56 protein-coding genes (2 of these 56 only partly in view) are annotated in these 56,351 nt (G+C 56.4%); 33 read left to right on the forward strand and 23 right to left on the reverse strand.

What is annotated here, in order from left to right:
- Both ACFOSS_RS15455 and ACFOSS_RS15460 read left to right on the forward strand, forming a co-directional pair.
- Positions 1-994, forward strand: partial view of a substrate-binding periplasmic protein gene (locus tag ACFOSS_RS15455; RefSeq protein ID WP_377154261.1) — the 3' portion only. 296 nt of this gene lie to the left of the window's left edge; the window shows 994 of its 1,290 coding nt (coding positions 297-1,290); the start codon falls outside the window, past its left edge; it ends in the stop codon at positions 992-994.
- 63 nt (positions 995-1,057) lie between these two features.
- Complete coding sequence (locus tag ACFOSS_RS15460; protein ID WP_377154262.1) at positions 1,058-2,692, forward strand: methyl-accepting chemotaxis protein; 1,635 nt, start codon at positions 1,058-1,060, stop codon at positions 2,690-2,692.
- A gap of 51 nt (positions 2,693-2,743) precedes the next feature.
- On the opposite strand, the gene ACFOSS_RS15465 is transcribed toward ACFOSS_RS15460, so the two are convergent.
- The 3 genes from ACFOSS_RS15465 to ACFOSS_RS15475 form a co-directional block, all read right to left on the reverse strand.
- Positions 2,744-4,234, reverse strand: coding sequence for an AGE family epimerase/isomerase (locus tag ACFOSS_RS15465; protein ID WP_377154264.1), 1,491 nt, complete (start codon positions 4,232-4,234; stop codon positions 2,744-2,746).
- Between the two features lie 199 nt (positions 4,235-4,433).
- Positions 4,434-4,889, reverse strand: a complete 456-nt coding sequence (locus ACFOSS_RS15470) for an NfeD family protein (protein ID WP_377154266.1) — start codon at positions 4,887-4,889, stop codon at positions 4,434-4,436.
- Positions 4,877-5,809 (reverse strand): SPFH domain-containing protein, encoded by a 933-nt coding sequence (locus tag ACFOSS_RS15475; RefSeq protein ID WP_377154776.1) that lies wholly within the window; start codon positions 5,807-5,809, stop codon positions 4,877-4,879. The genes ACFOSS_RS15470 and ACFOSS_RS15475 overlap by 13 nt, the downstream gene beginning before the upstream one ends.
- Positions 5,810-6,060: 251 nt before the next feature.
- Between ACFOSS_RS15475 and cysG the strand changes: the two genes are divergently transcribed.
- From cysG to cysC, 4 genes are read left to right on the forward strand one after another with little or no spacing between them, the layout of a single operon-like run.
- Positions 6,061-7,473 (forward strand): siroheme synthase CysG, encoded by a 1,413-nt coding sequence (gene cysG / locus ACFOSS_RS15480; RefSeq protein ID WP_377154268.1) that lies wholly within the window; start codon positions 6,061-6,063, stop codon positions 7,471-7,473.
- Positions 7,474-7,521: 48 nt separating this feature from the next.
- Positions 7,522-8,430, forward strand: a complete 909-nt coding sequence (gene cysD / locus ACFOSS_RS15485; RefSeq protein WP_449301185.1) for a sulfate adenylyltransferase subunit CysD — start codon at positions 7,522-7,524, stop codon at positions 8,428-8,430.
- A gap of 23 nt (positions 8,431-8,453) precedes the next feature.
- Positions 8,454-9,875 carry a sulfate adenylyltransferase subunit CysN gene (gene cysN, locus ACFOSS_RS15490; RefSeq protein WP_377154272.1) on the forward strand — a complete coding sequence of 474 codons (1,422 nt, stop codon included), beginning with the start codon at positions 8,454-8,456 and terminating at the stop codon, positions 9,873-9,875.
- Between the two features lie 49 nt (positions 9,876-9,924).
- A complete protein-coding gene (gene cysC / locus ACFOSS_RS15495; protein WP_377154274.1) occupies positions 9,925-10,539 on the forward strand; it encodes an adenylyl-sulfate kinase in 615 nt (204 codons plus the stop codon).
- Between the two features lie 300 nt (positions 10,540-10,839).
- On the opposite strand, the gene ACFOSS_RS15500 is transcribed toward cysC, so the two are convergent.
- A complete protein-coding gene (locus ACFOSS_RS15500; RefSeq protein WP_377154277.1) occupies positions 10,840-11,391 on the reverse strand; it encodes a YtfJ family protein in 552 nt (183 codons plus the stop codon).
- A 134-nt stretch (positions 11,392-11,525) separates the two neighbouring features.
- On the opposite strand from ACFOSS_RS15500, the gene ACFOSS_RS15505 reads away from it, so the two are divergent.
- Positions 11,526-11,876, forward strand: coding sequence for a gamma-glutamylcyclotransferase family protein (locus ACFOSS_RS15505; RefSeq protein WP_377154279.1), 351 nt, complete (start codon positions 11,526-11,528; stop codon positions 11,874-11,876).
- Between the two features lie 47 nt (positions 11,877-11,923).
- Here ACFOSS_RS15505 and ACFOSS_RS15510 read toward each other — a convergent pair whose 3' ends face one another.
- Positions 11,924-12,766 carry an endo alpha-1,4 polygalactosaminidase gene (locus ACFOSS_RS15510; protein ID WP_377154281.1) on the reverse strand — a complete coding sequence of 281 codons (843 nt, stop codon included), beginning with the start codon at positions 12,764-12,766 and terminating at the stop codon, positions 11,924-11,926.
- A 137-nt stretch (positions 12,767-12,903) separates the two neighbouring features.
- Here ACFOSS_RS15510 and ACFOSS_RS15515 point away from each other — a divergent pair, with 137 nt between their 5' ends.
- Complete coding sequence (locus ACFOSS_RS15515; protein WP_377154283.1) at positions 12,904-13,497, forward strand: glutathione S-transferase family protein; 594 nt, start codon at positions 12,904-12,906, stop codon at positions 13,495-13,497.
- A gap of 266 nt (positions 13,498-13,763) precedes the next feature.
- Here the strand turns inward: ACFOSS_RS15515 and ppa are convergent, their stop codons facing one another.
- Positions 13,764-14,297: an inorganic diphosphatase gene (ppa, locus tag ACFOSS_RS15520; RefSeq protein WP_377154285.1), complete on the reverse strand. Its 534-nt coding sequence runs from the start codon at positions 14,295-14,297 to the stop codon at positions 13,764-13,766.
- A gap of 147 nt (positions 14,298-14,444) precedes the next feature.
- On the opposite strand from ppa, the gene mpl reads away from it, so the two are divergent.
- Both mpl and ACFOSS_RS15530 read left to right on the forward strand, forming a co-directional pair.
- On the forward strand, positions 14,445-15,821 hold the full coding sequence (gene mpl / locus ACFOSS_RS15525) for a UDP-N-acetylmuramate:L-alanyl-gamma-D-glutamyl-meso-diaminopimelate ligase (RefSeq protein ID WP_377154287.1): 1,377 nt from the start codon (positions 14,445-14,447) through the stop codon (positions 15,819-15,821).
- Complete coding sequence (locus ACFOSS_RS15530; protein ID WP_377154289.1) at positions 15,818-16,429, forward strand: flavin prenyltransferase UbiX; 612 nt, start codon at positions 15,818-15,820, stop codon at positions 16,427-16,429. Before mpl ends, ACFOSS_RS15530 begins: the two co-directional genes overlap by 4 nt.
- A gap of 63 nt (positions 16,430-16,492) precedes the next feature.
- On the opposite strand, the gene ACFOSS_RS15535 is transcribed toward ACFOSS_RS15530, so the two are convergent.
- On the reverse strand, positions 16,493-17,104 hold the full coding sequence (locus ACFOSS_RS15535; RefSeq protein WP_377154292.1) for a TetR/AcrR family transcriptional regulator: 612 nt from the start codon (positions 17,102-17,104) through the stop codon (positions 16,493-16,495).
- A 170-nt stretch (positions 17,105-17,274) separates the two neighbouring features.
- Between ACFOSS_RS15535 and hpt the strand changes: the two genes are divergently transcribed.
- The 3 genes from hpt to ACFOSS_RS15550 are packed head-to-tail and all read left to right on the forward strand — an operon-like array spanning position 17,275 to position 19,544.
- Positions 17,275-17,805, forward strand: coding sequence for a hypoxanthine phosphoribosyltransferase (gene hpt / locus ACFOSS_RS15540; RefSeq protein WP_377154294.1), 531 nt, complete (start codon positions 17,275-17,277; stop codon positions 17,803-17,805).
- Between the two features lie 54 nt (positions 17,806-17,859).
- On the forward strand, positions 17,860-18,774 hold the full coding sequence (locus tag ACFOSS_RS15545; protein WP_377154297.1) for an ABC transporter ATP-binding protein: 915 nt from the start codon (positions 17,860-17,862) through the stop codon (positions 18,772-18,774).
- Positions 18,771-19,544, forward strand: coding sequence for an ABC transporter permease (locus ACFOSS_RS15550; protein WP_377154299.1), 774 nt, complete (start codon positions 18,771-18,773; stop codon positions 19,542-19,544). The genes ACFOSS_RS15545 and ACFOSS_RS15550 overlap by 4 nt, the downstream gene beginning before the upstream one ends.
- A 163-nt stretch (positions 19,545-19,707) precedes the next feature.
- On the opposite strand, the gene ACFOSS_RS15555 is transcribed toward ACFOSS_RS15550, so the two are convergent.
- On the reverse strand, positions 19,708-20,193 hold the full coding sequence (locus tag ACFOSS_RS15555) for a hypothetical protein (RefSeq protein ID WP_377154301.1): 486 nt from the start codon (positions 20,191-20,193) through the stop codon (positions 19,708-19,710).
- A gap of 167 nt (positions 20,194-20,360) precedes the next feature.
- Here ACFOSS_RS15555 and ACFOSS_RS15560 point away from each other — a divergent pair, with 167 nt between their 5' ends.
- Entirely contained in the window at positions 20,361-21,281 is a 921-nt protein-coding gene (locus ACFOSS_RS15560; protein ID WP_377154303.1) for a LysR family transcriptional regulator, read from the forward strand.
- 45 nt (positions 21,282-21,326) lie between these two features.
- On the opposite strand, the gene ACFOSS_RS15565 is transcribed toward ACFOSS_RS15560, so the two are convergent.
- The 3 genes from ACFOSS_RS15565 to lolB all read right to left on the reverse strand — a co-directional run bounded on the left by ACFOSS_RS15565 (position 21,327) and on the right by lolB (position 23,787).
- Positions 21,327-22,274: a ribose-phosphate pyrophosphokinase gene (locus tag ACFOSS_RS15565; RefSeq protein ID WP_377154305.1), complete on the reverse strand. Its 948-nt coding sequence runs from the start codon at positions 22,272-22,274 to the stop codon at positions 21,327-21,329.
- 68 nt (positions 22,275-22,342) lie between these two features.
- Positions 22,343-23,215 carry a 4-(cytidine 5'-diphospho)-2-C-methyl-D-erythritol kinase gene (ispE, locus tag ACFOSS_RS15570; RefSeq protein ID WP_377154308.1) on the reverse strand — a complete coding sequence of 291 codons (873 nt, stop codon included), beginning with the start codon at positions 23,213-23,215 and terminating at the stop codon, positions 22,343-22,345.
- Complete coding sequence (gene lolB, locus ACFOSS_RS15575; RefSeq protein ID WP_377154310.1) at positions 23,197-23,787, reverse strand: lipoprotein insertase outer membrane protein LolB; 591 nt, start codon at positions 23,785-23,787, stop codon at positions 23,197-23,199. The genes ispE and lolB overlap by 19 nt, the downstream gene beginning before the upstream one ends.
- A 115-nt stretch (positions 23,788-23,902) precedes the next feature.
- On the opposite strand from lolB, the gene hemA reads away from it, so the two are divergent.
- From hemA to kdsA, 5 genes are read left to right on the forward strand one after another with little or no spacing between them, the layout of a single operon-like run.
- On the forward strand, positions 23,903-25,174 hold the full coding sequence (gene hemA / locus ACFOSS_RS15580) for a glutamyl-tRNA reductase (protein WP_377154312.1): 1,272 nt from the start codon (positions 23,903-23,905) through the stop codon (positions 25,172-25,174).
- 21 nt (positions 25,175-25,195) lie between these two features.
- A complete protein-coding gene (gene prfA, locus ACFOSS_RS15585) occupies positions 25,196-26,284 on the forward strand; it encodes a peptide chain release factor 1 (protein WP_377154314.1) in 1,089 nt (362 codons plus the stop codon).
- Positions 26,284-27,126 (forward strand): peptide chain release factor N(5)-glutamine methyltransferase, encoded by an 843-nt coding sequence (prmC, locus tag ACFOSS_RS15590; RefSeq protein ID WP_377154316.1) that lies wholly within the window; start codon positions 26,284-26,286, stop codon positions 27,124-27,126. The genes prfA and prmC overlap by 1 nt, the downstream gene beginning before the upstream one ends.
- Positions 27,123-27,926, forward strand: a complete 804-nt coding sequence (locus ACFOSS_RS15595) for a SirB1 family protein (protein WP_377154318.1) — start codon at positions 27,123-27,125, stop codon at positions 27,924-27,926. The genes prmC and ACFOSS_RS15595 overlap by 4 nt, the downstream gene beginning before the upstream one ends.
- A 13-nt stretch (positions 27,927-27,939) precedes the next feature.
- Complete coding sequence (gene kdsA / locus ACFOSS_RS15600; RefSeq protein WP_377154320.1) at positions 27,940-28,791, forward strand: 3-deoxy-8-phosphooctulonate synthase; 852 nt, start codon at positions 27,940-27,942, stop codon at positions 28,789-28,791.
- Between the two features lie 1,220 nt (positions 28,792-30,011).
- Here kdsA and ACFOSS_RS15605 read toward each other — a convergent pair.
- Positions 30,012-30,215: a hypothetical protein gene (locus ACFOSS_RS15605; RefSeq protein WP_377154322.1), complete on the reverse strand. Its 204-nt coding sequence runs from the start codon at positions 30,213-30,215 to the stop codon at positions 30,012-30,014.
- 120 nt (positions 30,216-30,335) lie between these two features.
- Between ACFOSS_RS15605 and ACFOSS_RS15610 the strand changes: the two genes are divergently transcribed.
- Positions 30,336-31,271, forward strand: coding sequence for a transcriptional regulator GcvA (locus ACFOSS_RS15610; protein ID WP_377154324.1), 936 nt, complete (start codon positions 30,336-30,338; stop codon positions 31,269-31,271).
- A 31-nt stretch (positions 31,272-31,302) separates the two neighbouring features.
- Positions 31,303-32,403, forward strand: coding sequence for a 23S rRNA (cytidine(2498)-2'-O)-methyltransferase RlmM (rlmM, locus tag ACFOSS_RS15615; RefSeq protein ID WP_377154326.1), 1,101 nt, complete (start codon positions 31,303-31,305; stop codon positions 32,401-32,403).
- A 51-nt stretch (positions 32,404-32,454) separates the two neighbouring features.
- Here the strand turns inward: rlmM and ACFOSS_RS15620 are convergent, their stop codons facing one another.
- From ACFOSS_RS15620 to queF, 6 genes are all read right to left on the reverse strand, one after another.
- Positions 32,455-33,150 (reverse strand): SDR family oxidoreductase, encoded by a 696-nt coding sequence (locus ACFOSS_RS15620; RefSeq protein WP_377154329.1) that lies wholly within the window; start codon positions 33,148-33,150, stop codon positions 32,455-32,457.
- 29 nt (positions 33,151-33,179) lie between these two features.
- Positions 33,180-33,965 (reverse strand): flap endonuclease Xni, encoded by a 786-nt coding sequence (gene xni / locus ACFOSS_RS15625; protein WP_377154332.1) that lies wholly within the window; start codon positions 33,963-33,965, stop codon positions 33,180-33,182.
- A 35-nt stretch (positions 33,966-34,000) separates the two neighbouring features.
- Positions 34,001-35,356 (reverse strand): nucleotide 5'-monophosphate nucleosidase PpnN, encoded by a 1,356-nt coding sequence (ppnN, locus tag ACFOSS_RS15630; RefSeq protein WP_377154334.1) that lies wholly within the window; start codon positions 35,354-35,356, stop codon positions 34,001-34,003.
- Positions 35,357-35,484: 128 nt separating this feature from the next.
- On the reverse strand, positions 35,485-37,062 hold the full coding sequence (locus ACFOSS_RS15635; RefSeq protein WP_377154336.1) for a GGDEF domain-containing protein: 1,578 nt from the start codon (positions 37,060-37,062) through the stop codon (positions 35,485-35,487).
- A gap of 62 nt (positions 37,063-37,124) precedes the next feature.
- Complete coding sequence (locus ACFOSS_RS15640; RefSeq protein ID WP_377154338.1) at positions 37,125-39,350, reverse strand: tetratricopeptide repeat protein; 2,226 nt, start codon at positions 39,348-39,350, stop codon at positions 37,125-37,127.
- 22 nt (positions 39,351-39,372) lie between these two features.
- Positions 39,373-40,227: an NADPH-dependent 7-cyano-7-deazaguanine reductase QueF gene (gene queF / locus ACFOSS_RS15645; RefSeq protein WP_377154340.1), complete on the reverse strand. Its 855-nt coding sequence runs from the start codon at positions 40,225-40,227 to the stop codon at positions 39,373-39,375.
- Between the two features lie 47 nt (positions 40,228-40,274).
- Here queF and syd point away from each other — a divergent pair, with 47 nt between their 5' ends.
- Positions 40,275-40,823 carry a SecY-interacting protein gene (gene syd, locus ACFOSS_RS15650; RefSeq protein ID WP_377154342.1) on the forward strand — a complete coding sequence of 183 codons (549 nt, stop codon included), beginning with the start codon at positions 40,275-40,277 and terminating at the stop codon, positions 40,821-40,823.
- Here the strand turns inward: syd and ACFOSS_RS15655 are convergent.
- Positions 40,812-41,162: a hypothetical protein gene (locus ACFOSS_RS15655; RefSeq protein ID WP_377154345.1), complete on the reverse strand. Its 351-nt coding sequence runs from the start codon at positions 41,160-41,162 to the stop codon at positions 40,812-40,814. The genes syd and ACFOSS_RS15655 overlap by 12 nt on opposite strands.
- Position 41,163: 1 nt before the next feature.
- Complete coding sequence (locus ACFOSS_RS15660) at positions 41,164-41,541, reverse strand: DUF3301 domain-containing protein (RefSeq protein WP_377154347.1); 378 nt, start codon at positions 41,539-41,541, stop codon at positions 41,164-41,166.
- A gap of 133 nt (positions 41,542-41,674) precedes the next feature.
- Here ACFOSS_RS15660 and ACFOSS_RS15665 point away from each other — a divergent pair, with 133 nt between their 5' ends.
- The 5 genes from ACFOSS_RS15665 (at position 41,675) to ptsG (ending at position 47,433) form a co-directional block, all read left to right on the forward strand.
- Complete coding sequence (locus ACFOSS_RS15665; RefSeq protein WP_377154349.1) at positions 41,675-42,040, forward strand: YqcC family protein; 366 nt, start codon at positions 41,675-41,677, stop codon at positions 42,038-42,040.
- A complete protein-coding gene (truC, locus tag ACFOSS_RS15670) occupies positions 42,031-42,756 on the forward strand; it encodes a tRNA pseudouridine(65) synthase TruC (RefSeq protein WP_377154351.1) in 726 nt (241 codons plus the stop codon). Before ACFOSS_RS15665 ends, truC begins: the two co-directional genes overlap by 10 nt.
- 399 nt (positions 42,757-43,155) lie before the next feature.
- Positions 43,156-44,421, forward strand: coding sequence for a maltoporin (locus ACFOSS_RS15675; RefSeq protein WP_377154778.1), 1,266 nt, complete (start codon positions 43,156-43,158; stop codon positions 44,419-44,421).
- 67 nt (positions 44,422-44,488) lie between these two features.
- A complete protein-coding gene (locus ACFOSS_RS15680) occupies positions 44,489-45,535 on the forward strand; it encodes a MalM family protein (protein ID WP_377154353.1) in 1,047 nt (348 codons plus the stop codon).
- Positions 45,536-45,960: 425 nt separating this feature from the next.
- Positions 45,961-47,433, forward strand: coding sequence for a PTS glucose transporter subunit IIBC (gene ptsG / locus ACFOSS_RS15685; protein ID WP_377154356.1), 1,473 nt, complete (start codon positions 45,961-45,963; stop codon positions 47,431-47,433).
- A 269-nt stretch (positions 47,434-47,702) separates the two neighbouring features.
- Here ptsG and dapD read toward each other — a convergent pair whose 3' ends face one another.
- Genes dapD through map form a run of 3 tightly spaced genes read right to left on the reverse strand, consistent with a single transcriptional unit; the run spans position 47,703 to position 51,994 of the window.
- Positions 47,703-48,530 (reverse strand): 2,3,4,5-tetrahydropyridine-2,6-dicarboxylate N-succinyltransferase, encoded by an 828-nt coding sequence (gene dapD, locus ACFOSS_RS15690; protein WP_377154359.1) that lies wholly within the window; start codon positions 48,528-48,530, stop codon positions 47,703-47,705.
- Between the two features lie 34 nt (positions 48,531-48,564).
- The gene (gene glnD / locus ACFOSS_RS15695) at positions 48,565-51,192 is read right to left on the reverse strand and encodes a bifunctional uridylyltransferase/uridylyl-removing protein GlnD (protein WP_377154361.1); all 2,628 of its coding nucleotides are present in this window, start codon (positions 51,190-51,192) and stop codon (positions 48,565-48,567) included.
- Between the two features lie 16 nt (positions 51,193-51,208).
- Positions 51,209-51,994, reverse strand: a complete 786-nt coding sequence (map, locus tag ACFOSS_RS15700) for a type I methionyl aminopeptidase (protein ID WP_377154363.1) — start codon at positions 51,992-51,994, stop codon at positions 51,209-51,211.
- Positions 51,995-52,325: 331 nt separating this feature from the next.
- Between map and rpsB the strand changes: the two genes are divergently transcribed.
- The 6 genes from rpsB to ACFOSS_RS15730 all read left to right on the forward strand — a co-directional run.
- Positions 52,326-53,054, forward strand: coding sequence for a 30S ribosomal protein S2 (gene rpsB / locus ACFOSS_RS15705; protein ID WP_377154365.1), 729 nt, complete (start codon positions 52,326-52,328; stop codon positions 53,052-53,054).
- A 118-nt stretch (positions 53,055-53,172) separates the two neighbouring features.
- A complete protein-coding gene (gene tsf, locus ACFOSS_RS15710) occupies positions 53,173-54,051 on the forward strand; it encodes a translation elongation factor Ts (RefSeq protein ID WP_377154368.1) in 879 nt (292 codons plus the stop codon).
- Positions 54,052-54,127: 76 nt separating this feature from the next.
- Positions 54,128-54,862 (forward strand): UMP kinase, encoded by a 735-nt coding sequence (gene pyrH / locus ACFOSS_RS15715; RefSeq protein ID WP_377154371.1) that lies wholly within the window; start codon positions 54,128-54,130, stop codon positions 54,860-54,862.
- A gap of 69 nt (positions 54,863-54,931) precedes the next feature.
- Complete coding sequence (gene frr, locus ACFOSS_RS15720; protein ID WP_377154373.1) at positions 54,932-55,489, forward strand: ribosome recycling factor; 558 nt, start codon at positions 54,932-54,934, stop codon at positions 55,487-55,489.
- Positions 55,490-55,561: 72 nt separating this feature from the next.
- Positions 55,562-56,332 carry a polyprenyl diphosphate synthase gene (gene uppS / locus ACFOSS_RS15725; protein WP_377154376.1) on the forward strand — a complete coding sequence of 257 codons (771 nt, stop codon included), beginning with the start codon at positions 55,562-55,564 and terminating at the stop codon, positions 56,330-56,332.
- A gap of 14 nt (positions 56,333-56,346) precedes the next feature.
- On the forward strand, positions 56,347-56,351 hold the 5' end (the start) of the coding sequence (locus ACFOSS_RS15730; protein ID WP_377154378.1) for a phosphatidate cytidylyltransferase. Its footprint extends 844 nt past the window's final position; only the first 5 of its 849 coding nucleotides appear in the window; its start codon is at positions 56,347-56,349; its stop codon lies beyond the right edge, outside the window.

Genomic DNA, 56,351 nt, shown 5'->3' on the forward strand with positions numbered 1-56,351 from the left:
CCCTCTGGTACTGGAGAAGTGGTATTGGTTTGCCCTCCAGGTGAGGACATTGCAACAGGCCGAATTTCCCCGGCATCTGCGTATTGGTGTGTTGCGCGGCAGCAATCAGGAGAGCTGGCTTGAGGCTCAGGGATGGACTGCGGCGCAGACGGTGAACCATCTCGACAGCTTGCTGCGACTGCTGGCCATCGGCCGCGTGGATGTCATTTTGGCGGATCAGCAGGCAATGGAACGCCAGCAACGGCTGAATGCCTCGCAGCTGGCCCGTCAGTTCGAGCGTTATGTCCCCCTGGGCGTTTATTTTTCCTCGCGACTGCTCAGTCAGCAGCCGCAGTTTTTGTCACGCTTTAATCGGCAGTTGTCAGCATGTCATGGCGATGGCCTGATGCTGTCGTTGGCCGAAGCGGATCAGTTGCGGCAACAGGTCGATCAGGATGCGCACTACTGGCTACATGAGCCGCAGCTCGTCGCCTTGCTGGCCCAGGGCTGGCCGGTGGATCGGCAGTGGCAGGAGCGAGATCGGATTTGGCAACACACCGTCGCCAGAGACCATCCCTACCCACAGTGGATGCTGCAGCTGCTGACTTCTCCGCTGTCACAGAACCTGGCGCTATGGCAGCAACGACACCGGGATCGTTACTCTGAAGTGTTCATCAGTTCGCAACAGGGCGTCTTGCTGGCCAGTTCTGTGGTGACGACCGACTACTGGCAAGGTGATGAGGAAAAAGTGCAGGCCACCCTGCGACAAGCAAGTCAGGGGCGCGCTGGTGAGATGCCGGCCTGGATCGATGGTCAGACGCAGAGGTTAGGCGGCCGGATTGATTTTGATGACTCCTCGAATGCGTTCATCGCCCATCTCAGTTATCCGCTGTGGTACCAAAACCGGGTAGTAGCGGTCATCACCTTTGGCGTCAAGGTTGAGTCCCTGCTGCATTCGGCGCAAGTCAATGCGCCTGGCGAGCAGAACCGAATAACGGGATCTATAGTCAACTGAGCACGGTTGCGGGCATAAGCACAATCTAGAAGGCCCATCACGAACAATCGGGGAGATGTCACCATGGTGTTGAGCAAGATGTTGGGGATCCGGGCCAAGGCGGCGTTCGGTTTGGTGTTGCTGACGTTGTTTATCCTGCTCTTGGGCGGTGTGAACTATGTTGCACTAGAAAAATTGCAGGAAAATGCGGATCTGTTCGCCACTCGGCTGATGCCGGCGGATGCGGTTGTGCTGAATGCGGATCGCGACTTGTATCAGGCGCTGGTGGCGCAGCAGGAACGTTTGATGACTGAGGACAGCAGCCAACACGAGGCGCTGTTGAAGGACTTCAACGAGAATGCGGATCAAGCGTATGAACGGATGCAGAAATTTCTGGCCCTGATGGCGCCGTTTCCCCAAGTCACGGGGCCATTGTCCGGATTTGAAGGGCAATTTCGTAGCTGGCGCTCGCACGCAGAACAGGTGTTTGTGCTGATGGCAAAAGGGGATAACGCCGCGGCTGATAAACAACATCATCAGCAGATGGCCTCTTTTTCCAGTCTCAGAGAGCTGTATAACCTCGGCGGTGAGCAGGTCGAAGCGCTGGCTGAAGAGTTGAAGCTCTCGTCGGCCGAGGTGGCCGAATCGCGTCAGGCCTGGACTCTGGGGATCTTGGCCGTTGCGCTGGTGGCCGGAGTGGCACTGATTTATTTCGGTCCGAAGCTGATTGTGGACAGCGTGCATGCGGTGCACGAAAAAGTAGAGGACATCAGCAAGGGCGACGGTGATCTGGTGAGTCGCATTCCAGTCTCGTCTCAGGATGAGCTCGGCAAGCTGGCGGGGGGCGTTAATCGCTTGCTGGATCAGTTGCAAGGGCTGGTCAGGGAGCTGCTTGGCGATATCGGCTGTCTCGAGGAGAGTACCGGCAGTCTGCGCCAAATCTCGGCGCAGGTAGGGGGGATCAGCGACAGCCAGCGTCAGCAATTGGCTGCGCTGGTCACGGCCACAGGCGAGATCAGCCGCGCCATCCACGAGATCTCCCAGCACGCACAACAGACCTCAGATCAGACGCACATTGCCCAGCGCTCGGCGACCGAGGGGCTGGCGTTGCTGGATCGCAATGTCGAGATGAACCGTCAGCTTGCAGCCAGCGTGACTGACGCCGGACAGATGGTAGCCCAGCTGGAGAGCGAGTCCGAGCGGATTACCTCGGTATTGGATGTGATCCGCGGTATTGCCGAGCAAACGAATCTGTTGGCGTTGAATGCCGCCATTGAAGCGGCCCGTGCCGGAGAGCAGGGGCGTGGATTTGCGGTGGTGGCCGATGAGGTGCGTACCCTGGCGAGCCGCACTCAACGTTCGACCGAAGATATCCAGAAGATGATCTCGTCCTTGAAACAGGGCGTGCAGAGTGCGGTACAGGCCATGGATAAGGGATCCGGTCAGATGCAGGTGACGCTGGAGATGGCGGACCGCATGCGCAATGAGCTGGCTGGTATTCAGCAGATGGTGAGCAAGGTGCTGGATATGAACTTCCAGATCGCATCCGCCACTGAAGAGCAAAGCTCAGTGATGGAGGAGATGAATCGCACCGTCTCCGAACTCAATGGTTTGACCGAAGAGGCCTCGGCATTGTCGGGCACGGTATTGCAAACTGGTAATGATCTCGATGAACTAGCGCAACAACTGGCGGGACGGGTACGGCGCTTCAAAATCTAGCGGCATAGCACAGGGACAGGAAAACGGGGGCTTGAGGCCCCCGTTGTATTGCTAGTGCAGTTGCTGTGCGTCGATGCGCCAGATGGGCAAGCCAGAGGGGGAGTGCCCCAGCGCTTCGCTGCTGAGAATGTCGCCGCGGAAGTAGTAGACCGGCTGGTTTGTCCCGGGTTGGATCGGATAGGCGAAATAGAGCTGTACCGGCTGGTGCTGGAAGCTTTGAGCGCCGAGATAACTGACGAGTGCGTGTTCCAGCGAGTGGTAGCCATTCTTCCACAGGTGCACCTTGACGCTGCCTTGATCGGTGATGCCCCCCCAGACCTCTCCGTGTTTGACATCGACAAAACTGGCAAACCAGCTCGGCCAGGTCAGATACAGGTATTGCCGCGGTGCGGCTTCAGTCAGTCCCAGTGTCGTGGCGGCTTGATCGAGTTCGGCATATTCCCACCAGGCACTGCCGTCTTGACCATCCCGGTTGCCCCACCAACCCACCAGATCGTCGCCGTGCGCCGGATCTATCGGTTGCGCCAGGGGCAAGCGTTTCAGCAAATCCTGGCGGTAGGCGCGCTTGAGAATGTTGTGCATCCCGCCTTCGGCGAAGCGTTGCAACATCAGGTCACCGCGCTGTTTGGCGACCAGATAGAGCATCCAGAAACTTTTGATGGTGTGACCGAAGTCGGCGTGGCGGGCGTCAGGCAAGCGCCCCGAATCATCATGGATATAACCGAAGAAGCGCTGCTCCGTGGGATAGTAGAAGTCGCGCACTATGGCATCGGCGAGCCAGCCCATCTGTTGCTGCCACTGCTGTTGCTCTGCCTTGGGCAACAGCGGTGTCAACAGCACCATGTAGGCATTGAGTTGATCCAGTTGGGCGACCAATTCTACTTGCTGCCCCTGTTTGCGGCTGGCCGGATACCAGGTCAGACGGGGCTGTTGTGGATCATGGTAGTGGTTGAAGATGAAGCGGTGCACCCGCTGTATGTCTTTGAGGACGGCCGCATCCCGGGTCAGATAATAATAAAATGCCAAGCCTAGCTGGGCATAGGCCATGTCCTGGCTGGTGCGATCTTCGGCTTTGTCTGCGCCTTCTCCATTGCGGAAACGGCCGATGACGTTGCCGTCAGCCTGCAGTGCCTGCTGGCGCAGAAACGTAACGCCCTGGCGCGCCAGTTCTAACGCCTTCGGATCGCCAGTCAGATGGAAGATGACGCCATAGGCGAAGGTCTGGCGTGACACCATACGCGTGAATTGATAGGGATAGCCCTCTTTAATCCAGTCTGGCGCCTGGGCCAGCTCGGGGCAGAGCCCGGCCTGCTTGCCATCGAGCTGAGCCTGTGAGGGCACAGCGCCATCATTACACAAGAAGGTGGCGAAACGACCATCGTGTATGCTGCTGGCAGCCCGGTACCAGAAGGGCGCCAGATCCTGCTGCACATGGTTTAGCCAGCGTTGGCCGTCATACAGTTCAGCCTGGCTGATGGGGGCAAACAGCACCAGCAGCAGCGCCAGACCGCGGCGACGGAGCCGGGAGTGAGTCGGCGACATAGCAATTCTCCTTGTTGCGTCAGTGTGGACGATGGCCAGAAGTGGGCGTCAGCATGTCATGGCGTGGCTCGACGGGTTTGACATTTGGCGCCAAAAGAATCTTTATCGTGAGGCTAATCGGCACAGCGCACAGAAAATGTGCGCCAGAGCACAGGGTGGCGCCATTCCAACGGCGAACTCCACCCTGAGGGGCCAGGGATTAATCGGTGGTGAGCGCGGAAACCGTGAGCAGGGTGCCATCGACTGCGATGATCCGCACCTGGCTGCCTGCGGCCAACGGTTGCTCGCAACGGACACTCCAGACCGTATCATCCAGCTTGACGCGGCTGCGGCCTTGCTGCACCGGCTCGAGTAACAGCACGTCGCGACCGACGTAGTGTTGCAGGCGCTGATTCAGCGGCGTGGCGACATCCTGCATGCGGCTGCGTTGGCGTTGCCAGCGCCACCAGCCGGCAGTGAACAGCAGGGCCAGCAGTGCAAACAGCAACCACTGACCATGCCAGCTCACGTTGCCGATGGCGGTGGCCGCGGCGACAGCAATCGCTGCCGCGCCAAGCCATAACAGATACCCTGCGGTGCCGAGCAACTCCAGAATCAGCAATACACCACCGAGTATCAGCCAGTGCATGGCACTCATCTGGGTCAGGAGTTCCATCCACCCGGCTCCTTGCTGGTGGTGGCTTCCTGGGCGGATTTACCGTTCTTGAACAGTTCGCTGATGCCGCCAATGGCTCCGATCAGCTGGCTGGCCTCCAGCGGCATCATGACCAGTTTGCTGTTCGGGCTGTCGCCAATTTTGGTCAGAGCCTCTGTGTACTTCTGTGCGACGAAGTAGTTGATGGCCTGGCTGCTGCCCTTGGCAATGGCTTCCGAGACCATGGCGGTTGCCTTGGCTTCGGCCTCGGCCTGACGTTCACGTGCCTCGGCGGCGAGGAAGGCGGCCTGACGTTCCCCTTCAGCCTTGAGGATCTGCGACTGTTTCTCCCCTTCGGCCTTGAGAATCTTCGATTGACGTACCCCTTCGGCCTCGAGGATCTCGGCACGCTTCTGACGCTCGGCCTTCATTTGGGCGTTCATCGATTCGATCAGATCCATCGGTGGTTTGACATCGCGAATCTCGATGCGGGTCACCTTGACGCCCCACGGGCTGGTGGCGGCATCGACGGTCAGCAACAATTTCTCGTTGATGGTATCGCGCTGTGACAACATCTGGTCCAGCTCCATGGCACCGAGCACGGTACGGATATTGGTCATCGTCAGATTGCGGATGGCCTGCATCAGATCGCTGACTTCATAGGCGGCCTTATGCGCCTCAATCACCTGCACGAAGCTGACGGCATCGATGGTGACGTTGGCGTTGTCACGGCTGATCACCTCCTGCGGCGGGATATCCATTACCTGTTCCATCATATTGATGCGACGACCGACGCGATCAACAAACGGAATGATCAGGTTGAAACCCGGTTGCAAGGTGCCGGCGTAACGACCAAAACGTTCCACCGTCCAGTTGAAACCCTGTGGCACTATCTTGACGCCGGCTTTGATGAAGGTGATGGCAACCAGCACCACCACCATGATTCCAATCAGATTACCATCTGGCAGCATGGGGTGTTCTCCTCGTAATAATGGGTGTCGCGAGTGGGACTCTATCATACCCTGTCTGCCATCACAGCCTGTGTCCGGCGTAGCGATTCGGCACCGCCGCTGCGGGACGAGCGGGTCAAAATTCGCCGTTTAATAACCAATAAGAATAAAAAGTGCGTTTTTATTATTTTATGCACTTATTTGCCAACCTTATAGTCATGTCAAAGATGAGGAGCCTGAAGATGGATTACTTGCCGCTGTTTGCCAACGTCGCACAACGCCCTGTCCTGCTGGTCGGGGGCGGAGAGGTGGCGCTGCGTAAGGCGCGACTGCTGTTGGAGGCGGATGCGAGCGTGACGGTCGTTGCTCCCGACCTGCATGAGGAGCTGCATCAGTTGCAACAGCTGGGCCGGATCATCCATCAGGCAGAATTGTTTCAGGCGAGTCACCTGCACGGCCAGCGTCTGGTCATTGCCGCAACCGACGACGAACAGGTCAATGCCGACGTCGCGGCAGCGGCCGAAGCTGCAGGGCTGTGGGTCAATGTGGTGGATGACCCGGCGCGTTCGAGTTTTATCTTCCCGTCGATCATCGATCGTTCACCCATCATCGTCGCCATCTCCAGTGGTGGTGCCGCCCCCGTGCTGGCCCGACTGCTGCGCGAGCGGCTGGAGGCGCTGTTACCCGGTCACCTGGGGCAGTTGGCCCGGCTCTCCGGCCAATTGCGTGAGCGAGTGAAGTCGGCATTAACGTCGCTGACACAACGCCGTCGATTCTGGGAGCGGGTTTTTGCCTCCGGCCAGTTGGCCAGCCTGCTGCGAGCCGGCGAGACCGAGCAGGGACGGCAATGGATGGAAACCGCGCTGCAACAGGGCGAGCAAGAAGGTGGCGAGTTGGTGCTGGTCGGCGCCGGCCCCGGTGATGCCGGTCTGTTGACCCTCAAGGGCTTACAACAGATCCAGCAAGCCGAAGTGGTGCTGTATGACCAACTGGTTTCGCCGGAAGTGTTGAATCTGGTGCGCCGCGATGCCGAGCGCATCTGTGTTGGCAAGAAGGCTGGGGCGCACTCGGTGCCGCAGGCGGAGATCAATGCCCTGTTGGTCGAGCACGCGCTGGCCGGCAAGCGGGTGGTACGCCTTAAAGGCGGCGATCCCTTCATGTTCGGGCGTGGCGCCGAGGAGCTTGAAGCGGCGCGGGATGCCGGTATTGCGTTCTCCGTGGTGCCGGGGATCACGGCGGCGGCGGGGGCGACGGCGTATGCCGGCATACCCCTGACCCACAGGGATCATGCCCAGAGCGCGGTGTTTATCACCGGCCACTGCCAGCAAGATGGCCGCGAGCCGGACTGGCCGGCGTTGGCGGCCAGCAACCAGACACTGGTGATCTACATGGGGCTGATCGCCTCACCCGTGATTCAGCAACGTCTGCTGAGCCACGGTCGGGCGCCAACCACTCCGGTGGCGCTGATAGAACGCGGGACCACCGCCGAACAGAAAGTCTGGCGGGGGGAGTTACAACATCTGGCCGAACTGGCATCCGGCGCGGCAAGTCCGTCGCTGATTGTCGTCGGTGAAGTGGCCGCGCTGGCCGACCAGCTGAGCTGGTTCCGTGGCGAGGTGGCCAGTGGCAAGGAACATCTGGTGGAGCTGGCCTGACGGCCGGTCCCCGAATGCGCGAGAGGAGTCGCCGTCATGACACTACAACTGGACAACGCAAGATTGACCCACCTGAAGCAACTGGAAGCCGAGAGCATCCACATCATCCGCGAGGTGGCCGCCGAGTTTCGCAATCCGGTGATGCTCTACTCGATTGGCAAGGACTCCTCGGTGATGCTGCATCTGGCACGCAAGGCGTTCTACCCGGGAAAGCTGCCGTTTCCGTTGTTGCATGTGGATACCGACTGGAAGTTCCGCGAGATGATCGCGTTCCGCGATTACACCGCCGAGAAGTACGGTATGGATCTGATTGTTCACAAGAACCCGGATGGCCTGGCAATGGGCATCAATCCGTTCGTGCATGGCAGCGCCAAGCATACCGACATCATGAAGACGGAAGGCTTGAAGCAGGCGCTGAACAAATACGGCTTCGATGCCGCCTTTGGTGGCGCGCGCCGTGATGAGGAGAAATCCCGGGCCAAGGAACGGGTCTACTCGTTCCGCGACAAGAACCACGCCTGGGATCCGAAGAACCAGCGCCCCGAACTGTGGCGGCTGTATAACGGCCAGGTCAACAAGGGCGAGAGCATTCGCGTGTTCCCGCTGTCGAACTGGACTGAGCTCGATATCTGGCAATACATCTACCTGGAGAATATTGAACTGGTCCCGCTCTACTTCGCCAAGCCGCGTCCCGTGGTCGAGCGTGACGGTGTCACCATCATGGTGGATGACGAACGCATGCCGTTGGCGCCGGATGAAAAACCGGAGCTGAAGTGGGTACGTTTCCGCACGCTGGGTTGCTACCCGTTAACCGGGGCCATCGAGTCACAGGCGCAGACACTGCCGGAAATCATCGAAGAGATGCTGGTTTCCACCAGTTCGGAGCGTCAGGGGCGGGTCATCGATAACGATGCGGCCGGCTCGATGGAGCTGAAAAAGCGCCAGGGTTATTTCTAACGGATTTCGAGGAGCAAAGGACTATGAACAGCGCGATTGCCGAAGCCATCAAGCAAAGTGGCAGCATTGAAGAGTACCTGCATCAGCAACAACACAAGAGCCTGCTGCGCTTCCTGACCTGCGGTAGCGTTGACGATGGCAAGAGCACCCTGATCGGCCGCCTGCTGCATGATTCCCGGCAGGTGTACGAGGATCAGCTCAAGAGCCTGCATGCCGACAGCCAGAAGGTGGGGACCCGCGGCGAGAAACTGGACTTCGCGCTGCTGGTGGATGGCCTGCAAGCCGAGCGTGAACAGGGGATTACCATCGATGTGGCTTACCGCTACTTCTCGACGGCGAAACGTAAATTCATCATTGCCGATACTCCGGGCCACGAGCAGTACACCCGCAACATGGCGACCGGCGCCTCAACCTGCGATCTGGCGATCATCTTGATCGATGCGCGCAAAGGAGTACTGGAACAGACCCGGCGTCACAGCTTCATCGCCAGCCTGCTGGGTATTCGCCAGTTCATCGTCGCCATCAACAAGATGGATCTGGTCGATTTCGACCAGGCGACATTCCGTCGTATTGAGGCTGACTACCTGCAATTTGCCAGCCGCTTGCCGGCGACCGACATCAAGGTGGTGCCGTTGTCGGCAGTAGATGGCGACAACCTAGTGACGCTGAGCGAGCGCTCGCCCTGGTATCAGGGGGAACCGTTGCTGACCCTGCTGGAAAACGCCGAAGTCGGTGCGCACCAGGCGGATATCCCGGTGCGTTTGCCGGTGCAACTGGTCAGCCGTCCGGATCTGCACTTCCGTGGCTATATGGGCACGCTGGCAGCAGGCACCCTGCGCCCGGGGGATACCCTGAAAGTACTGCCATCGGGGCAGCAGAGCGTGGTGGAGCGCATCGTCACCTTCGATGGCGATCTGTCACAAGCGACTGCCGGCCAGGCGGTGACGGTCACGTTGCGTGATGAGATTGATATCAGCCGCGGCGATCTGCTGGTGGCACCGGACGCCCCGACGACGGTCAGCAAGCGTGTGCTGGCCCATCTGGTGTGGATGACCGAAGCGCCACTGGCTGCCGGTCGGCTGTACGATATCAAGCTGGCGACCAAGAAGACCCAGGGCCAGGTGGATATCATCCGCCAGCGTATTGACGTCAACACGCTGCAGCAGCATCCGGCGCAGGCGTTGCAACTGAACGAGATTGGACTGGTTGAGCTGTCGCTGACCAACGCCGTCGGCGTTGACCCCTACACGCAAGTGCGCGATACCGGCAGCTTCATCGTCATCGACCGTCTGACCAATGTTACCATCGGCGCCGGCATGGTCATCGAAGCGCTGGAGGACAAGAGCCAGAGCACGGCAGGTTTCAGTGAGTTCGAGCTGGAATTCAATGCTCTGGTGCGCAAGCACTTCCCGCACTGGCAGGCGCTGGATATCAGCCAGCTGTAATCAGGAAAAGGGCGCCACGGGCGCCCGATTCATCACAGGAAGAGAGAAGATGGACAAGGTGACCACGGAACATATTGTCTGGCATCAGCATACAGTCGACCGGGAAGCGCGAGCGACGCTTAACGGCCATCCGCCACGGCTGCTCTGGTTTACCGGCCTGTCCGGGTCGGGTAAGTCGACACTGGCCGGTGCTTTGGAGCATGAGTTGCACCGCCGCGGTGTGCGCACCTATCTGCTGGATGGTGACAATGTGCGCCACGGCCTCTGTTCGGATCTCGGCTTTGCCCCGGCCGATCGCCAGGAGAACCTGCGCCGGGTCGGCGAGGTGGCCAAGCTGATGGTGGATGCCGGGCTGGTGGTTCTGGCGGCCTTTGTGTCGCCTTATCGTGCCGAACGCGATGCCATCCGCGCCCGTTTTGCCGACGGTGAATTCATCGAGATCTTTGTCGATACCCCGCTCGCGGCCTGCGAGGCGCGCGACCCCAAAGGTCTCTACAAGAAGGCGCGTGCCGGCGAGATCCGCAACTTCACCGGTATCGACGATCCCTATGAGGCGCCGCTGCAGCCGGAGATCCGGGTGCTGAACCATGATCTGGCCATCGAACAGGCCGTGTCACAGCTGTTACAGGCATTGCAGCAGTATGGTGTGCTACCTAGCGAGTAAAAATAGGTGCCAATAGGGGCTTGCTGTGCGGAATCTGGTTAAAATGCCTGCATTTTGTGAGGCTGCTCGCGACTGTATCTGGAGTGCGACTTTCTGGTTGTGATATTGTTAACGCAATGTTGTAACCAAGGGAGGTGCAGACGTCGTGAGAAAGAGCACGCCCAGTCCACGCATGTGGTTCTTGTTGTTGGCCTATGTGTTCGTGCTGATTGTTCTGGGACACTACATTTTCTAATTTCTCAGGCCTGCCTGTGTATCAGCCCGCATCGTGATGCGGGCTGATTTGTTTTCCGGTCCAGGTTACAGCTGACTGTGAAGCAGGGTCATCACAGTCGCGATCTCCTCAGGGCTCAGGGCGCCATCCTTGACGAAACGCACCTTGCCGTCTTTATCCAGCACCACTATGGCCGAACTCTCCTCCTGCAGATCCCAGGCCTTGCGCACCACCCCCTGTTCGTCGAGCACGAACGAAGACCAGGGAAACTCGGCCTTGCTTTTCTCGACGCTACTGACGACGAAGCCGCCGGTGCCGAACAGCGCATCATCCAGATTGACGATGGTGGTGGTCTGATAACGATCATGTGGCAACTTGGCGGCCTTGATGGCCTCAATCAGCGGAGCATTTAGCTCCTTGGCATGACTGCGCCCCGCTATGTGTTGAATGACGCGCACTTTACCGGGCAGTTGCTGGCTGTCCCAGCCTTGATAGCGGGTTTGGCCGGACTGAAGCTGCAACTCACCTTGCTCGCTGACCTGGACGGCAGGCAGGGGGCTCGCCAGTTGGATCGAATGGGCATGGGCCAGCGCGGGCAACAACAGACCGGCCAACAGGCTGATGAAACAGGAACGCATCGACTAAACTCCCTATACTTGTGATGAAGTGCGTTGAGTGGGCGGATTCTAGGGGTACACCGCGCTGAGCACAAATGGCAAATGGCGCCGTCGCGACGGGCCACACACTAGAAGAGAACAACGGGGGAACGGGTATGGCTCTGGTCTGGGTTTATGGCACCTTGCGACGCGGCGAATCCAATCACGGCATGATGCGCGAGTGCGCCTATCTGGGACAGTGGTGGAGTCCACCCAACTTTTATCTGATCGATCTTGGCGAGTATCCCGGCATCATCAGTGGCCAGCAGTCGGTGCTGGGTGAAATCTATGTGGTCGATGACACGACGATGGCCCGGCTGGATGCCTTGGAGGAGACGCCGCAGGAGTACACCCGAGAGATGATGCTGACCCCGTGGGGCGAGGCGTTTTACTACCACTATCGCCAGACCTGTCAGGGGTTGGCGGCCATTCCCTCTGGCGACTGGCGTTGTCGCTTCGTCTGCTAGCCAGTACCTGAGCCGGAGAGGGGCGGCCTGGGCCGCCCTTTTTGGCGTTAAAAACAGCTATGCAACAGGGTGCCGTCCAAGGCCGTGGTCAGTACCTGGGTTTGCAGTTTCTCCTGGCGGGCTTCATCGCACAACTGGCGGCGGCTGTCGGCATCAGCCACAAAGCGCGGGTCATATTCGATGTTCAACACCGGTTTGCCGGCCTGCGCGAAAGGCGCCAGGCGGTCACACTCCTGGTAGGCATGGCACTGTTCGTTGACGGCCAAGTCGAAGTCGGCGACCAGGTCCGGGATCTGTGTCAGGTTGTTCTTCAGGGCAATGGCCAGGCCGCGCTGGTGAGCCTCCCGCGCCAGGAAGCGATTGTAGTCGAGCTGGTCGCCGGCTCTGAGGGCAAAACCGCTGTTTTGCAAGAAGCCATCTACATTGTCGGCATCCACGGCATCACACCCCTTGCGCTGTGCCAGATCGAGACGGGTACGCATCAGGTCGCGCACGCTGCTGGCGCGGACATCCAGCCAGTACTCTCCTGGCCAGTCCGCTAGCGGCTCGCCGCGGACACTGTCGGGGAGCGAGGCCACATCCGGGCGCCAGATCTCGAGCGTGCCGGCGGAGAAGTAGCACATCAAGCGGATGCCCTGCCGACGCCAGGTGATCAATTGACTATCCGGGGTATCGAACAGATCAACTTCCAGCAATTGGGTGCCTGTTTGCAGCGTTACATTGCCTTGTAACTGCAGCTGCCAACGCACATCGGCGCTGGGTTGGTAGCGCGCCGGAGTGGGGTCGGGATCCGGTGGTACGGGATCCTCCCCGACACGAACCCAGACATCACACCCCGCCAGCCAGAGCAGACTGGCCAGCAAGCCGCGCGCAAGAAGAGGGGACAACATAGCAAGGCTCCATAACAACGTCGATGCTGAGCATAGCAGGCGGCCATCAGGCGACCAAGGCCGCGGCACGCTATCGACTTGACGTTAATCAACCGGCTGCCGTAAGTTAACAGCCTGTTAACGTGCAAGGAGCCACTATGTATCAGGTCTATGGCATGGCCGCCTCGGGTAACTGTTACAAGGTCAAACTGATGTTGTCGTTGCTGGGTGAGACTTTCACCTGGCATGAGTGTGACCCGCGCCAGGGCGCGACGCGGACGCCGGCATTTCTCAAGCTGAACCCGTTGGGCAAGGTGCCGGTACTGGTGCTGCCGGATGGACGCCCGTTGCCAGAATCCAACGCCATTCTCTGTTATCTGGCCGAAGGCAGCCGTTGGTGGCCGAGCGATCGTTTCGCGCGGGCCCAGGTGCTGCAATGGCTGTTCTTCGAACAATACAGCCATGAGCCTTATGTTGCCGTCGCGCGAGCCATCCAGTTGTTCTACCCGCAGCGTGCGGCCGAGCTACCGGCATTGATCGCCAAGGGCGAGGCGGCCCTGCAGGTGATGGAGCAGCATCTGGGACGGCATGATTACCTGGTGGGGGAGACGGCAACCATCGCCGATCTGGCGCTGTATGCCTATACCCACGTCGCCGAGGAGGGGGGATTTAGTCTGCGCAACTATCCGGCGCTTAACCGCTGGCTGGAACGTATTACCGAGCTGCCGGGCTTTATTCCAATGCAGGCTTGATTCGTCACGGGTTATTTCCCTGTGACCCGGCATGGCGAGACATAAATATTCATAAAGTGATAAACAAATAAAATTGCTAATAAAATCAAAATACTAGAATTTTTGTTGGTCATGGCTTAACGATATTAAGCGCGTGCTGAGCTACCGGTTTAGCCGCAGTGGTAAGCACGGAGAAAATATTTATCCAGGCCTGTCATCGTTGACAGGTCTTTTATTTTTTGCATAAAAAAACGCCACGCAGGGCGTGGCGTTTTTCCAGATCCGGCTTACTTGGCTTCGTTGTAACGTACCACAGAGGCTTCGATCTCGGCGATGGCGTCGGCCTTGTTGCCCCAGCCTTCTACCTTGACCCACTTGCCGGCTTCGAGTTCCTTGTAGCGTTCGAAGAAGTGCTTGATTTGGCCCTTCAGCAGCTCCGGCAGATCTTCCACGTCCTGGATATGGTCGTACTGCTTGGTCAGCTTGGAGTGCGGTACCGCCACCAGCTTGGCATCCTGACCGGCTTCGTCGCTCATATTCAGTACGCCAACCGGACGGCAGCGGATCACGGAACCCGGCACCAGCGGGTACGGGGTCGGCACCAGGACGTCAACCGGATCCCCATCCAGGGACAGGGTGTGGTTGATGTAACCGTAGTTGCACGGGTAGAACATCGGCGTGGCCATGAAACGGTCAACGAATACGGCGCCGGATTCCTTGTCGATCTCGTACTTGATCGGGTCGGCGTTTTGCGGGATTTCGATGACTACGTAGATATCTTCCGGCAGTGCTTTGCCGGCGGGAACCAGATTCAGGCTCATGGCAGGTCCTTTTTGCAAGGGTTGATAACAAGTGAGCCCGTATTATAGCCAGCGCACATGAAATGGCTACCTCGGCGCCACACCGGCCCTGCCCAAACGTCGGCACCATTGCTAGAATGCCTCATCCTTTCGCATTAGGAGTTTGCGATGCACATTCATATTCTCGGGATCTGTGGCACCTTCATGGGCGGCATCGCCGTATTGGCCAAGCAGTTGGGTCATCAGGTCACAGGTTCGGATGCCAACGTCTACCCGCCGATGAGCACCCAGCTCGAAGAGCAGGGCATCAGTCTGATCCAGGGCTATGACCCGTCTCAGCTCGAGCCGGTACCGGATCTGGTGATCATCGGCAATGCCATGAGCCGTGGTAATCCCTGCGTCGAGTATGTGCTGGATCGCAACCTGCCTTACACCTCGGGACCGGAGTGGCTGCGCGATCATGTGCTGCAATCGCGCTGGGTACTGGCGGTGGCCGGCACCCACGGCAAGACCAGCACCGCCAGCATGGTGGCCTGGATCCTCGAACATGCCGGCTTGCAGCCGGGTTTTTTGATTGGCGGTGTGCCGGGCAACTTCGAGGTCTCGGCCCGGTTGGGGCAGAGTCCGTTTTTCGTCATCGAGGCCGATGAGTATGACTGTGCCTTCTTCGACAAACGCTCCAAGTTCGTCCACTACCGGCCACGCACGCTGATCCTGAATAACCTTGAATATGACCATGCCGACATCTTCCCGGATCTGGCGGCGATTCAACGTCAATTCCACCATCTGGTACGGACTGTACCGGGCACGGGACGCCTGCTGGTGCCCGGTCATGATGCCGCACTGGATGAGGTGTTGAAGCTCGGTTGCTGGAGCGAAGTCGAGCGGGTAGATGGCGAGGGCGCTCACTGGCAGGCGCAACTGCTGAGTGCCGATGGCAGTCATCTGCGCGTATTGCTGGATGGTCAGCCGGTCGGCGAGCTGCACTGGCAGGGGATGGGCCAGCACAATGTGCATAACTTGCTGATGGCGTTGGCGGCGGCCCGCCATGCTGGTGTGACGGCGCAGCAGGCTCTGGCGGCGATGGCCAGCTTTTGCATGCCGAAGCGGCGCATGGAGCTCAAGGGCGAGGTGGCCGGGATCCGGGTCTATGACGACTTTGCCCACCATCCGACCGCGATTGCCACCACGCTCGGCGGCCTGCGTGCCCGGGTCGGTCAGGCACGGATCCTGGCCGTGCTGGAACCGCGCTCCAACACCATGAAGCTCGGGGTGCACCAGAAGGAGCTGGCGGCCTGTCTGGCGCAGGCCGATCTTGCCTACCTGTTTGCGCCGGCCGATCTGCCGTGGGATATACACCAGGTCGCGGCGCGGGCGCCGGTACCAACCCGGGTATTCCACGAGATTGATGAACTGCTGCATGCGCTGCTGCAACAGGTGCATGCCGGTGACCAGATCCTGGTGATGAGCAATGGCGGGTTTGGCGGCATCCATGGTCGCCTGCTCCAGGCCCTGGAACAGCGCTTTGTCGAGGTGGGCGCATGAGCCACGCCGTCACACTGGCCATGACTGGCGCCTCGGGGGCTGCTTATGGCGTCGGCCTGCTGCAAGCACTGCTGGCTGCCGGTTGCCGCGTCTACCTGTTACGCTCGGCGGCGGCGCAGGTGGTCATCACCACTGAACTTGGCGAGGACTGGCCCGAAGAGGAGGCCGCCTGTGAACGCTATCTGAGCGAACGCTTTGCCGCGGCGCCCGGACAGTTATCGGTGTGTCGCAAGCTGGACTGGTTCGCGCCGGTGGCCTCGGGCTCTGCGGCGCCGAAACAGATGGTCATCGCGCCCTGTTCGATGGGAACCCTGAGTGCCATCGCGCACGGAGCATCGGACAATCTGATAGAACGGGCTGCGGATGTGGTGATCAAGGAGCGCGGCCAGTTGATCCTGATGCCCCGCGAGACCCCCTATTCGACGATCCACCTGCAGAACATGCTGAACCTGAGTCAGTTAGGGGTCACCATCATGCCGGCGTCACCGGGTTTCTATCATCAACCGGACTCGGTTCAGGCGCTGGTGGACTTCATGGTGGCGCGAGTACTGGATCATCTGGGGGTGGGGCAGCAACTGGTGCCGCGTTGGGGCATGGCGGGAGAATGAACCAGCCAGCCCGGTCTTGCGACCGGGGCTGGCATTGTTACACGGGGAGGGGAGATCGCAGGTTTACAGGCCGAGTACCAGACGGCTGGTATTCAGCATGAAGGCCTTGATCTCTTCTCTTGGCGGTTGCGGGTCGCGGAATATCATCTGGCAGGCCGGGTAGTAGAGGCTGTTAATCACAGCCAGCGTTTCCCGCTCTGACATCCGTAATTCAAACTCACCGCGTTCGACTCCACGTTGCAGTGTCTGTCGGGTCAGATCCAGCATGCGACCACAAAATTGCGTGTGGCGCGGCCAGAGATCATCACGAACAGAAGCAGCCCATTCCAGCGCGATTTGCGCGTAGTCACCCTTCTCGTAAACTGCATCGACGGTTGCATCGAACAACAGACGCAGCGCATCGATGGCCGTCTCCCCACGGCCAAGCGCTTCGCGCGCCAGCGTAAACCAGAAGGACTCTACCTCACCCAACACACTGTCGATCAACTCTTCCCGCGAGCGGTAATAGTTGAAGACGGTGGCAACGGAGACATGGGCGCGCTCGGCAATTTCTGCATGACCGGCCCGACCTATGCCGCGTTGGGCAAAGACGGCGATGGCATGATCCATCAGTTGGCGACTACGTGCATCCGGACTGAGCCGAGTGCGACGACGTGGTTCCGTGGCATGGTGCATAACTACATTTTTCTCGTGTAATCGTTATTGTATGGCTGGTCCGTTACTGACCAGTCCGTTGCTTTTATCCCCGGACTTTATCGCGCCAATCGGATGATTAGTGATAAAATCCGCGGCCATCTTAACCATTTTTACCGCTTTTCCGAAGCAAAACTCATCAGGAGCAGACAATGAAGCATCGGGTAGACGTGATGATTGCCGAGGCCGAGGTTCAGGCCCGGATTGCCGAGCTGGGCGCCGAGATCAGTGCCCGTTATCACGACACACAGGAGTTGGTGCTGGTGGGGCTGCTGCGCGGTTCCTGTGTCTTTTTGGCCGACTTGTGCCGCGAGATCACGGTGCCGGTGTCGTTCGATTTCATGACCGCCTCCAGCTATGGCAACAGCATGAACAGCTCGCGCGAGGTGCGCATTCTCAAGGATATCGAGGATGAGATTAAGGGTAAGGATGTCCTGATTGTCGAGGACATCATCGATACCGGCTATACCTTGACCAAGGTGCGCGAGATCTTGCGGCTGCGCGAGCCGAAGTCGCTGGCCATCTGTACCCTGCTTGACAAGCCGTCGCGCCGTGAGGTGGACGTGCCGGTGGATTGGGTCGGCTTTGCGATCCCGGATGAATTTGTTGTCGGCTGCGGTATCGACTACGCCCAGTTGTATCGCAACCTGCGTTATATCGCCAAAGTGGTACCGCTCGAATAAGGCGCTGTCACAGTTCGGTATTGACCATCTCACAGCACAGGAGAGGCCGGCGGCATGCAGGCATTGACGATTGACGGGTTGAAAAAGACCTACAAGGGGGGCGTCGAGGCGCTCAAGGGCATCGACCTTGCGGTTGAGGAGGGGGATTTCTATGCCCTGCTCGGTCCAAACGGCGCGGGTAAATCCACCACCATCGGCATCCTCAGCTCGCTGGTCAACAAGAGCGGCGGTCGAGTGCAGATATTCGGTCATGACATCGATCGTGAACTGGAGTTGGCCAAGGCACAGCTGGGACTGGTCCCGCAGGAGTTCAACTTCAGCCAGTTTGAGAAGGTGATGCAGATCGTCGTCAATCAGGCCGGCTTTTACGGCGTGCCGCGCAAACTGGCCTATGAGCGGGCGGAACAGTATCTGACGCAACTGGACCTGTGGGACAAGCGCGACAAACAGGCGCGCACCCTCTCCGGCGGAATGAAACGACGCCTGATGATCGCGCGCGCACTGATGCACCGTCCGCGCCTGCTGATCCTGGATGAACCCACCGCCGGCGTCGACATCGAGATCCGTCGCTCCATGTGGCAGTTCCTGCAGCAGCTGAATGCCGAGGGGGTCACCATCATACTAACCACCCACTATCTGGAAGAGGCGGAGATGCTGTGTCGTAACATCGGCATCATCGATCGCGGACGCATCGTCGAGAACACCTCGATGCGCGCCCTGCTGTCAAAGTTGCATGTCGAGACCTTCATTCTCGATCTGGCCTCGCCTGTCACCGACCTGCAGTTGCCAGGCTTCAAGTGGCAGCCGTTGAACGACAGCAGCATCGAGGTTGAAATCGAGAAGAGTGTCGGCCTGAACAGCCTGTTTGAGGTGTTGTCTGCGCAGCAAATCAAGGTGGTGAGCATGCGCAACAAGGCCAACCGGCTTGAGGAGCTGTTTGTTCGCCTGGTTGAGGAGGGGCGTCAATGAATCCATCCGTCTACTGGATTGCCTTCAAGAGCATTCTGATCAAGGAGATCACCCGCTTTGCGCGTATCTGGGTACAGACGCTGGTGCCGCCGGCGATCACCATGACGCTCTACTTCGTGATTTTTGGCAATCTGATCGGCAGCCGCATCGGCCAGATGCATGGCGTCAGTTATATGGAGTTTATTGTTCCCGGCCTCATCATGATGTCGGTGATTACCAACTCCTATGCCAACGTGGCTTCGTCATTTTACAGTGCCAAATTCCAGCGCAATATCGAGGAGCTGCTGGTCGCGCCTGTGCCCAATTACGTCATCATTCTGGGATTTGTCGCTGGCGGGGTGGCGCGGGGCCTGTGCGTCGGCGCCATCGTGACCGCGGTGTCGCTGTTCTTCGTGCCGTTGCAGGTCCATGATCCGCTGGCGGTGTGCGTGACGCTGTTGCTGACGGCCACCCTGTTCTCGATCGGAGGACTGATCAATGCGGTGTTCGCCAAGAGCTTTGATGATGTGAGCATCATTCCGACCTTTGTGCTGACGCCGCTGACCTATCTGGGGGGCGTATTTTACTCCATCGAGTTGCTGCCGCCGTTCTGGCAGGGCATGTCCCATGGCAACCCGATCATCTACATGATCAATGCCTTCCGCTATGGCTTCCTTGGTATTTCGGATGTCCCGCTCTGGTTGGCCTATACGCTGATTGCCGGTTTTATTGTGGTGCTCTATGCCGTTGCGCACGTCCTGGTTACTCGAGGCATTGGGCTGCGACATTAACCTCATGTTGACAGAACAACGGGAGCTCAGGCTCCCGTTGTTGCATTGAGGGTGATGGCGCGAAAAAGCAAAAAAAAAAGCCTCGTCATCACGAGGCAAGCAGGGACTTGAGAACACGAGTCCCGGTCGTTGGACTGGCGTAATGCTACCAGCCACCACAGGGTTAACTAAGCTGGCTTTGCTCCCACCAGGCACCGCGTAGCGGACCATCGCTATCTTTACTGGCGTACTGATCAACGATGCCGGTGCTGTTCTTGCTGGCGTACTGATCAACGATGCCGGTGCTGCTCTTGCTGGCGTACTGATCAACGATGCCGGTGCTGTTCTTGCTGGCGTATTGATCAACGATACCGGTGCTGGTCTTGCTGGCGTACTGATCAACGATGCCGGTGCTGTTCTTGCTGGCGTACTGATCAACGATGCCGGTGCTGTTCTTGCTGGCGTATTGATCAACGATGCCGGTGCTGTTCTTGCTGGCGTATTGATCAACGATGCCGGTGCTGTTCTTGCTGGCGTACTGATCAACGATACCGGTGCTGTTCTTGCTGGCGTATTGATCAACGATGCCGGTGTTGTCTTTAGCGGCCAGGGCCGGTGTAGCCAACAGGATGGAAACCAGCAAGGCGGATAGTGTGATGCGAGTGTTCATAATGTGTCCTCCTGTCTGATAGCTGATTTTCCTTGAGCATCAGAACCGAGTCTTGTGCCCGGTCTTCATGTCCGGGGTCTTGAGACTATTATTGTTATCAACTTAAATGTGATAAATATCTCATGATAGGATGATTAATCCCGAATAAAGGGATAATTGGAGCGTGCATGGACAAGTTACTGGCAATGGATGTCTTCTGTCGGGTTGTGGAGTCAGGGAGTTTTGTCAAAGCCTCGGAACGGTTGGGCATGTCGACGACGGCGGTGTCACGCCATGTTGCCGAGCTGGAAGGGCATCTGGATACGCGTCTGCTGCAACGCACTACCCGCACGTTGCGGCTCACCGAGAGCGGCACGCGCTTCTATGAACGTTGCCAACTGATTCTCAGTGAGGTAGCTGATGCCGAGATGGAGCTGGATCAACAGCGGCAAAACCCCAGCGGCCTGTTGCGCATCAGCGTTTCAATCCCTTTCGGTGCCCGTCATTTTGCCCCGTTGCTGCCGCGGTTTTGTGAGCGCTATCCTGGCATCGAGATCGAGGTGGTGGCCAGCGACCGCAAGCTGAGCCTGGTGGACGAGGGGATCGACATGGCCCTGCGTATCAGCCGGGAGTTCGATGGCAGCCTGATTGCGCGGCCGCTGGCAAAGATCCACACCCTGATCTGTGCCGCTCCCGACTACCTGTCGCGCCAGGGGACCCCGGTTACCCCGGACGAGCTGGCCGGGCATGTCTGCCTGGTTTATAACGGTGTACCCGAACCGTATGTCTGGAGTTTTGAATGCCCGCAGGGCGAACTGAGACAGGTGCGGGTTCAGGGCGGATTTCAGGCGGACAATGGCGATTTTCTGCTGGCTGCGGCTGAAGGCGGCATGGGGATCACGCGTCAGCCGAGTTTCATGGTCGCTGAAGCAATCGCGGGGGGGCGCTTGTTGCCGCTGTTGGCGGATTATCGTATGCCGGCACTGCAACTGGCTGCTGTCTATCCCAGCCGGCGCTTTGTTCCCGCCAAGGTTCGGGCCATGGTGAGTTTTCTGCAAGAAGAGTGGGGGGGGCCGGTCGCTCCCTGGGATGCCTGGTGGCAGAAATGAATCAGGCCCCGAGCGGGGCCTGATGGTAATCTGATTGCGCTGGGATCAGTGCTCAAACATCGCGGAGATGGACTCTTCGTTGCTGATGCGGCGGATGGCTTCTGCCAGCATCGGCGCCAGGGTCAGGCTCTTGACCTTGCCAATGGCTTTCATCTCTTCAGACAGCGGAATGGAGTCGGTGATGATCACTTCATCGATCACGGACTCAGCGATGTTCTTCGGCGCCAGGCCGGAGAATACCGGGTGGGTTGCGTAGGCAAACACACGCTTGGCACCGCGATCCTTCAACGCTTCCGCAGCCTTGCACAGGGTGCCGCCGGTGTCGATCATATCGTCGACAATGATGCAGTCACGGCCAGCCACATCACCGATCAGGTGCATGACCTGAGAGACGTTGGCGCGCGGGCGACGCTTGTCGATGATGGCGATGTCGGTGTCATCCAGCAGCTTGGCGATGGCACGGGCACGGACCACACCGCCGATATCTGGAGAGACGACAACAGGATCTTGCAAGTTCTTGATCTTCATGTCTTCCAGCAGCACCGGGCTACCGAATACGTTGTCGACCGGAACATCGAAGAAGCCCTGGATCTGCTCGGCGTGCAGGTCAACGGTCAGAACACGATCGACACCTACGCTAGACAGGAAGTCGGCAACCACCTTGGCGGTGATCGGGACACGGGCAGAACGGACACGGCGATCCTGGCGGGCGTAACCAAAGTACGGAATAACCGCGGTGATACGACCTGCAGAGGCACGACGCAGTGCATCGACCATCACAATCAGTTCCATCAGGTTGTCATTGGTCGGAGCACAGGTGGACTGGATGATGAAGATGTCACCACCCCGTACGTTTTCGTTGATCTGTACGCTGATCTCGCCATCACTGAAACGGCCGACAGCGGCACTGCCGAGTTTGATGAAGAGACGATCTGCAATCTTCTGGGCCAGTTCCGGTGTGGCGTTACCGGTAAACAGCTTCATGTCAGGCACGGTATTAACCTCTGGGTTGCGTCCTGTTGGGGGCGGAGGCAGTGAAGCGCGAACTGTCGACGCCAAGGTCAGACAAGGTGCTGATTTGCTTCACAAACCTGTTGCCAAACTGCGTGCAGGGGTGATAGGTTTACGCCTCTTGCGACAAACCCCTCCAGCCATTTTGGCTTATTTGCCAAGACCTTACGTGCCGACAGCTCGTCTTCGAACTCCGCGAAGAGGCAGGCGCCGGTGCCGGTCATTCTTGACGGCGCGTATTCTAGCAACCAGCTAAATGCCTTGGCAACCTCAGGGTAGTCGTTTTTCACGACCATTTCGCAATCGTTTTTCCATGATCCCGCTCTCAGTTCTTGCCATGTTCGCTTCGGCGTCTCTCTTGGCAGTTGAGGATGCTGAAAAATCAAGGCAGTAGAAACATGTACCTGCGGATGGAGAACCAGATACCATTTTTCATCCACCTCGACTGGTTGCAACTGTTCGCCCACACCTTCGGCAAAGGCGCTGTGTCCGCGGACAAATACCGGCACATCGGCGCCCAACTGCCGTCCGAGTTCGGCCAGCGTATCCAGATCATAGTGCAGCCCCCACAAGTGGTTGAGGGCAACCAGGGTGGTGGCGGCATCGGATGAGCCGCCGCCGAGGCCTCCGCCCATCGGCAGGCGTTTGGTCAAGTGGATGTCGGCCCCCAGTGGGCACTTACTTAATTGCTGCAGCAGACGGGCCGCTTTGTAAATCAGATTTTGTTGCACGGGTACGCCATCAATATCGGGGCTAACGGTGATGCACCCGCTGTCATGGATGTCGAAAGTCAGTTCATCACTGTAATCGAGCAAGACAAACAGCGTTTGCAGTTCATGATAACCGTCGGCACGCCGGCCATTGATATGCAAGAACAGATTGAGTTTGGCCGGAGCCGGCCAGATTACTGGTTGATTTGCCATTCGTTGATCGCCAGTTTGATACGAGTTTGTGGGCCTTGCAGGTTGATGGCGGTGGGCAGTAACCAGAGCCGTGTGCGGGCATAATCCTGGTAGCTTAGCTGCCAGTCGCCTTGCTGCAGACGGGTAATCCGCCCATCATCGCCAGTCTCGAACGTGGCCTCACCGGGCAGCCCCTTGATCCAGACCGGTAGCTGCTTGATGGGGATCGGCCAGCCGGTGAGGCGGTAAACGAGCTCGTCGCTGTCTTCTCCGGAGTGCTGGACGCCATCGCGGTCTATGATGGTGACACGGTTGTCGCGTTTATGCAGTTCCAGCAACGTGGTGCCCACTATGGTGGTCAGGATTAGATCATAATCCTCACCCTGCTGTTGCCAGTTCAGACGGGCCGATCCCTTTTCCTGTGCCGTGATAATGGCCAGTTTGCCACTGAGCTGCCAATGCTGAAGTTGTTCCAGCGATTCACGCTGGCCGCGCCAGACCGCTTCGTTGTAACGGCCATCGCTGGCTTGCTGGACACAGCCTGTCAGCACTGCGACCAGCAGGATAATCGTAACGCGCAATAGGGATCGCATCGGATGCTCGGTGGTGATCAATCGGGCGGTCAGTATAGGCGTAGCCCGTTTGCTTTCAAAGCCTCGTGCTTTTTGAGTAAAATGAGTGCCCTTTTATCGGAGGTGGTTAGCTGCCATGTCGTTTTTTGTTCTCGGCCTGAATCACAAGACGGCCCCGCTCTCCTTGCGTGAGCGGGTTGCATTCGGCCCGGAGAACATTCATCTGGCATTAGATGAGCTGCGTCAGCAGCCTGGGATCCAGGAAGCCTGCATACTGTCGACCTGTAACCGCACCGAGTTGTATTGCGTCGTGACAGAGGGCCATGAAGGCCGGGTGCGCGACTGGTGGCAACGTCATCGGCATGTGCGTGGCGACGAACTCTCCGGCTGCCTGTACCAGCATCAGGACGACGAAGCCGTACGCCATTTGATGCGCGTTGCCTGCGGGCTGGACTCCTTGGTATTGGGTGAGCCACAGATTCTGGGGCAACTCAAGCAGGCCGTGGATCTGGCTCGACAGCACGGTGGGCTCAAGGCATTGCTCGGCCGGTTGTTTGAGCGCAGCTTTTCGGTTGCCAAACGCGTCAGGACGCAGACAGGCATCGGGGCTCACGGCGTCTCGGTGGCCTTTGTCGCGGTGTCGCTGGCGCGGCAGATCTTTGCCAACATGAGCCAGACCAAGGTGTTACTGATTGGTGCCGGCGAGACGATCGAATTAGCCGGCCGCCATTTGCACGCCTTGCAGGTGGGGCGCATGACGGTGGCCAATCGGACGCTGCAGCGGGCTCAGGCGATCGCCGGGGAATGGGGCGCCGAGGTGATCACGCTGGATGAAATTCCCGAGTGCCTGGTGGATACCGACATGGTCATCACCTCGACGGCCAGCCCGTTACCGTTACTCGGCAAGGGGCTGCTGGAGCGGGTGTTGCGTCTGCGCCGCCATAAGCCGATGTTGCTGATCGATTTGGCGGTGCCCCGTGATATCGAGCCGGAGGTGGGCGAGTTGTCGGATGCCTATCTCTACTCGGTCGATGATCTGCAGGACATAGTGGCGGAAAACCAGTCGGCACGACAACAGGCCGCCAGGCAGGCGGAGTTGTTAATCGGTGAGGAGCGGCAGCGTTTCATGAGCTGGTACCGAGCCTTGCCGACCCAGGAGCAGATCCGTCGTTACCGTGATCAAGCGGCAAGCTGGCAGCAAGATGAGCTGCAGCGCGCTTTGCAACTGTTGCAGCAAGGACAGGCTCCCGATGCCGTGCTCAACGAGCTGGCCCACCGGCTGACCAATAAATTACTTCACGCTCCGACCGAGGCGTTGCGCCAGGCCGGAGAATCAGGGGATCGCGAGACGCTGGCCATCTTGAGCCAGGCGTTAGGAATCGATTCTCGACCCAGCGTCGAACCTTGACGCCCAGCGAGTGGATCAGACATGAAAGAATCAGTGATCAGGAAACTTGAAGGCCTGCAGGAGCGCTATGAAGAAGTGCAGGCCCTGCTCGGTGAACCCGATGTGGTCAACGATCAGGAACGGTTTCGCAACCTGACCAGGGAATATGCACAACTAGGCGATGTGGTCGCCGGCTTCCTGCGCTTCCAGCAGGCTACGGCCGATCTGCAAACGGTACTGGAAATGCTCGATGGCGATGATGCCGACATGAAAGCCATGGCGCAGGATGAGCTTGCCGACGCCAAGGCGGCAGTGGAGAGCATAGAGCAAGAGTTACAGATTCTGCTGCTGCCCAAAGATCCCAATGATGACAATAACTGTTTCCTCGAAGTGCGTGCCGGTACTGGCGGGGATGAGGCGGCGATTTTTGCTGGCGACCTGTTCCGTCTCTACTCCCGTTACGCTGAACGCAAAGGCTGGCGAGTCGAAATCGTCAATGCCAATGAAGGCGAACATGGCGGCTTCAAGGAAGTGATCGCTCGCTTCGAGGGGGAAGCGGTCTATGGGTTGCTGAAATTTGAGTCCGGTGGTCATCGTGTGCAGCGGGTTCCGGAGACCGAGTCGCAGGGGCGAATCCATACCTCTGCCTGTACCGTCATGGTATTGCCGGAGGTTCCGGAGTCCCAGGCTCCGGAGATCAATCCAGCCGATCTGCGGGTCGATACGTTTCGGGCCTCAGGCGCGGGTGGGCAGCACATCAACAAAACCGATTCGGCTATCCGTATCACGCACTTACCGACAGGCCTGGTGGTTGAATGTCAGGATGAACGTTCGCAGCATAAGAACCGCGCGAAAGCCATGGCGGTGCTGGCGGCGCGCCTGGCGCAACTGGAAGAGGACAAGCGGCGCGCCGAGGAGGCGAATACCCGGCGCAGCCTGTTGAGCACGGGTGATCGTTCGGATCGGATCCGTACCTACAACTATCCGCAAGGCCGCGTGACGGATCACCGTATCAATCTGACACTCTATCGTCTGAATGAGGTGATGGAGGGTGATCTCGATACCCTGGTGCAACCGATAGTGCAGGAGTATCAGGCCGATCAGCTAGCCGCCCTGGCGGAAAGCAACTGATGCGCATCGATGCGGCACGACAGGCATTACGGACGCAGTTAGCCGCAGGCGAGTCGCCTGCCGCCGATGCCGACTGCCTGTTGTGTTTTGTACTCGGTGTAAACCGCACCTGGTTACGGACCTGGCCGGAGCGGGTACTCACTGATGAGCAGTGGCAACAGCTGCAGGCGTTGCTGGCGCGGCGTCTGGCTGGTGAACCGATTGCCCACCTGCTGGGGGAGCGAGAGTTCTGGTCGCTGCCGTTGCGGGTCAATGCCAGCACCTTGATACCGCGCCCGGATACTGAAGTACTGGTTGAGGAGGCATTGGCCTGTCTGCATGGGCGTGTGTCCCCCCGGGCGGTGGATTTGGGAACCGGCACCGGTGCTATCGCATTGGCGCTGAAGTCCGAACGGTCAGATCTAGAGATGTGGGCGGTGGAATACGCCGATGGCGCCTGCGCGCTGGCAACAGAGAATGCAACCCGGTTAGCGCTCACTCTCGAACTCCGCCAGGGCAGCTGGTTTGAGCCGCTGCATGGTGAGCGCTTCGATATTATAGTGTCGAACCCGCCTTACATCGATGCGGCCGATCCCCATCTGCAGCAAGGCGATGTGCGCTTTGAACCGCGCTCTGCACTGGTTGCCGCCGAGCAGGGTCTGGCAGATCTGCACCACCTGATCGAACTGGCACCTCGGCACCTGGTCGCGGGGGGATGGTTATTGCTGGAGCATGGTTGGCAGCAGGCCGATGCGGTACAGGCGTTATTTGCTCGGCGCGGATACCAGCAGATCCGTACGCGACACGACTACGGGGGGCAACCGCGTGTCACCCTGGCCTGCTGGCCGGGGGAGCAAGCATGAATTTTTACCCGACCATCGATGTGGAGCAGATGGAACTGGCGCTGATGGTGGCCGAAGATTTGCAACCTGAGCAGGCGCCGTTAGTTCCCGGCTTGCTGGCGTTGCGCCAGATCCGGGCTTCGGTGGTCGAGCAGATCAGTGTGCAGCAGACAGAAGCGGCGCGGATTGAACAACTGGGCCGCATTTTTTATCAAACCCTGGGTTTTGCCGTCGATGACGAGGGTTATTTCCACCCGGACAATTGCTTGCTCTCTTTGGTCTTGCAACGGCGGCGAGGCAACCCGCTGACTCTCGGTATTCTGCTGCTGCATCTGGCTCGCACGCTGGAGATACCCGCTGACGGTATCTGTTTCCCCGGCCAGTTCTTGCTGCGCCTGGGCGCCGAGGCCAAAGCCGTGATCCTGGATCCGCTGGATGGTCAACACCTTGATCGACATGGATTGGAATGGCGGTTGCGAGGCGTACAGGGTAATCTGGCGCGGTTGACGGCTGACCATTTGCAGGGCGCATCGCAGACCGCTATTTTGCACCGTTTGCTCACGGTGGCAAAAGGCAGTTATCTGCAAGCCAGATTATTGCCCCAGGCGTTACGCTGCAGTGAGTTGTTGCTCATCCTGCACCCTGATGATCCTTATGAAGTCCGTGACCGCGGCCTGGTTTACCAGCAACTTGAGTGTGACCAGCAGGCGGTCAACGATTTACAGTATTTCATTGCGCATTGCCCAACCGATCCGGCTCGTGGGCTATTACAAGAACAAGTGACGCGTCTGCAGCAGCGGGCGCCGACCACCTTTCATTAAGCGGAGAACGCGAATGCAAAAAGTTGTGCAGTTAAATGGCCTTCAGGTCGCCAACGACCGGCCATTTGTGTTGTTCGGTGGCATGAATGTGCTGGAGTCTCGCGACTTGGCCATGTCCATTTGTGAAACCTATGTCTCGGTGACGCAAAAACTGGGCATCCCGCTGGTATTCAAGGCCAGCTGGGACAAGGCGAATCGCTCTTCCATTCACTCTTATCGTGGCCCTGGCCTCGAGGAAGGGTTGAAAATTTTCCAAGAGCTGAAACAGACATTCGGGGTCTCCTTGATTACCGATGTGCATGAACCATGGCAGGCTAAGCCGGTGTCGGAAGTGGTAGACGTCCTGCAGTTGCCGGCATTTTTAGCCCGCCAGACCGATTTGGTCGAAGCGCTGGCTCGTACGGGCAATGCCATCAACGTCAAGAAGCCGCAGTTCCTCAGCCCTGGGCAGGTTAAAAATATCGTCGAGAAGTTTGCTGAGTGTGGTAACGAACGGGTTATTCTCTGCGAGCGAGGCGTCAATTTTGGTTATGATAACCTGGTGGTCGATATGCTGGGTTTTGGGGTCATGAAGCAGGCCAGCCAGGGGGCTCCGGTAATTTTTGATGTCACCCATGCCCTACAGTGCCGTGATCCATTGGGCGCGGCATCCGGTGGTCGTCGTGAACAGGTGGTTGAACTGGCGCGTGCCGGCATGGCGGTCGGTCTGGCCGGTCTCTTCATTGAATCGCACCCGGATCCGGATGCGGCGCGTTGTGATGGCCCCAGCGCGTTGCCATTGGCCAAGCTTGAGCCTTTCTTGCGTCAGATGAAGGCGGTGGATGAGCTGGTCAAAGGGTTTGAGCCACTCAATACCCAATGCTGAGCGAGACAAAGAGAACAAGAAAAGCCCCGGGAGACCGGGGCTTTTTATTAGGCTCAATGTGTAACCGGTTATTGGGATTATTATCGGGAGGGACCTCCCAAGACATCCATGGCTGGATGAGGGGAGGGGATTAACGCTCGTAACGGAAGTAATACTGGCGTGTGGCCGGAGTACTATACCGCTCGTCCGTTTCCTTATTGCTCAGCAGCGTGCTGACATTCTTGAACAGGTTTTTCATGGTGACTCTCCTCTAAGGTATCTGTACAACGAGATGATGTGTGATCCATCTCACGTTTTATGCTATCGGTATCACCCTCGTTACTCAAGTGAAATTTTTGTTAAAGCATATGATTTATATATGAAATTGTTTTCATTTTGCCGTATCCGGTTTCATTGGTTGATTATATTGTGAACTAAATATATGTGATGCAGATCACACTGCGTGGAGAGTGGCTTTCCGACTGGGTTTGGCTCCATTTGAATTCTATTCAAAGCCGGGTGAGCGGCATCAGGCTTCCGATGGAGAGTGATGGAATCGATGAGCAGAACGCAGGTTTTGCGACAATGCATTCGCGCCGCAGCGGGGCATTAGATAGTGGAAACTGTATTCAGCGAAGTGTCGCCTGGCTTGTCGTGGTGCCTGATCGGCGATAGTCAGGCCTGTCGTCGTGCGGTGTTGTTCTGGAGCCCTGGGGGCCTGGTGCTGTTCACGCGCTTGGCGTGAGGTATTGCAGATTAACGTTCGTACTGGAAAAAATAATGCCGTGTGGCAGGAGCATAATTGATGCGCTTGGCCAGCAGTTGGGCATTCCAGTGTTGCAGCATGTTTTTCATTGCATTACTCCTTGGCGCGGGTGTCCGGATTAACGTTCGTAGCGGAAGAAATACTCACGGGTAGCCGGGGTATAACGTTCGCTGCTGTTCTTGCTGAATACATTTTTGATGATGTTTTTCATGGTCATATCCTCTTGGTTCGGTTTGGGTGAGGCGGTAATTCTGTGATGTGCCTCACGAATCATGCTAGTGATCCAGCTCACATTGATCAAGCAGATCTTGCAAAAAAGTCATTGTTTTTATTATGAATTCGTTTTCAAAGCGATGTAACCGGCACCATTTTTGATGTGATCTAGATCGCAAAACGTTTTCATGCTGACAGCAGGGGGTGACGACACAAAGAGCGCAGAGTGCAAGCGGAGGTGAGCAGCTTGCCGAGGGGGGTGTTACGCCATGGCCGCCAGTTGTTGTGCGGCTGGCTTGTGTGTCCGCGTGGAAAAGCGCTGTGTCAATTTGCTGTAAATCAGCAAGCGGGCCTGGTTGTCGCTATACATAGCCAATCTCGGTTTCAGTGATACAATTGCGCGCATACTAGTCATAAGTGTGATGGAGATCAACTTTTGCGGCGCGAAATGGTCTTGCCTTTTCATGAAAGGCTTTTCCTGTTTCGGGTAAAGGTGGCGCCGAGCCGCTATGGCGGGATTTCGCTGGTCGGCACAGTGCCGGCTATCTATAATCCGCGCCATTAGAAAAAGTTATGCGATGCTGCTATGCCAAGACGACTTCCTCCATTGAATGCACTGAAAGCTTTTGAAGCCGCGGCTCGTCACCTGAGCTTTACTCGCGCAGCTGAAGAGCTGTTTGTCACCCAGGCGGCAATCAGTCATCAGATTAAGGCGCTGGAGGAGTTTCTTGGGATCAAGCTGTTCCGACGTCGCAACAGGACGCTGTTGTTGACCGAAGAGGGGCAGAGCTATTTCCTGGATATCAAGGATATTTTTGGCGCCATTGCCGATGCCACCGATAAATTGGTGGCCCGGAGTGCCAAAGGGTCATTGACAGTGACCTTGCAACCAAGTTTTGCCATTCAGTGGTTGGTGCCCCGGCTGGTCAGATTTAGCGAACGTCATCCCGAGATCGATGTGCGTATAAAAGCAGTGGATATGGATGAGGGTTCGCTCAGCGACGATGTGGACGTCGCCATCTATTATGGCCGCGGAAGTTGGCCTGGATTACGCAGCTACAAACTGCATACCGAATACCTGATGCCGGTCTGTTCTCCGTTGTTGTTGGCCAGTGGTCGGCCTTTGCGGCAACCCGCGGATCTGGCTTGGCATACCCTGTTGCACGATGGTTCACGCCGCGATTGGCACAACTGGCTTAAAGAGGTCGGCATTGATCTGCCGAATGTGAATCAGGGCCCCATTTTCAGTCACTCCAGCATGGTGATACAGGCGGCGGTGCATGGGCAAGGGGTGGCATTAGGGCACAGTGTGCTGAGCCAGCCCGAGATCGAGGCGGGACGTCTGGTCTGTCCCTTCGAGCAGGTATTAGTCAGCAAAAATGCCTACTATCTGGTATCTCAGGAAGCCCAGGCGGAACAAGGCAAGATTGCCGCATTTCGTGACTGGATGCTGGAGTTAGTCGAACAAGAAGAGCAGCTGCGCCGCCAACGTCTGGCGCCGTTGGGTCCAGAAACCGTTTAATGGCAGTGCGTGCGTCACTGCGGAGGAAAGAATGAATCATCTGCTGTTTTATTGCCGCCCTGGTTTTGAGAAAGAGGTGGCGGCCGAGATCCAGGACAAGGCGGTTGCGCTCGAGTGTTTTGGCTTTTGCCGCATCAAGGATAATTCTGGCTATGTGATTTTCGAGTGCTACGGCGCCGAAGATGCCGACAAACTGGCTCGTCGCCTGCCGTTTCGCGAGCTGATATTTGCACGCCAAATGCTGGTGGTGACTCATGAATTACAGGAGCTGGATCTGGCTGACCGGATTACCCCTATCCTCGAGGCCACGGCAGGTTACAGTGTCTGCGGTGAACTGCGGGTCGAGACACCGGATACCAATGAGGCCAAGGAATTAACGACCTTTTGCCGCAAATTCAGCGTCCCGCTGCGTCAGGCATTGCGCCAGGCCGGCAAACTGACGCGTGAAGAGACCCATCGTCGGCCAGTGTTACACCTGTTGTTTCTGGCAAACGACAAGGTGCTGGTGGGCTACTCCTATACTAACAATAACTCTGTATTCCATATGGGGATTCCGCGTCTGAAGTTCCCAGCCGATGCCCCCAGTCGCTCAACGCTAAAGCTGGAGGAGGCATTTCATGTCTTCGTGCCACAGGAACAGTGGGATGTGCGGCTGACCTCCGGGCTCAATGCGGTCGATCTGGGAGCTTGTCCTGGTGGCTGGACTTATCAGTTAGTGCGGCGTGGCATGATGGTGACTGCCGTCGACAATGGACCCATGGCCGAATCCCTGATGGAGACGGGCCAAGTCAAGCACGTGCGTGATGATGGATTCCGCTACCGTCCGGCGAAGAAGAATACCTACTGGCTGGTGTGTGACATGGTCGAGAAGCCGGCGCGGGTCACTCACCTGATCGCATCCTGGTTTCAGGATGGCTTGTGTCAGGAGGCGATGTTCAACCTCAAACTCCCGATGAAGCGGCGTTATCAAGAGGTAGAGCACAATCTGGATATGCTGCGTGAGTGGTTGAGTGGGCTGGAGGGTGAGTTTGTGATTCAGGCCAAGCAGCTCTACCACGACCGTGAAGAGATTACCGTACATGTCTTTGACCAGCGCCAGCTGACGCGGCGCCTCTCCGGCTCGATTCAGTGACGTTAAGAGGCCCGCAGCTTGCGGGCCTCATGATAGCGCGGTCACGGTCGTTTACCAGGGTAATGCTTTGCCGTCATAGGACAGGAACTGCCCACTCAGCTGCGCCTGGGGTAATTCCAGTGTCTCGAGTATCGCAACGGCGCTCTCATCTGGCGCTATGGTGGCGCCTTCACCGCCCATTTCTGTCTGTACCCAACCTGGATGCATGGCGAGCACGCGAATGCCATCTCCTGCTAAATCCATGGCAAGATTTCGCGTCAGGGCATTCAGCGCCGCTTTGCTGGTTCGATACAGATAGTGGCCCCCCTCTTGATTGGCGCCGACAGAGCCCATAATGCTGCTGATGCAGAGCAGGGTGCGCCCCTCGCTATCCTTGAGATTCTGAAAGAACGTTTCGGCCAGACGCAGACTGGCCATGGTGTTGATGGCAAAGACCTCCCCCCAGAGATGGTAATCGGTTTCGCCAAAGCCCTGCCTGGAGGGACCCAACACGCCTGCATTCGAGATCAACAGATCGATCGGCACTTCGCCAACGGTATGTTTGAGTGCCAGGAACTCCTCGCCCCGGGTGACATCCAACTGGTGAATGGCGAGCTGCGGATAGATGTCGCCGAGTTGGTGTAACGCTTTGGCGTGGTACGGATCGCGACAGCAGGCAATCACCTTGTCATCCCGCCGCAGACAGCTGTGGGTGAGGGCCAGTCCGATGCCACGGTTGGCACCGGTAATCAGCACAGTCTGACTCATACGACCTCCTGTAGCGCTGGCCTGCAACCTCAAGCAGGCTGGCAAGGTGGATAGCGAATGGCTCTTAAGTTAAAGCCTAGCGGAATATCCTGACGCAAGCGCACTAAAGTTTGCGCCAGCAAGGCGGCGTCTCGAGATTGCTGAACTTTGGTCAACAGCTTGTCTCCTTCCGGCGGTGCTGTCAGCAAGGCGGCCAGCGAACCATGGCGCTGCAGCAGTGTCTGTGCGCTTTTCGGTCCAATGCCGTTTACTCCGGGGATATGGCTGCCGCTGATGCCGGTTAATGCCCAAAAATCGACTAATTGATGTGCCGTTACGCCAAATTGTTGCTCAACGAAGGCATGATCCAACCAGCGACGATTGAAATAGTCGCGAATGGCGATACCGGTTGGCAGTAATTGGCAAAAGCCCTTGTCCGTCGAGATCAGCGTGACTTGCTGTTGTCGGTCCGTCAGCCTGGCGCTGAGGGTCGCAACCAAATCATCCGCCTCCTCATCCTCTGTGAGCAGGGAATCGACACCGCACTGCCACAGCGTGGCTTGCAGGTCGGTCATTCCTTCTGCCAGGGCGATGGGCATGGCACTACGGCCAAGCTTGTAATCAGGGTACAACTTATGTCGCCAGCTGGGCGCTGCGCCATCGAAGACGGCAATGGCATGTGTCGGTTGCACTTCCTCCAGGATGGTTTGCACCGTCCGTTGCAGTCGCTGCCGGGTGGCAAGCAGCTGGGCACGGCTGTCGCTCTGTTCCGAGGCCAGCGGGGCATGCAAACGGCGAATCAGGTTCAGGGCATCGAAAATCAGCAGGTGGGCCATGGTGATAAAGGGGCTCTCGACGAGCCCGTACTCTATTAACGGATAATCTCGTAGCAGGGGATGTATTCACTGCCGGGTAGTTTCATGCGTCCTTGAGCGACAAAGTTCTTCAGTAATTTGTCGATCAATTTCATCAAGGCCTTGTCGCCATGTAACTGGAAGGGGCCATGTCGCTCAATGGCTCTTAGCCCCCCTTCCTTGACGTTGCCGGCCACTATTCCCGAGAAGGCGCGTCTGAGATTGGCGGCCAGCTGTTCCGGCGGTTGCTCCCAATGCAGGTTTAAGCCGGCCATGCTGTCGTGATCCGGCTCGAATGGTAACTGGAACTCGGGTTCAATCTTCAATGACCAGTTAAACGAGTAGGCATCGCCGGTGGCCTTGCGGTGTTCGCGTACTTTCGGCATTGCCTGTTTCATCGTCTGGGCCACGGCGACGGCATTATCAATGATGATCTGATAGTGACGGGTTGCCTCTTCGCCGAGGGTCTGCCGAATGAAGTGATCGAGGGTCTCGAAATAATCGGCACTCTCTTTGGGCCCGGTGAGGATGAGCGGCATCGGCTGATGAGCATTTGCCGGATGCATACGAATACCGAGGATGTACAAGAGCTCCTCGGCAGTGCCGACGCCACCGGGGAAGATAATGATGCCATGGCCTAGGCGCACGAAGGCCTCCAGACGCTTCTCGATGTCTGGCATGATCACCAGCTCGGTGACAATGGGATTGGGCGGTTCGGCCGCAATAATTGAGGGCTCGGTCAAGCCGAGAAAGCGGCCCTGATGGTAGCGCTGCTTGGAGTGACCGACCGCGGCCCCCTTCATCGGGCCTTCCATGGCACCGGGACCACAACCGGTGCAGATGTTTAGCTCTCGCAACCCTAGCTCGCTTCCTACCTCGCGGGTGTACTGGTATTCAGTCGGGTTGATGGAGTGCCCTCCCCAACAGACGACCAGGTTCGGCTCTTCGCCGGAGCGGATCACGCGCGCATTGCGCAAGATAGAAAAAATCCAGTTAGTGACATGCACCGAGCTGGTCAGGTTCAAGGTGCTATCGGCATCCATACGGTTGCTGACATACAGAATATCGCGCAGTACGGAGAACAGATGCTCCTGGATACCGCGGATCAGCTCACCATCAACAAATGCACTGGCAGGAGGATTGAACAATTCGAGTTTGACGCCGCGTTCACGCCGGATGACGTTGATATCGAACGAACGGTTCTTTTCCAGGATTTCTTTGGAGCTGTCGGTGTGGCTGCCGCAATTGAGCACGGCCAGCGAACAGTTGCGAAACAGCTGATACGTGGCTCCGGAAGCGGCCTGCTTCAGTTGGTCGACTTCCAGCTGACTCAGTAATTCCATACTGCCGGCTGGATTGACATAGGTAATCATTTGAACCCCCTGGTACTGCCTGTTGTTGTGTTTATGATGCCGGGGAAGTGGTGGCCCCACGTCAACATAGTCGTGCCGGCCTTAAAAAAAGTCGAGCCGCAACCGCGGCCCGAGTCAGTTTGTGCTGCCTATACCACTATGATGCGATCTCTGCCGCCATTCTTGGCATCGTAAAGGGCACGATCGGCGCGCTCAAACACCTCGGTGGGGGTGTCGCCTTCACGGAACAGGCTGGTGCCGATCGAGATGGTGATTTCCACCTTATCATCCTTGAAGCGGAACGGTATGCCTTTGACGACGCTGCGCAGCTTATCGAGCGGGGCCAGCATGTTGTCGGCATCCGCCCCCGGTAGCAGCACGACAAATTCCTCTCCGCCATAACGGGCGATAAAATCTGTCTCGCGCAAGGTGCGGCTCATCGCACGGGCGATCACTTTGAGCGCCTTATCACCCGCCAGATGACCGAAGCGGTCATTGATCGATTTGAAGTGGTCAATATCCACGATCGCCAGACACAAAGGCGTCTGATAACGCAACCAGCGTTTGTACTCCAGCTCTACCCGCTCATCAAATGCGGCGCGGTTAAAAACCTGGGTCAGGCTGTCCAGCAAGAGCTTGTGCTTTTGCTGGGCCATGCGCTTCTTGTATTCGCTGGTCTCTTCGCGCATCAGGTTGAGCTTGTTCTCCATCGCGCCGAGCGACTCAATCAGATGAGCCTCTCGTTGCATCAACTCGTTACGCTCCAGCAGCAGTGCCTGCAGGTGTTGTAGGTTGACACGGATGCTCTGTTTTAATTGCTGCAGGTTGGACTGGCTGTCGAGTTGCAAGCTTATATCGTCCAGCCGGGCGTGGATTTCATTGCCATGCCGATGGTGTTGCTCATGCAGGTCCCGGCCTTGATCCAGTGATTCGGTGATGCGCAGGTGAACGGCATTCAGACTGTCATTCAGGCTGGAAAGGAAAAGATGCGACTCCCGGCGCTCTTGACGGGCACCATCGATAATCAACTCGACAAGGCGTAGACAGAGCTCAGGCAACTGACTGAAATCGACGCCGGTCAACAGCTGATGACGTATCTCTGCCAGGTCATCACCGGTTTTGCCGGTAAAATCGAGCTCGGTGATCAGGCGTTGCAATTCATCGCACAGCCGTTGACGCAACTGTTCATCACAAGCGGGTTGCGGCGGCTCAACGGCGACAGCTTTACCATTGATAGGGCGTAACAACAGCGCGCGCATCGATTGCTGGTACAGTTCCAGCAATCTGGCTACCTGACGCTGATGTTCGGCGATGGCGTAGGGTTGATCCTGATTCAGAAATTCGCGCACTTCCTTGCGGATCTTGTCCGGGATATCTTTGGTCCCGGTCAGGTGACGGCCACCTTCCTTTAGCGTATCTCTTGTGACGCGCAAGGACTCTTCCAGCGCGACAGCGTGATGCTGTAACAAGCGCTCTATCGCCTGGATCTCTTCGGCCAGTTGTCCCAGCGGAACTTGATCTTCAAAGCGTTGACGCAGGCGGGCCAGTTTGTTGTCCAGCTCGCGATCATGTCCGCGACATGCCTGCGTCAACCTGTTGATAAAAGAGATCGCCAAGGTGCGCTCGGCATCAGACTGTTCAGCTAGCAAGCCAAGTTCCAGTTCCTTTTGCTCGAGTCGTTCCCTGAGTTTGGTGAGTTGCCCAGCTACGGCATTTACATCATTCATCAATTCTATCCAACAGGTTATGCCATTGCCGGTCAGACGTTCGTCTTGAAGGCGAACCAGGCTCAGTCAATCCGTGACCATTCTATCAGAGTTTTATTATGTAACGCGTTCACTTTGACCAAGCCCTTGTCGATGGCGTGACGGGCTTGGACTCTGAACTCCCCATTGAAGAATGCCGCTTGCTGGCAGTCAATAGCAGACAGCTCAACCCATGATGAACGCCCTGTTTTTTCAACAATCTGTTCTGCTGCCGCCATGGCTAACAGACTGACTTCAATAATATTTTCACCGGTAACCGCTTGCGGGCTGCGTGGAATAAATGGAAAGCTGATGACGCCCATCACAATGCTGTCGGGTAGTTGTAGCTGCCTGAGGATATCCTCTACGCGATCCAGCCAGATGGTCGCCAGGCCTGACGCCGACAATTCGTCATCTATATGAGTTGGAATCAGTAATAGAAATCGGCTTTCTCCGAGTTGATATAACTGTTCCCCTGACGAGGTCAGGGCTTGCATCTGGCCGCAGACTTGCTGCTGCAGCCGTTGAGAGTGGGTATATCCCAGCCGTTCGCACAGACGCCGAAATGCCGGCATACTGAAGTGCAAGACATGATGATGTAACTCCTCTGGTAGCGCATCATCGTCGACAAATGCCTGCTCCAGTGCCTGTTCCAGCATCTCTAATTGTAACGCCAGTTGATGTTGGTTCGGCAGTTGGCTAAAGGGAGCTTGTGCCAGTCGGCTCTCTAACTGCTGGATGTGCTCCTGTACACGCGATTGGCGTCGTTGCAGGCTCCACATCATCAACGCAGAGAGCAACAACAGGCCGGCGGCACTGCCAATCGCTGTTTTGTAGTAGGTCAACTCACCCTGTAACGAGCCTTTTTGTTGTTCCAACTCATCGCGCTGGCGTTGTATCGCAACTTGATCGAGGCTCTCCTGAAACTGAACGCGATCCATTCTTTGCAGGCGGTCGCGTTCATCGTGATTCAATTTCAAAAATCGCTTGAGGAATTCATATGCGGTGGGCACTTGCCCTTTTTGTTCGTAAGCCCGTGAGAGGAGTAGATAGAGAACCGGGTGTGAGTCCGGCTCGAAACCGGGGTCTTGCAGCGCGTTTTCTAACAATGCAACCGTCAGTCCCGGAGCTTTTTGCTGTAGATAAAGCTCTCCTAGCGCGGCGATGACTGCCAACTCGCCAGACTTGTTCTGCAACAGATTGAACCCATTGCGTGAGGCGACCAGATAGGCTCTGGCTAGTCCGGGGTTACCAAGTCGCAAATAGGTCTTTCCAATTTGCAGATTGAGGTCGGCGAGGGCATCAGGACGATTGATATTTCGAAAAATATCCAGGGCGTTAAACAGTAAGGATAGCGCCAGATTCGGTTCGTCGGCCTGCAAATTCAGCTCGGCAAGATGGGTCAGACAGCGGCCCAGCCATTCGGCATTGCTCAGCGATTGGTATTCATCACAGGCGGATTCTTCATAGTGGATCGCTTGTTGAATGTCACCCCGACGCTCAAACAGGCGGCTGATGGTTTCGGCTAACTGTGCCATCTGCAGTGGCATCGCTTCGGCTTTGGCCTGGGTGAAGGCTTCCGAGTAAAGCGATAACGCCATCTCATCCTGGCGTCTACGGAAATAATAGTCAGCTTTCAACGCCTGGACGGCAATTTGCAACTCTGCAGGCAAGGAGGCGAGGTCATGGGTCGGCAGACGATTCAGCATTAGCCAAGCTTGTTCAGTCTCCCCCTGATTGATCAGGCGCGCCGTTTGCAACAGGTCGGTGTATAACCTTAATGGGGGTGGGATGGCGGCCGCCTGAGTGCGCAGAATCGCTTCCAGTGATGACAGATACTCATCTTTGCGCGTGTTCGGCCCCTGAGATAGCTGCCGTTGACGTTCGAGCCCATATAGAGCAATGGCCTCAAGTGCCGGCATATTCAGGTCGTCCGCCATTTTCCAACTCTGGTTTAACAGCCGCACCGAGGTATCAGACTGATTTAAAAACCACAGGCAATTGGCCAGGATCAACTGCGCCTCAACGGTTTGTTGCGGCGTGCGGTAGCGTTGATTGGCTTCACGATAGGCGCCGGGATTTTGGCTGAGAACCGGCAGCATCTTGTCCGCTAGTTCCCGTGCTAAAAATTGATGAGTCAACTCCCGGCATTGATCCGGCTCAGACGTTGTTTTCTGTTGTGCCTGCACCAGCAGGTCAGGCATCAAGGTCGTATCCAGCGGTATCGGTGGGAGAGCCACGCTGGAGAGTAGAACAAGCGTTGAGAACAAGCCGGGTACTCCGTTTATCGGTTTATTGGCGTATCAGACGCATACTGGGCAACCGCGTTTGCCAATTACTCCGGAATGGATTGATATCCAGACCGCCACGTCGAGTATACCGAGCGTAGACCGTCAGTTTCTCTGGTTCACAGTAGCGCATCAAGTCCATAAAGATACGTTCGACACACTGCTCGTGAAATTCATTGTGATTGCGAAATGAAATCAGATAGCGGAGCAGCGCCTCATGGTTGATGGGGTGTCCCTGGTAATGAATGCAGACACTGCCCCAGTCGGGCTGACCGGTGACCAGGCAATTCGATTTGAGTAGATGCGAATGCAGACACTCTTCTACCGGCGTAGCTGTGGTGTCGGTGGCATTGTTCAGTAGTGAGGCATCAAAATCATAGCATTCGACATCCAGATCCTGTTCATCGAGACAGAGACCCTCATAGTCGGTGATAATGACCGGGAACTCTTGTAACCGATAGAGGTTGACGTGCACGTCGCCTTCGGCACAACGACTGAGGTCATGTTGCAATACGGTCTGCACGGCGGTGAAATCATCAAACCGGGTCTGATTCAGGCTATTGAGGTACAGCTTGAACGATTTGGACTCAATCAGGTTGTTGCTGTTCGCCGGTACGGACACCTCGCCGATGGCGACGACGGGTTTGCCACGCGAGTCAAGCCACGATAGCTCGTAGAGTGTCCACAGATCGGCGCCCGTAAATGGAAGGGGTGCATCCAACTTCAGCTCGTTACGGTTCAGACTGCGCGGCACCGCCTGTAGCAATGCTGGCGTATAGTGGCTGACATAGGCACTCTGCTTGCCTAATGACAGCGATGCTAGCAGTGGGTTGTGTTCATAGCCGGCTGGCTGGGCCATCTGCGCTCTCCTCAATTAGTATGGGGTGTTTATTTTGAGAAAAAGTCATGCCTGATCAAGTTGTTTCCTCATTATCACATCTGATGGCCCGTTGGGTCAGCTATCAATGCCAGCGCAATGGTGGCGTTTGGGGACCCTCCGACCCGGACTGGGATTCGCCTTGCCAGACTGGTATCACTGATAACGGTTTGACCGCCTGGCGCCCGTTGCCGCGCCATCCACCTGCGGTTATGGATAATATAGCGTCCGCACTGGAGATCACGGTAAGGCCTGAGCTAGCCGATTTCTATGGTCACTGGTTTGCAGGAGCCATGGCTTTTTCTTTCAAAGGGATACGTATAGAGCTGATACAAGCATGGAATGAGGCTGACTACCTGCGTCTACAGGAAAACCTGATCGGTCATGCCCTGATGCAACGGCGTTTGAAACTGGCGCCCACTTTTTTTATTGCGGCAACACGTCAGGATACGCACCTCATCAGTCTGGATAATGCTACCGGGGCCGTGCTGTTTGAACGAGTCGGCGATAACGGTGGCGCTATTCTGGCGCCATCCTTGAGCACATTTCTTAGCCGGCTTGAGCCGTTACCCCAATGAGGCGCTTTGCTGACGCAGTAGCCGCCGTAACATCACCACTTCTTCACGCAGTGAGCTGACATCCTGTCGCAGCTGCGCAACCTCCTCTTGCAGCGGCTGCAGATACGGGGCCAGCTCAGGCGGTAGCGAACAGACGGGCTCTGCCACTTGCGGTACCGCCGGCAATGCCTGCTCACTGGCGGGGCCAACCGCCTGCAGACTTCGCCAACGCTGAATACCCTGGATAACCTCCGGCATGGGGCAGGGGGCCGGCAGTCGGGATTTGATAAGCGCAACGCTAGGTTGTTTGCCTTCTGCCGCCAGCTGATTGGCGATCTGAATGACGATCTCTACTGACATGTTACTTCCTGTCATGGGGACGATGCTGTGGAAAGGGGATGACGTTGTTTCCTGGCTGCGGCTCTACGGTGTCAGCCGCTGCAGGATTGTTGGCGATACGAAATAGAGGCGAGTGCAGTCCTTGCAGCAGCAGCTCGCCACTGAGGCTCTGTTCCTGGTCGACACTGAACTCGAACAAAAAACTGGATGGTCGCTTAAACAGCAGACGCAACACTAAAGGCAGCAACTCGTCGGTATGACGGGCCACGGTCAATAATTGCCAATGCTGGCGTTCGCAATACTGGTTAATCAGGCGGATGGCCAGCTCGGATTGACGCCTTCTTAACCAGAATTCTGCCATGACACTGGCAATCAGTGCCAAACAGAGTTCGACCGTCATAACGACTCCTGTTTTGCTGTTCATTCTGGGCACGCTACCGGGATGGTATAGTAGCGGTTTTGGATCAGTTTTCTACATTTACCGGTGAGCAGCAGGCTGCTAACGGGTTTCTATATATAAGAAGAGGTAGCATATGGCCCGACATTCTCCAGATCATGATTATGCCGCTGTAGCGGGGGCGCTAGAACAGATAGCGCTGCAATTGAAATTGTGTGACTTATGGCAATCCACTTCCCCACCTGCGAGCGCCTTGCAAAGCCGTCTGCCATTTTGTGTGGATACACTGGAGTTTCATGCCTGGTTACAATTCGTGTTGCTTGAGCGTATGCACGACCTGGTACGGCAGCGGCAGCCTCTGCCTCGGCAGATGGCCCTCTATCCGATGGCCACGGAAGTTTACAAAACCAGAGTGGCAGAATATGCCGATCTCCTCGAGGCGCTGGCGCAACTCGATGAGTTGATCACGCACCAGCCGGTGGATAGAAAATCATGCATTTGAAGATTATCTATCAGGATGAGTGGCTAGTGGCGATAGACAAGCCTGCCGGCTTGCTAGTGCATCGTAGTTGGCTGGATCGACATGAAACCCGATTTGCCATGCAAATGACCCGTGATCAGATTGGACAACATGTGTTTCCTGTCCATCGCCTTGACCGCCCTACCTCCGGCATTCTGTTGTTTGCATTGGATCCAGAGACGGCTCGGGCGATGAGCGAGCGCTTTATGCGCCATGAAGTCAGCAAAACGTATCATGCTATCGTGCGGGGCTGGGCACCAGAGGCACTGAATATTGATTACCCGCTTAAAGAAGAGCTCGACAAGATAGCCGATGCCTATGCTGATGAGGATAAACCGGCGCAGGCGGCGGAAACAGAACTGCGTGGTCTTGAGCGTTTTGAGCTGCCGTTTGCCGTCTCGCCACGCCACCCCAGCAGCCGCTACAGCCTGGTCGAGTTGCAGCCCAAAACGGGCCGCAAGCATCAGTTGCGCCGACACATGGCGCATATCTTCCATCCGATTGTCGGTGATACCCGACACGGCGATGGTCGTCATAACCGATTCTTTCGTGAACAGCTGGATTGTTATCGTCTGTTGCTGATGCACAAGACGCTGCACTTTGAGCATCCGGTCACCAAGGCGGCGATCCAGCTTGCGATCACCGATGACGAGCATTGGACGCGGACACTGGAGCAACTTCGGCAATATCCGCTCTGAGCAAAGCCTGCACAGTTGGCTTGCCGGATCACATTTCGGCGTATAGCACAGGGACAGTGCGATGTTTGGAAAGTTCCAAAAAGCGGGTGATCAGGATCAAGCTTATCGAAAGCGAACCAGAAGTGACATTTTTACCGATTTTGATTTTTTCGTGAAATGCAGAATTATATTCTTTTCTTATGGCTGTTATTGGTTATTCGTTGAAACATATTGCTAATTTAGTGCTTTTTTTTCGCAGGAGGGGCGCAGGCAAGGTTCGTTATCATTTTGTGACGGGCTTCAATGCTATCAGCCAAGGGGGATCCCTATAATGGCCGCGGACAGTTGCCAGAGGTCTTCAACTGGCGACAGGTTTCCACTTTTGGACCAATTCCCCTCAAGGGCAAAAAGGAAAAGATTATGAAAGCAAAGTGGCTTCCAATTTCAGCAGCAGTAATCATGGCACTGGGCTCAGCCTCTGCCTCCGCAGTCGATTTCCACGGTTATTTCCGTTCTGGTGTTGGCATCTCTCAAGATGGTGACATGCAGACTATCGCTAAGAACAAGGTTGGTCGTCTGGGTAACGAAGATGACACCTACTCTGAAATCCAGTTGGGTCAAGAAGTTTACAACAAGGGCGGCAAGTCCTTCTATGTAGACTCCATGTTTGCCATGGCTTCTAACGGTTCTAATGACTGGGAAGCAACCAACGGCGACGGCACCAAGGTTGGCCGTGATGGCGATGGCGCTGACTTCGCGCTGCGTCAATTCAACGTGCAAGCCAAGGGCCTGTTCGGTGGCAACGAAGTGACTTGGGCTGGTAAGCGTTACTACCAACGTCACGACATCCACATCGCTGACTTCTACTACTGGAACATCTCCGGTGCTGGCGCCGGTGTTGAACAAATCCAGGCTGGTCCAGGTCAACTGTCCTTCGCATGGGTCCGTAACGACCGTGCTGCCTCTGAAGGTACTGGCGTAGATGGCGCTCTGAACGTCAACACCCTGGATGCCCGTTATGCTGGTATCCCGCTGTGGTCAGAAGCTTCTCTGGAGCTGGGCGTTGACTATGCACTGGTCAACCCGACCGATGCTCAAGATGCTCAAAATTCCAACCTGAAGAACGGTGTGATGTTGACTGCCGAACTGACCCAAGCTCTGCTGGGCGGCTTCAACAAGACCGTACTGCAATACGGTACTGAAGGTTACTCCAAGTCCTTCGCTTTCTACGGTGACGGTAGCTGGTACGGTGCCGAAGCCCAAGACGGTGCTGACGGCTGGCGTATCATCAACCACGGCGTAGTGTCTTTCGGCGATAGCTGGGACCTGAGCCATCAACTGGTTTACGGTGTAGGTAACGAAATGTGGAATGGCAACGACAGCTGGACTGCAATGTCTGCTGTAGTTCGTCCGGTCTACAAGTGGAACGACACCATGAAGACCATCTTCGAAGCTGGCTACGGTAAGGATACCAACAAGTCTGTTGGTGGTGCCGAAGCTGATGGTACTTATCAGAAGTACACCGTTGCTCAAGCATTCGCTGCTGGCAAGGGCTTCTGGGCTCGTCCGGAACTGCGCGTGTTCGCATCCTATGTTAAGGGTGGCGAAGCCATGGGCCCGACCTTCAATGGCGGCCAGGACGACAACACCTACAACTTCGGTGTACAAGCTGAAGCTTGGTGGTAAGCTACCGCTAGGATGTTAAGACTGCCCCCGTCTAACGGGGGCATTTTTTTTAGGGGTTAGTAAACACATGAAAGTGACTCGACTGACAACTGTTTTGCTGCTGGCGCTCTCTGCCTCCGCCTGCTCGACGCTGGAAGATGTCATTGTTCCAACCAGTGAATACAAGAATGTACTGGATAATCGCGAAGCGGCTGCCTCTCAACTCGCCCAAGCTTCCATTTGCTGCCAGGATTTCACGCATTTAACCTATACCCCGTTGCCGGGTGTATACAAGCAACTGGTCAGTATCGGCGCTTCATCCCCGGTTTTTAACTTCACGGAAGGACGCAGTTTCTTTGCGGCCTACCAGTTACCGCAAAATAGCGGTGACTTGAGAATTACCCTGTCCGCACAAATCGACAAGACCGTATTTGTGCCTCGCGTCGTCATGCTGGATGCTCAATTCCGTGTTACGCGGATCATCGACGACAAGATATTCAAGTATGTCCCAGCCCAATTGCTGGATGGTGATCAGTTGCAAGGCGTCTTCACCATCGACAGAACCATGGCCGGCAACCCGAACAATGAAACCTATATGGTGGTCTATACACCAGAAAACGGCTTGAATGACACGACGACGATCACTCACCCCTCCAAGTTGATGGCGAAATCGCTGGCCGTTGTCGATCCGGGCATCAAGGACCCTGAAATTCCACATTCAGCTTGGGGTCTGGTCAAGGTTGAGGTCGAGGATTTGTCCGGTAATAGTGGTGAGGCGAATATCTACAAGCCGGCTTATCAGGATACGGTCGATGCGATGGTTCCAAAGGTTGATCCGGCACCGAACAAGCTGGTCGTTGCTGCGCCTGCTGCAACGGCTGTGGTGGCCAGCAGTACTGCCGTTCAGACTCCTGCCGCTGCCACTGTGATGCCTGCGACTCCTGCGCCAACCGGCATGGCGGCCGGCGGCACCATGCTGGCTGAAACGGAACAACTGTATAATCAGCTCATCGAGAAGGCTGTCTCAGGCGGTGATATCGAGAAGGCGATGCAGTTGGCGACCGAAGCGGAGCGTGCGGGTTCTGCTACGGCCAAGGCCACCTTGGTCAATGCGATCAAACGTTCGCAAAAATAAGCGAAAAAGAGTCGAATAAACCCCGCTTGCGGGGTTTATTTTTTTTCTATTCGTGGTAAAAATAATTAAGCGTTACGTGTCACAAATTTATTCAGGTTACGTTTTGTTACGTTGTGAATAATATAATTACACTTCGATTTTCAATTGCTACATTTCTATTCTTTTAGATACGTCCTGGCAAATGCAAATAGAATAGACTATTTGTGTCTTATTATATCTGCTTTGTAACGAACTGTTTTTACAGAAAAAATCTTGTGATCCCCATTCTGTTTTCAGATATCCCGCCTTCTCCATTTCGCTCCGACAGTTATATTTACACTCGTTGAATACATCCGAAAGGCTATAACCATAAGACCTGCGCTTTGGTGCATGTCCGGTGTATTACAATACTAACTCAAGGACGCAAACTCCCAGGAGCTCACTCTATGAAAAATGCATTTGCAAACCTGCAAAAAGTAGGTAAGTCGCTGATGCTGCCAGTCTCCGTACTGCCGGTTGCAGGTATCCTGCTCGGCGTCGGTGCTGCCAAGTTCAGCTGGCTGCCAGCCATCGTTTCTCAAATCATGGAACAAGCCGGTGGTGCCGTTTTCGGCAACATGGCCCTGATCTTCGCTATCGGTGTGGCCTTGGGCTTCACCAATAACGATGGTGTTTCCGCTCTGGCCGCAACCGTTGGTTACGCCATCCTGACTAAGACTCTGACTGTTGTTGCTCCGGTTGTTGCGGGTCTGGACCCGGCTGCAGCCGACTATGCTGCACAAGTCGCCAAGGTGTCTGAAGTAGGCGTGCTCGGTGGTATCGTCGCCGGTGGTATCGCTGCCTACATGTTCAACCGCTTCTTCCGCATCCAGTTGCCGGACTACCTCGGCTTCTTCGCGGGCAAGCGCTTTGTGCCGATCATCACCGGTTTTGCCGCTATCCTGGCCGGTGTTGTAATGGCCTTCGTATGGCCGCCGGTTGGCGCTGCCATCCAGGCGTTCTCTAACTGGGCTGCTTATCAAAACCCGGAACTGGCGTTCGGTATCTACGGTATCGTAGAACGTGCGCTGATTCCGTTCGGTCTGCACCACATCTGGAACGTACCGTTCTTCTTCCAAGCTGGTGATTGCGTCAATGCCGCTGGTCAAGAACTGCACGGCATCCTGACCTGCTACCAATCTGCTACTGAAGCTTCACGTACTGCAGATAACAGCTACTTCGGTCAGCTGGCTGGTGGTTACATGTTCAAGATGTACGGTCTGCCTGCTGCTGCCATCGCTATGTGGCACGCTGCCAAGCCGGAAAACCGCGCCAAGGTTGGTGGTATCATGGTCTCTGCGGCCCTGACCTCCTTCCTGACTGGTATCACCGAACCGATCGAATTCTCCTTCCTGTTCGTTGCTCCGGTTCTGTACGCAATCCACGCACTGCTGGCTGGTTCTGCCTTCGTTGTAACCAACATGCTGGGCATGGTACATGGTACCTCCTTCTCCCACGGTCTGATCGACTTCGTCGTGCTGTCAGCTAACTCTCACAAGTTCTGGCTGTTCCCGGTTGTCGGTCTGTGCTATGCCGCAATCTACTACACCGTGTTCCGCGTAGTGATCGCCGCCATGGATCTGAAGACCCCGGGCCGTGAAGACGAAGTGGCTGAAGAAACTGTTGCTGACATGGCTGAGCATTACATGGCCGAGCAACTGGTTGGCGCCTTCGGTGGTAAGGACAACATCTCTTCTCTGGACGCGTGCATCACCCGTCTGCGCGTTGGCGTCAAGGATGTTGCCAAGGTTGACCAAGCCAAGCTGAAGCAACTGGGTGCCGCGGGCGTTGTTGTCGCCGGCTCTGGTGTGCAGGCTATCTTCGGTACCAAGTCTGACAACCTGAAAACCGATATGGATCAGTGGATCAAGGGTCACTAATCCCCTGTTTCACTGATAAAAAGAAGGGAGGCTGCGGCCTCCCTTTTGTTTTGCTGCCGCACGTCTTGCCGAGGCGAACAGGGGAGGGTGATCTCATCCGCTGTGACCGAGGCGAGCCGAGTGGTGCTCAAGCAGCTTGGACTCCCGCCTGTGCGGTGAGGGCCATTACCGTAGAGTCGTGAGTCACTGCTGCCCCGAACGAGCATAAAAAAACCTCCCGCAAGGGAGGTTTTTTTGTTGTGCTAGCGCCGCGAGTGTCGGCTGGCGAACTAGTCGTCGATGCTGCGCAGCAGGGCGTTGATACCGACCTTGGCGCGGGTCTTGGCGTCAACCTTCTTGACGATGACGGCGCAGTACAAGCTGTACTTACCGCACTTGGATGGCAGTGAGCCGGAAACAACCACTGAGCCGGCAGGGACACGGCCATAGTGAATTTCACCGGTTTCACGATCATAAATCCGGGTTGATTGACCGATGAAGACGCCCATGGAGATGACAGAACCTTCTTCGACGATCACACCTTCAACCACTTCAGAGCGCGCGCCAATGAAGCAGTTGTCTTCGATGATGGTCGGATTGGCCTGCAGCGGTTCGAGTACGCCGCCGATGCCGACGCCACCGGACAGGTGGACATTGGCGCCGATTTGCGCGCAGGAGCCGACGGTCACCCAGGTGTCAACCATGGTACCTTCACCGACATAACCACCGATGTTGACATAGGAAGGCATTAAAACGGCATTGCGGGAGATGTAGGCACCTTTACGCACGATGGCATTCGGGACAACACGGATGGCTTCTTGCTTGAAGCGTTCCGGGGTGTAGTCGGCAAATTTCAGCGGGACCTTGTCATAGAAGTTGGTACCAGGCGCGGCCAGTTGCTGATTTTCATTGATGCGGAAATAGAGCAGCACGGCTTTCTTGACCCACTGGTGCACTACCCACTCGCCAGCAAGCTTCTCGGCCACGCGCAGTTGGCCTGCATCCAGCATTTCAATGGTTTGCTCGATAGCCTGACGGGTCAGGGCGTCCACAGAAACCGGGGTAATGGCCTCGCGGCGCTCATAAGCCTCTTCAATGAGGCGTTGTAACTCAGTCATGATTGTCTCCCTTCAAAAAACGGAATCCTTTTTATCACATATCATCGTCGGGGTTTAACTCGGCGACTAATTTTTCTTCTAGTTGGTGTTCATCGATATCGCTCAACGGTGCACCTTGCGGCCGGCTCAGCGAGAAGAAGTCTTCAACGCGCTCGCCGATGGTTGTGATCTTGGCGGCATGCACTGTCAGGTCGCATTGCTGGAATACCGCGCCGATACGTGCCAGCAGACCTGGCCTATCCAACGCGGTTAGCTCGATTAAGGTATGTTTGCGATCGCCCTTGTTTGGCAAAAAGGTGATTCGGGTCGGAACGGAAAACTGGCGATGGCGCCGTGACAGCGGCCGCGGCTTGGGTAGCGGCATCGCCGGGTTGTTCAGGGCAATGGTCAGTCCTTTGCGCAGCGACGGCAAGCGCTCGGCATCGACAGGATCGCCATTGGGCTCCAGCACGACAAACGTATCCATGACATAGCCATCCTTTGAGGTCATGATTTGCGCGTCGTGAATGTTCAGCCCCTTGTGGCTGAGGATGGCCGCGACTGTGGCAAACAGATTCGACATGTCCCGACAATAGATGAACAGTTCACTGCCTCCACGTGCAGCGTGCTGGCCGAAGAGCACTAGAGGTTCGCTCTTGTCGTGATGCAGAATATGCTGGGTATGCCAGGCGATCTGCTCTGGCGTGTGGCGCAGGAAATAGTCCGCCTTGAAGTTTTGCCACAGCGTGTCAATGGCGTGCTCTGGTTGGGCGTTCGCGGCCAGGATCTCCTGGGCCTTGCGTTGGTTCTCGCGGATCTTCAATTTCAAATCAGGCGGATTTTCCAGGCCAAGACGCAGTGCCTTTTGCGTCGCGAAGTACAACTCGCGCAACAGCGTGCCTTTCCAGTCATTCCACAAATTGTCGTTGGTGGCGCAGATATCGGCGACGGTCAAACAGTAGAGATAATCCAGATGCTGTTCATCACGAACTTTTTCGGCAAAGTCGTTGACCACATCCGGATCATAAATATCGCGCCGTTGTGCGGTAACGGAGAACAATAGATGCTGGCGTACCAGCCAGGCGACCAGACGGCTGTCGTAACGGTCAAGACCATGCAGTTGGCAGAAATAAAGCGCTTCACTGGCCCCCAGTTCGGAATGATCGCCGCCGCGTCCCTTGGCGATGTCGTGAAACAGCGCGGCTAGCAGCAGCAACTCCGCCTTGGGCAGGCGTTTGTGAACTTCACGGAAGAGGGGTTGTTCTCGCTCGTTTGTTGGCAACAGGAAGCGATAGATATTCTTTAACAGGCGGTGGGTGTGCTCATCGACCGTATAGGCATGGAACATGTCGAACTGCATCTGACCGACAATCTGATTCCATTGTGGCAGGTAAGCGGCCAGGATGCCGTGCTCGTGCATCAGGGTGATTGGCAATCCCATGCCGTTGGGGTGGCGGATCAGCGCCATGAATTGCTGCCGGCATTCGGGCAGCTCCTGCAGCGAATAAATCAGGGTTCGGCGGGCCTCGCGCAACTGACGCAGGCAACCGGCAGCAATGCCGGTAATCTCGGGGTGGTCGGCGATCTGGATAAACATGGTCAGCATCAAGACCGGCGAACGCAGAAACAGTTCTGCCTCGCGGGTATCAATCCGGTTACCTCTGAGGAGGAAATGTTCATCCAGCAGCAGTGTTTCCGTGCTCTGATTGCCGAGGATGGCTTCATCAAACAGCTGCAATAACATGCGATTCAACTCGGCGATGCGTCGCACCGTCTGATAGAAACGCTTCATCATCTGTTCAATCGGCGCGTTGCCCTGCCCGGGGTAGCCCAACAACTCGGCAACCGCACGCTGTCGATCAAATAGCATGCGGTTGTCGTTTTTACCGATGGCTATGTGCAGGGCAAAGCGCAACCGCCACAGGAAATTCTGGCAGTCGAGCAGTTCGAGGTATTCACTGCGACTCAAAAAACCGTAACTCGTCATCTCATACAGGGTCGTGGCGCCAAACTGGCGCCGAGCCACCCAGGCTAAGGTCTGGATATCGCGTAATCCGCCAGGGTTGCTTTTCAGATCGGGTTCGAGGAGATAGACGGTGTCTTTGTACTGTTGGTGACGGGCTACCTGTTCATCGCGTTTGGCACGGAAGAAGTCGGCACTGGGCCAAAAACGCTCTGGTTGGATGGCATGATTCAGATCGGCAAACGTCTGCACCGAACCCGTAATCAGTCGGCTCTCGATCAGGTTGGTGGCAATGGTAATGTCAGCGCGCCCTTGCTCTATGCACTCCTGTACAGAGCGGACGGCATGTCCCACCTCCAGACGGAGATCCCACAACAACGTCAGGTATTCGCCGATGGTTTCCCCTAGTGCAGCGGGCAGCGTTGTGTGGCTAAGGATCAGGATATCAATATCCGAATGAGGGTGTAGCTCGCCGCGGCCGTAGCCACCTACCGCCACCAAGGCCAGTTGTGGATGCTGATTCAGGCCAAACTGCTCCCAACCCAAAATCAGCAATTGATCGATAAAACTGGAGCGGCTGGCAACCAGTTCCCCGACCGGTTGTCCGGCCAGAAACTGTTCGCGCAACCACTCCTGGAAACGGGCCATCGCTTCGCGCCCGCCATTGATGTCCAGCCCATCCGTGGGAAGAAAAGAGGTCAGGGTGCCGTGCTGTTCCATGCGGGCTCCATTGGCATTATCCGTGAATATGACGTTCCAGCGTTTCGTCGTGGCGTAGTGTCAGCACTTCGCATCCTGTTTCGGTGACCAGCAGCATATGCTCGTATTGGGCAGAGGGCTGCTTGTCCTGGGTGGTCACTGTCCAGCCATCCTTGCGGTCGACCTTGCAACGCCAGGTCCCCGCATTCACCATCGGCTCAATGGTGAAGCACATACCTGGCTTGAGGATCAGCTTCTGGCTGTTGCGGTAATGCAGTACCTGCGGTTCCTCATGGAAGCCCTTGCCGATGCCATGACCACAATAATCACGTACCACTGAAAAGCCGGCTTGTTCGACGAGCGGCTGAATGGTGGCACCAATTTCGCTCAGGCAGGCTCCCGGGCGAACTTTACGAATGGCGGCATACAGGCTCTCTTGAGCCACCTCGCACAACTTGCGATTGCGGGGTGTCGTCGCTCCAACAATGAACATCTGGGAAGTATCGCCGTGATAGCCATCTTTAATCACTGTGATATCGATGTTGATGATGTCACCGTCGCGCAATTTTTTGTGATTGGGGATGCCGTGGCAGACCACTTCGTTGACTGAAGTGCAGATCGACTTGGGAAAACCGTGATAATTCAACGGGGCAGGAATTGCCTGCTGTTCGTTGACGATGAACTCATGGCAGCGCTGGTTAAGTTCTTCGGTGGTCACGCCCGCCTTGACGTGGGGGGCGATCATCTCCAGGACGTCGGCTGCAAGGCGGCCGGCAACACGCATCTTCTCGATTTCTTCTGCTGTTTTCAGAACGACGGACATGGCTTGCTCTCGATGGATTATGCTGTCGTCGCCACGAGGAGAAGACAGCCGATAAACAGGAATGAGACGAAGCTTAAAGTGTACCGACTTGGCCGGTTTAGTTCCAGTTTGCTGATCCGGATCAAAAACCAGGATTCTATGGTTTAGCGCCCTGTTCTGAGGTGGCGCCGGAGGCCGCTTTGTGATATAAAGCGCGCCGAGTCATGCTCTGTCATGCTCAATTCACCTTAATCCTTTAAATAACACACACACATCGACACGCGCTCCGGGGTGCCTGTATGGGTCGGACTTGCGGGATGTGTGGAGGCCTAACCCCAAGCAGAGGTTTAAAATGGCAAAAGTTTCAATGCGCGACATGCTGCAAGCCGGCGTTCACTTCGGTCACCAAACCCGTTTCTGGAACCCCAAGATGAAGCCGTTCATCTTCGGTGCTCGCAACGGCGTTCACATCATCAACCTGGAAAAGACTGTTCCTATGTTTGATGATGCTCTGAACTTCGTTGGTAACATCGCTTCCAAGAAGGGCAAGATCCTGTTCGTTGGCACCAAGCGTGCTGCCTCTGAAGCCGTTAAGGAAGCTGCAAGCAGCTGCGATCAGTTCTACGTGAACCATCGCTGGCTGGGCGGCATGCTGACCAACTGGAAGACCGTTCGTCAGTCCATCAAGCGTCTGAAAGATCTGGAAACCCAAGCCCAAGACGGTACCTTCGAAAAGCTGACCAAGAAAGAAGCGCTGATGCGCACTCGCGAAATGGAAAAGCTGGAGAAGAGCCTGGGCGGTATCAAGGACATGGGCGGCCTGCCGGATGTTCTGTTCGTCGTCGATGCCGAACACGAGCACATTGCCATCAAGGAAGCCAACAACCTGGGTATCCCGGTTGTGTCTATCGTTGATACCAACTCCAACCCGGACGGCGTTGACTACATCATCCCGGGTAACGACGACGCTATCCGCGCGGTACAACTGTACCTGTCTGCGGTTGCCAGCGCTGTCAATGCCGCTCGTGAACTGGACATCACCGTTCAGGCCGAGCAAGACGGTTTCGTTGAAGCCAACTAATAAGGAAGGGACAGTTCGCTGTTCGATTTACCCTTATTAACCCGTTGTAATTGGTTAGCAGGGGTCCAATGAGACCCCTGTTTTTTTATACAAAACACTCGGACCGAGGATAGAGGACATGTCAAACATTTCCGCCGCTCTGGTTAAAGAACTGCGCGAACGTACCGGCGCGGGCATGATGGATTGCAAAAAGGCCCTGACTGAAGCCAATGGTGATATCGAGCTGGCCATTGAGAACATGCGTAAGTCAGGTCAAGCCAAGGCTGCCAAGAAGGCTGGCCGTATCGCTGCTGAAGGTGTGATTCTGGCACGTGCCGAAGGCAACACCGCAGTGATGATCGAACTGAACTGTGAAACTGACTTTGTTGCCAAGGATGTCGGTTTCCGTGCATTTGGTGACAAGGTGGTTGGTCTGGCTATTGCTAACAAGATCACCACGCTGGAAGATCTGAAGGCTGCCGAGTACGAAAACGGCGAAAGCGTTGAAGTCACGCTGAACAACATGATCGCCAAGATTGGCGAAAACATGAACCTGCGTCGCATCATCGTCGTCGAAGGCGAGAACCTGGGTACCTACATTCACAGTGGCCGCATTGGTGTTATCACCAAGCTGCAAGGCGGTAACGCCGAGCTGGCAAAGGATCTGGCCATGCACGTTGCGGCTAACAACCCGCAATTCGTCAAGCCGGAAGACGTTTCTGCCGAAGTGGTGGCCAAGGAACGTGAGATCCAGGTTGAAATCGCCATTAACTCAGGCAAGCCGAAAGACATCGCCGAGAAGATGGTTGAAGGCCGCATGAAGAAGTTCACTGGCGAAATCTCTCTGACCGGTCAGCCGTTCGTCAAGGATCCGTCAGTTCTGGTTGCCGACCTGCTGAAGAAGGAAGGTGCCGATGTTCTCGAGTTCGTTCGCTACGAAGTAGGTGAAGGTATCGAGAAGCAGGAAACTGATTTCGCCGCCGAAGTTCAGGCGCAAATTGCTGCCATGAAGAACTGATACTGGGTTAAGATAAACCCGGCGCCAATCCAGACCGCGACCTATGTCGCGGTCTTTCTATGACCAGGAAGAAAAGATGAGTACCAATCCTAAAGCTGCTTACAGACGAATTCTGCTGAAACTCAGTGGTGAGGCTTTGCAAGGTGATGAAGGCTTCGGCATCGACCCGGCTGTGCTGGATCGCATGGCACAGGAGATCAAAGAGCTGGTAGAGCTTGGCGTACAAGTCGGTCTGGTCATCGGCGGAGGTAACCTGTTCCGCGGTGCAGGACTGGCCAAGGCCGGCATGAACCGTGTGGTGGGTGATCACATGGGTATGCTGGCCACCGTGATGAATGGTCTGGCCATGCGGGATGCCCTGCATCGTGCCTATGTGAATGCGCGCCTGATGTCTGCGATCAGCCTGCAGGGGATCTGTGATTCCTACAGCTGGGCAGAAGGGATCAGCCAATTGCGTGCCGGTAAAGTCGTGATTTTCGCGGCTGGTACCGGTAACCCGTTCTTCACCACTGATTCCGCGGCTTGCCTGCGCGGGATTGAAATCGAAGCCGATTGTGTACTCAAGGCGACGAAGGTTGACGGTGTTTATTCAGATGACCCGGTGAAGAACCCGGATGCCGAACTCTATACCGAGCTCGATTACAGTGATGTCCTGGATAAAGAACTGAAGGTTATGGACCTGGCGGCTTTCACGCTGGCTCGCGATCACAATTTGCCGATCCGTGTATTCAATATGAACAAGCCTGGTGCCCTGCGTCGCGTTATCATGGGCGAGCAGGAAGGTACTCTGATTCATCACAAGAACAAGTAACGCATTCACATGTCAGGAGGGCGACGCTACTATTTGGCTCGCCACCCAAGAGCGAAGAAGGATGACAAGGTGATCAACGAGATTAAGCAAGACGCCAAAGAGCGCATGAGCAAGAGCATCGAGGCGCTGAAGAGCCAGATGTCAAAGATTCGTACTGGTCGTGCTCAACCAGCCCTGCTGGATGGTATCACGGTAGAATATTACGGTTCAGCGACGCCGCTGCGCCAGGTGGCGAACGTGACCGCAGAAGACGCGCGCACTCTGGCTGTTACCGTCTTTGATCGTTCCATGATTCAGGCGGTTGAGAAAGCAATCATGACGTCGGATCTGGGGCTGAATCCGTCATCTGCCGGCGCCACTATTCGTGTGCCGTTGCCGCCGTTGACCGAAGAGCGCCGCAAAGATCTTATCAAGCTGGTGCGGGCTGAAGCCGAGCAATCCCGGGTTGCCGTACGAAACGTGCGCCGCGATTGCAACGCGGATCTGAAGGCGTTGCTGAAGGACAAGGACATCTCCGAGGATGACGACCGTCGTGCTCAGGAAGAGATCCAGAAGCTGACGGATACTTTCGTCAAGCAGGTCGATGATCTGTTGGCGGCGAAGGAAAAAGAGCTGATGGAAATCTGATTGTCACATCAGGTATAGTACCGGCGCCGTGCGGCTTGCTGCACGGCGCTTTTCTATTTACAGGAGTGATGCATGTCGCTAGCCCCCCCCCTTGCCGAATTGCCGAATCAGGGTCTGCCCCGACATGTCGCCATCATCATGGATGGCAATGGCCGCTGGGCACAGCAGCGGGGAAAGATGCGCGTCTTCGGTCACAAGGCAGGTGTGCAGGCAGTTCGTGATGCGGTTTCGTTTGCGTCACGTCTTGGTATCGAAGCGCTGACTTTGTTTGCCTTTTCCAGTGAGAACTGGCGCCGTCCGGAATCTGAAGTTTCGGCCCTGATGGAGTTGTTTATCCATGTGCTGGGGTCTGAAGTCAAAAAATTGCATAAGAGCAATATCCGTTTGCGTGTCATTGGGGAACGGAGTCGTTTCAGTGAGCGCTTGCAGAAAAAAGTAGCCGACGCCGAAGCGATGACGGCCGACAATACCGGTTTGGTATTGAATGTCGCTGCCAACTATGGTGGCCGCTGGGATCTGCTGCAGGCGATGCAACGGCTCGCCAAGGATGTTCAGCAGGGGCTTCTTGTTCCAGAGCAACTGGACGAGGAGATGATCTGCGGCCAGCTGACTACTGCCGGACAGCCGGATGTCGACTTGTTGATCCGTACCGGCGGTGACCACCGCATCAGTAATTTTCTGTTGTGGCAAATGGCGTATGCCGAACTCTATTTTACCTCTGTGCTCTGGCCCGATTTTGATGAGGTGGCGTTTAGTGATGCCATTGCCTCTTTTGCTAGCCGGGAGCGTCGTTTTGGTTGTACTGGTGAACAAATCCGTGCGCTGTTGGCGCAATCGGACTGACTATCGAGGTTCATTTGCT

Origin of the sequence: Pseudaeromonas sharmana (genome assembly GCF_042649925.1) — a bacterium.
GTDB classification, from domain to species: Bacteria; Pseudomonadota; Gammaproteobacteria; order Enterobacterales; family Aeromonadaceae; genus Pseudaeromonas; species Pseudaeromonas sharmana.

Coding starts and splice junctions, on each gene's coding strand:
- ACFOSS_RS15460 (WP_377154262.1), top strand. CDS start 1,058: ATGGTGTTGAGCAAGATGTTGGGGATCCGGGCCAAGGCGGCGTTCGGT.
- ACFOSS_RS15465 (WP_377154264.1), bottom strand. CDS start 4,234: ATGTCGCCGACTCACTCCCGGCTCCGTCGCCGCGGTCTGGCGCTGCTG.
- ACFOSS_RS15470 (WP_377154266.1), bottom strand. CDS start 4,889: ATGGAACTCCTGACCCAGATGAGTGCCATGCACTGGCTGATACTCGGT.
- ACFOSS_RS15475 (WP_377154776.1), bottom strand. CDS start 5,809: ATGGTGGTGGTGCTGGTTGCCATCACCTTCATCAAAGCCGGCGTCAAG.
- cysG (WP_377154268.1), top strand. CDS start 6,061: ATGGATTACTTGCCGCTGTTTGCCAACGTCGCACAACGCCCTGTCCTG.
- cysN (WP_377154272.1), top strand. CDS start 8,454: ATGAACAGCGCGATTGCCGAAGCCATCAAGCAAAGTGGCAGCATTGAA.
- cysC (WP_377154274.1), top strand. CDS start 9,925: ATGGACAAGGTGACCACGGAACATATTGTCTGGCATCAGCATACAGTC.
- ACFOSS_RS15500 (WP_377154277.1), bottom strand. CDS start 11,391: ATGCGTTCCTGTTTCATCAGCCTGTTGGCCGGTCTGTTGTTGCCCGCG.
- ACFOSS_RS15505 (WP_377154279.1), top strand. CDS start 11,526: ATGGCTCTGGTCTGGGTTTATGGCACCTTGCGACGCGGCGAATCCAAT.
- ACFOSS_RS15510 (WP_377154281.1), bottom strand. CDS start 12,766: ATGTTGTCCCCTCTTCTTGCGCGCGGCTTGCTGGCCAGTCTGCTCTGG.
- ACFOSS_RS15515 (WP_377154283.1), top strand. CDS start 12,904: ATGTATCAGGTCTATGGCATGGCCGCCTCGGGTAACTGTTACAAGGTC.
- ppa (WP_377154285.1), bottom strand. CDS start 14,297: ATGAGCCTGAATCTGGTTCCCGCCGGCAAAGCACTGCCGGAAGATATC.
- mpl (WP_377154287.1), top strand. CDS start 14,445: ATGCACATTCATATTCTCGGGATCTGTGGCACCTTCATGGGCGGCATC.
- ACFOSS_RS15530 (WP_377154289.1), top strand. CDS start 15,818: ATGAGCCACGCCGTCACACTGGCCATGACTGGCGCCTCGGGGGCTGCT.
- ACFOSS_RS15535 (WP_377154292.1), bottom strand. CDS start 17,104: ATGCACCATGCCACGGAACCACGTCGTCGCACTCGGCTCAGTCCGGAT.
- hpt (WP_377154294.1), top strand. CDS start 17,275: ATGAAGCATCGGGTAGACGTGATGATTGCCGAGGCCGAGGTTCAGGCC.
- ACFOSS_RS15545 (WP_377154297.1), top strand. CDS start 17,860: ATGCAGGCATTGACGATTGACGGGTTGAAAAAGACCTACAAGGGGGGC.
- ACFOSS_RS15550 (WP_377154299.1), top strand. CDS start 18,771: ATGAATCCATCCGTCTACTGGATTGCCTTCAAGAGCATTCTGATCAAG.
- ACFOSS_RS15555 (WP_377154301.1), bottom strand. CDS start 20,193: ATGAACACTCGCATCACACTATCCGCCTTGCTGGTTTCCATCCTGTTG.
- ACFOSS_RS15560 (WP_377154303.1), top strand. CDS start 20,361: ATGGACAAGTTACTGGCAATGGATGTCTTCTGTCGGGTTGTGGAGTCA.
- ispE (WP_377154308.1), bottom strand. CDS start 23,215: ATGGCAAATCAACCAGTAATCTGGCCGGCTCCGGCCAAACTCAATCTG.
- lolB (WP_377154310.1), bottom strand. CDS start 23,787: ATGCGATCCCTATTGCGCGTTACGATTATCCTGCTGGTCGCAGTGCTG.
- hemA (WP_377154312.1), top strand. CDS start 23,903: ATGTCGTTTTTTGTTCTCGGCCTGAATCACAAGACGGCCCCGCTCTCC.
- prfA (WP_377154314.1), top strand. CDS start 25,196: ATGAAAGAATCAGTGATCAGGAAACTTGAAGGCCTGCAGGAGCGCTAT.
- prmC (WP_377154316.1), top strand. CDS start 26,284: ATGCGCATCGATGCGGCACGACAGGCATTACGGACGCAGTTAGCCGCA.
- ACFOSS_RS15595 (WP_377154318.1), top strand. CDS start 27,123: ATGAATTTTTACCCGACCATCGATGTGGAGCAGATGGAACTGGCGCTG.
- kdsA (WP_377154320.1), top strand. CDS start 27,940: ATGCAAAAAGTTGTGCAGTTAAATGGCCTTCAGGTCGCCAACGACCGG.
- ACFOSS_RS15605 (WP_377154322.1), bottom strand. CDS start 30,215: ATGAAAAGGCAAGACCATTTCGCGCCGCAAAAGTTGATCTCCATCACA.
- ACFOSS_RS15610 (WP_377154324.1), top strand. CDS start 30,336: ATGCCAAGACGACTTCCTCCATTGAATGCACTGAAAGCTTTTGAAGCC.
- rlmM (WP_377154326.1), top strand. CDS start 31,303: ATGAATCATCTGCTGTTTTATTGCCGCCCTGGTTTTGAGAAAGAGGTG.
- ACFOSS_RS15620 (WP_377154329.1), bottom strand. CDS start 33,150: ATGAGTCAGACTGTGCTGATTACCGGTGCCAACCGTGGCATCGGACTG.
- xni (WP_377154332.1), bottom strand. CDS start 33,965: ATGGCCCACCTGCTGATTTTCGATGCCCTGAACCTGATTCGCCGTTTG.
- ppnN (WP_377154334.1), bottom strand. CDS start 35,356: ATGATTACCTATGTCAATCCAGCCGGCAGTATGGAATTACTGAGTCAG.
- ACFOSS_RS15635 (WP_377154336.1), bottom strand. CDS start 37,062: ATGAATGATGTAAATGCCGTAGCTGGGCAACTCACCAAACTCAGGGAA.
- queF (WP_377154340.1), bottom strand. CDS start 40,227: ATGGCCCAGCCAGCCGGCTATGAACACAACCCACTGCTAGCATCGCTG.
- syd (WP_377154342.1), top strand. CDS start 40,275: ATGCCTGATCAAGTTGTTTCCTCATTATCACATCTGATGGCCCGTTGG.
- ACFOSS_RS15655 (WP_377154345.1), bottom strand. CDS start 41,162: ATGTCAGTAGAGATCGTCATTCAGATCGCCAATCAGCTGGCGGCAGAA.
- ACFOSS_RS15660 (WP_377154347.1), bottom strand. CDS start 41,541: ATGACGGTCGAACTCTGTTTGGCACTGATTGCCAGTGTCATGGCAGAA.
- ACFOSS_RS15665 (WP_377154349.1), top strand. CDS start 41,675: ATGGCCCGACATTCTCCAGATCATGATTATGCCGCTGTAGCGGGGGCG.
- truC (WP_377154351.1), top strand. CDS start 42,031: ATGCATTTGAAGATTATCTATCAGGATGAGTGGCTAGTGGCGATAGAC.
- ACFOSS_RS15675 (WP_377154778.1), top strand. CDS start 43,156: ATGAAAGCAAAGTGGCTTCCAATTTCAGCAGCAGTAATCATGGCACTG.
- ACFOSS_RS15680 (WP_377154353.1), top strand. CDS start 44,489: ATGAAAGTGACTCGACTGACAACTGTTTTGCTGCTGGCGCTCTCTGCC.
- ptsG (WP_377154356.1), top strand. CDS start 45,961: ATGAAAAATGCATTTGCAAACCTGCAAAAAGTAGGTAAGTCGCTGATG.
- dapD (WP_377154359.1), bottom strand. CDS start 48,530: ATGACTGAGTTACAACGCCTCATTGAAGAGGCTTATGAGCGCCGCGAG.
- glnD (WP_377154361.1), bottom strand. CDS start 51,192: ATGGAACAGCACGGCACCCTGACCTCTTTTCTTCCCACGGATGGGCTG.
- map (WP_377154363.1), bottom strand. CDS start 51,994: ATGTCCGTCGTTCTGAAAACAGCAGAAGAAATCGAGAAGATGCGTGTT.
- rpsB (WP_377154365.1), top strand. CDS start 52,326: ATGGCAAAAGTTTCAATGCGCGACATGCTGCAAGCCGGCGTTCACTTC.
- tsf (WP_377154368.1), top strand. CDS start 53,173: ATGTCAAACATTTCCGCCGCTCTGGTTAAAGAACTGCGCGAACGTACC.
- pyrH (WP_377154371.1), top strand. CDS start 54,128: ATGAGTACCAATCCTAAAGCTGCTTACAGACGAATTCTGCTGAAACTC.
- uppS (WP_377154376.1), top strand. CDS start 55,562: ATGTCGCTAGCCCCCCCCCTTGCCGAATTGCCGAATCAGGGTCTGCCC.